At 67.3% G+C, this 54,992-nt stretch carries 62 protein-coding genes (2 of these 62 running past the window's edge); 19 read left to right on the top strand and 43 right to left on the bottom strand.

Going from position 1 to position 54,992, the window contains the following annotated elements; genetic code table 11:
* Nucleotides 1-315 carry the 5' portion of a 2-succinyl-5-enolpyruvyl-6-hydroxy-3-cyclohexene-1-carboxylic-acid synthase gene (menD, locus tag L5G33_RS14570; protein WP_236998917.1) on the bottom strand. Its footprint begins 1,356 nt before the window's first position, so 315 of the gene's 1,671 nt are visible here — the first part of the coding sequence; its start codon is at nt 313-315; its stop codon lies off the left edge, out of view.
* Between the two features lie 37 nt (nt 316-352).
* On the opposite strand from menD, the gene L5G33_RS14565 reads away from it, so the two are divergent.
* The 3 genes from L5G33_RS14565 to L5G33_RS14555 all read left to right on the top strand — a co-directional run bounded on the left by L5G33_RS14565 (nt 353) and on the right by L5G33_RS14555 (nt 2,859).
* The gene (locus L5G33_RS14565; protein WP_236998916.1) at nt 353-973 is read left to right on the top strand and encodes a class I SAM-dependent methyltransferase; all 621 of its coding nucleotides are present in this window, start codon (nt 353-355) and stop codon (nt 971-973) included.
* 67 nt (nt 974-1,040) lie between these two features.
* The gene (locus L5G33_RS14560) at nt 1,041-2,291 is read left to right on the top strand and encodes a saccharopine dehydrogenase family protein (protein ID WP_236998915.1); all 1,251 of its coding nucleotides are present in this window, start codon (nt 1,041-1,043) and stop codon (nt 2,289-2,291) included.
* A gap of 4 nt (nt 2,292-2,295) precedes the next feature.
* Nucleotides 2,296-2,859, top strand: a complete 564-nt coding sequence (locus L5G33_RS14555; RefSeq protein WP_236998914.1) for a sugar O-acetyltransferase — start codon at nt 2,296-2,298, stop codon at nt 2,857-2,859.
* Nucleotides 2,860-2,902: 43 nt separating this feature from the next.
* Here the strand turns inward: L5G33_RS14555 and L5G33_RS14550 are convergent, their stop codons facing one another.
* Nucleotides 2,903-3,559 carry a PaaI family thioesterase gene (locus L5G33_RS14550; RefSeq protein WP_236998913.1) on the bottom strand — a complete coding sequence of 219 codons (657 nt, stop codon included), beginning with the start codon at nt 3,557-3,559 and terminating at the stop codon, nt 2,903-2,905.
* A 73-nt stretch (nt 3,560-3,632) separates the two neighbouring features.
* Here L5G33_RS14550 and L5G33_RS14545 point away from each other — a divergent pair, with 73 nt between their 5' ends.
* The gene (locus L5G33_RS14545) at nt 3,633-4,589 is read left to right on the top strand and encodes a 1,4-dihydroxy-2-naphthoyl-CoA synthase (protein WP_236998912.1); all 957 of its coding nucleotides are present in this window, start codon (nt 3,633-3,635) and stop codon (nt 4,587-4,589) included.
* Nucleotides 4,590-4,682: 93 nt separating this feature from the next.
* Here L5G33_RS14545 and L5G33_RS14540 read toward each other — a convergent pair whose 3' ends face one another.
* Nucleotides 4,683-5,735, bottom strand: a complete 1,053-nt coding sequence (locus L5G33_RS14540) for an LLM class F420-dependent oxidoreductase (RefSeq protein WP_372476920.1) — start codon at nt 5,733-5,735, stop codon at nt 4,683-4,685.
* A gap of 274 nt (nt 5,736-6,009) precedes the next feature.
* On the opposite strand from L5G33_RS14540, the gene L5G33_RS14535 reads away from it, so the two are divergent.
* Genes L5G33_RS14535 through menE form a run of 5 tightly spaced genes read left to right on the top strand, consistent with a single transcriptional unit; the run spans nt 6,010 to nt 9,365 of the window.
* The gene (locus L5G33_RS14535) at nt 6,010-7,236 is read left to right on the top strand and encodes an inorganic phosphate transporter (RefSeq protein WP_236998910.1); all 1,227 of its coding nucleotides are present in this window, start codon (nt 6,010-6,012) and stop codon (nt 7,234-7,236) included.
* A 29-nt stretch (nt 7,237-7,265) separates the two neighbouring features.
* Complete coding sequence (locus tag L5G33_RS14530; protein ID WP_236998909.1) at nt 7,266-7,541, top strand: hypothetical protein; 276 nt, start codon at nt 7,266-7,268, stop codon at nt 7,539-7,541.
* A gap of 23 nt (nt 7,542-7,564) precedes the next feature.
* Complete coding sequence (locus L5G33_RS14525) at nt 7,565-7,876, top strand: DUF3349 domain-containing protein (RefSeq protein ID WP_236998908.1); 312 nt, start codon at nt 7,565-7,567, stop codon at nt 7,874-7,876.
* Between the two features lie 11 nt (nt 7,877-7,887).
* Nucleotides 7,888-8,208 (top strand): DUF3349 domain-containing protein, encoded by a 321-nt coding sequence (locus L5G33_RS14520; protein WP_236998907.1) that lies wholly within the window; start codon nt 7,888-7,890, stop codon nt 8,206-8,208.
* Between the two features lie 38 nt (nt 8,209-8,246).
* On the top strand, nt 8,247-9,365 hold the full coding sequence (gene menE / locus L5G33_RS14515; protein ID WP_236998906.1) for an o-succinylbenzoate--CoA ligase: 1,119 nt from the start codon (nt 8,247-8,249) through the stop codon (nt 9,363-9,365).
* Here the strand turns inward: menE and L5G33_RS14510 are convergent, their stop codons facing one another.
* A complete protein-coding gene (locus tag L5G33_RS14510; RefSeq protein WP_236998905.1) occupies nt 9,366-10,796 on the bottom strand; it encodes an alpha/beta hydrolase family protein in 1,431 nt (476 codons plus the stop codon). It lies immediately after the preceding gene.
* Nucleotides 10,797-10,936: 140 nt separating this feature from the next.
* Between L5G33_RS14510 and L5G33_RS14505 the strand changes: the two genes are divergently transcribed.
* Nucleotides 10,937-11,806 carry a 1,4-dihydroxy-2-naphthoate polyprenyltransferase gene (locus L5G33_RS14505; protein ID WP_236998904.1) on the top strand — a complete coding sequence of 290 codons (870 nt, stop codon included), beginning with the start codon at nt 10,937-10,939 and terminating at the stop codon, nt 11,804-11,806.
* A gap of 34 nt (nt 11,807-11,840) precedes the next feature.
* Here L5G33_RS14505 and L5G33_RS14500 read toward each other — a convergent pair whose 3' ends face one another.
* From L5G33_RS14500 to L5G33_RS14485, 4 genes are all read right to left on the bottom strand, one after another.
* Nucleotides 11,841-12,620 carry a Clp protease N-terminal domain-containing protein gene (locus L5G33_RS14500; protein ID WP_236998903.1) on the bottom strand — a complete coding sequence of 260 codons (780 nt, stop codon included), beginning with the start codon at nt 12,618-12,620 and terminating at the stop codon, nt 11,841-11,843.
* The gene (locus L5G33_RS14495) at nt 12,613-12,879 is read right to left on the bottom strand and encodes a helix-turn-helix domain-containing protein (protein WP_236998902.1); all 267 of its coding nucleotides are present in this window, start codon (nt 12,877-12,879) and stop codon (nt 12,613-12,615) included. Before L5G33_RS14495 ends, L5G33_RS14500 begins: the two co-directional genes overlap by 8 nt.
* 542 nt (nt 12,880-13,421) lie before the next feature.
* Nucleotides 13,422-14,531 (bottom strand): L-cysteine desulfhydrase Cds1, encoded by a 1,110-nt coding sequence (gene cds1, locus L5G33_RS14490; protein WP_308191582.1) that lies wholly within the window; start codon nt 14,529-14,531, stop codon nt 13,422-13,424.
* Complete coding sequence (locus L5G33_RS14485; protein WP_236998901.1) at nt 14,531-14,860, bottom strand: DUF4229 domain-containing protein; 330 nt, start codon at nt 14,858-14,860, stop codon at nt 14,531-14,533. Before L5G33_RS14485 ends, cds1 begins: the two co-directional genes overlap by 1 nt.
* Before the next feature lie 249 nt (nt 14,861-15,109).
* On the opposite strand from L5G33_RS14485, the gene L5G33_RS14480 reads away from it, so the two are divergent.
* Nucleotides 15,110-15,337: a BldC family transcriptional regulator gene (locus tag L5G33_RS14480; protein WP_308191581.1), complete on the top strand. Its 228-nt coding sequence runs from the start codon at nt 15,110-15,112 to the stop codon at nt 15,335-15,337.
* A 95-nt stretch (nt 15,338-15,432) separates the two neighbouring features.
* Entirely contained in the window at nt 15,433-15,597 is a 165-nt protein-coding gene (locus tag L5G33_RS14475; protein WP_236998900.1) for a hypothetical protein, read from the top strand.
* 32 nt (nt 15,598-15,629) lie between these two features.
* Here the strand turns inward: L5G33_RS14475 and ccsB are convergent, their stop codons facing one another.
* From ccsB to L5G33_RS14400, 15 genes are all read right to left on the bottom strand, one after another.
* A complete protein-coding gene (gene ccsB / locus L5G33_RS14470; protein WP_236998899.1) occupies nt 15,630-16,634 on the bottom strand; it encodes a c-type cytochrome biogenesis protein CcsB in 1,005 nt (334 codons plus the stop codon).
* Between the two features lie 28 nt (nt 16,635-16,662).
* Complete coding sequence (gene resB, locus L5G33_RS14465) at nt 16,663-18,297, bottom strand: cytochrome c biogenesis protein ResB (protein ID WP_236998898.1); 1,635 nt, start codon at nt 18,295-18,297, stop codon at nt 16,663-16,665.
* On the bottom strand, nt 18,294-19,103 hold the full coding sequence (locus L5G33_RS14460) for a cytochrome c biogenesis CcdA family protein (protein ID WP_236998897.1): 810 nt from the start codon (nt 19,101-19,103) through the stop codon (nt 18,294-18,296). The genes resB and L5G33_RS14460 overlap by 4 nt, the downstream gene beginning before the upstream one ends.
* Nucleotides 19,100-19,726, bottom strand: coding sequence for a TlpA family protein disulfide reductase (locus L5G33_RS14455; RefSeq protein ID WP_236998896.1), 627 nt, complete (start codon nt 19,724-19,726; stop codon nt 19,100-19,102). The genes L5G33_RS14460 and L5G33_RS14455 overlap by 4 nt, the downstream gene beginning before the upstream one ends.
* A 5-nt stretch (nt 19,727-19,731) precedes the next feature.
* Nucleotides 19,732-20,358 carry a histidine phosphatase family protein gene (locus L5G33_RS14450; protein ID WP_236998895.1) on the bottom strand — a complete coding sequence of 209 codons (627 nt, stop codon included), beginning with the start codon at nt 20,356-20,358 and terminating at the stop codon, nt 19,732-19,734.
* Nucleotides 20,355-21,701: a glutamate-1-semialdehyde 2,1-aminomutase gene (gene hemL / locus L5G33_RS14445; RefSeq protein ID WP_236998894.1), complete on the bottom strand. Its 1,347-nt coding sequence runs from the start codon at nt 21,699-21,701 to the stop codon at nt 20,355-20,357. Before hemL ends, L5G33_RS14450 begins: the two co-directional genes overlap by 4 nt.
* Before the next feature lie 60 nt (nt 21,702-21,761).
* A complete protein-coding gene (locus L5G33_RS14440) occupies nt 21,762-22,658 on the bottom strand; it encodes an SGNH/GDSL hydrolase family protein (RefSeq protein ID WP_236998893.1) in 897 nt (298 codons plus the stop codon).
* Entirely contained in the window at nt 22,651-23,313 is a 663-nt protein-coding gene (mce1N, locus tag L5G33_RS14435; protein WP_236998892.1) for a transport-regulating membrane protein Mce1N, read from the bottom strand. Before mce1N ends, L5G33_RS14440 begins: the two co-directional genes overlap by 8 nt.
* Nucleotides 23,310-23,819 carry a hypothetical protein gene (locus L5G33_RS14430; RefSeq protein WP_236998891.1) on the bottom strand — a complete coding sequence of 170 codons (510 nt, stop codon included), beginning with the start codon at nt 23,817-23,819 and terminating at the stop codon, nt 23,310-23,312. Before L5G33_RS14430 ends, mce1N begins: the two co-directional genes overlap by 4 nt.
* A complete protein-coding gene (locus tag L5G33_RS14425) occupies nt 23,816-24,385 on the bottom strand; it encodes a hypothetical protein (protein ID WP_236998890.1) in 570 nt (189 codons plus the stop codon). The genes L5G33_RS14430 and L5G33_RS14425 overlap by 4 nt, the downstream gene beginning before the upstream one ends.
* Nucleotides 24,386-24,403: 18 nt before the next feature.
* Entirely contained in the window at nt 24,404-25,399 is a 996-nt protein-coding gene (gene hemB / locus L5G33_RS14420; protein ID WP_236998889.1) for a porphobilinogen synthase, read from the bottom strand.
* Nucleotides 25,400-25,412: 13 nt separating this feature from the next.
* Complete coding sequence (locus L5G33_RS14415) at nt 25,413-27,032, bottom strand: bifunctional uroporphyrinogen-III C-methyltransferase/uroporphyrinogen-III synthase (protein WP_236998888.1); 1,620 nt, start codon at nt 27,030-27,032, stop codon at nt 25,413-25,415.
* Between the two features lie 115 nt (nt 27,033-27,147).
* On the bottom strand, nt 27,148-28,098 hold the full coding sequence (hemC, locus tag L5G33_RS14410; RefSeq protein WP_236998887.1) for a hydroxymethylbilane synthase: 951 nt from the start codon (nt 28,096-28,098) through the stop codon (nt 27,148-27,150).
* 55 nt (nt 28,099-28,153) lie between these two features.
* Entirely contained in the window at nt 28,154-29,512 is a 1,359-nt protein-coding gene (locus tag L5G33_RS14405) for a glutamyl-tRNA reductase (protein ID WP_236998886.1), read from the bottom strand.
* A 146-nt stretch (nt 29,513-29,658) separates the two neighbouring features.
* On the bottom strand, nt 29,659-29,919 hold the full coding sequence (locus L5G33_RS14400; RefSeq protein WP_236998885.1) for a glutaredoxin family protein: 261 nt from the start codon (nt 29,917-29,919) through the stop codon (nt 29,659-29,661).
* A 119-nt stretch (nt 29,920-30,038) separates the two neighbouring features.
* Here L5G33_RS14400 and L5G33_RS14395 point away from each other — a divergent pair, with 119 nt between their 5' ends.
* Nucleotides 30,039-31,190, top strand: a complete 1,152-nt coding sequence (locus L5G33_RS14395; protein WP_236998884.1) for an HAD family hydrolase — start codon at nt 30,039-30,041, stop codon at nt 31,188-31,190.
* 71 nt (nt 31,191-31,261) lie between these two features.
* On the opposite strand, the gene L5G33_RS14390 is transcribed toward L5G33_RS14395, so the two are convergent.
* From L5G33_RS14390 to L5G33_RS14350, 9 genes are all read right to left on the bottom strand, one after another.
* Entirely contained in the window at nt 31,262-32,359 is a 1,098-nt protein-coding gene (locus L5G33_RS14390; protein WP_236998883.1) for a lysophospholipid acyltransferase family protein, read from the bottom strand.
* A 42-nt stretch (nt 32,360-32,401) separates the two neighbouring features.
* The gene (locus L5G33_RS14385; protein WP_236998882.1) at nt 32,402-33,466 is read right to left on the bottom strand and encodes an NAD-dependent epimerase/dehydratase family protein; all 1,065 of its coding nucleotides are present in this window, start codon (nt 33,464-33,466) and stop codon (nt 32,402-32,404) included.
* Nucleotides 33,467-33,571: 105 nt separating this feature from the next.
* Nucleotides 33,572-33,673 (bottom strand): 30S ribosomal protein bS22, encoded by a 102-nt coding sequence (locus L5G33_RS14380; RefSeq protein ID WP_003402602.1) that lies wholly within the window; start codon nt 33,671-33,673, stop codon nt 33,572-33,574.
* 258 nt (nt 33,674-33,931) lie between these two features.
* Nucleotides 33,932-34,174 carry a helix-turn-helix domain-containing protein gene (locus L5G33_RS14375; protein ID WP_008377474.1) on the bottom strand — a complete coding sequence of 81 codons (243 nt, stop codon included), beginning with the start codon at nt 34,172-34,174 and terminating at the stop codon, nt 33,932-33,934.
* A gap of 185 nt (nt 34,175-34,359) precedes the next feature.
* A complete protein-coding gene (gene proC / locus L5G33_RS14370) occupies nt 34,360-35,235 on the bottom strand; it encodes a pyrroline-5-carboxylate reductase (protein ID WP_236998881.1) in 876 nt (291 codons plus the stop codon).
* A 4-nt stretch (nt 35,236-35,239) separates the two neighbouring features.
* Entirely contained in the window at nt 35,240-36,115 is an 876-nt protein-coding gene (locus L5G33_RS14365) for a thioesterase family protein (RefSeq protein WP_236998880.1), read from the bottom strand.
* A gap of 1 nt (nt 36,116) precedes the next feature.
* Complete coding sequence (locus L5G33_RS14360) at nt 36,117-36,986, bottom strand: sugar phosphate isomerase/epimerase family protein (RefSeq protein WP_236998879.1); 870 nt, start codon at nt 36,984-36,986, stop codon at nt 36,117-36,119.
* Nucleotides 36,987-36,996: 10 nt separating this feature from the next.
* The gene (locus tag L5G33_RS14355; RefSeq protein ID WP_236998878.1) at nt 36,997-38,091 is read right to left on the bottom strand and encodes an Rv0497 family membrane protein; all 1,095 of its coding nucleotides are present in this window, start codon (nt 38,089-38,091) and stop codon (nt 36,997-36,999) included.
* Between the two features lie 41 nt (nt 38,092-38,132).
* Nucleotides 38,133-39,098 (bottom strand): Ppx/GppA family phosphatase, encoded by a 966-nt coding sequence (locus L5G33_RS14350; RefSeq protein ID WP_236998877.1) that lies wholly within the window; start codon nt 39,096-39,098, stop codon nt 38,133-38,135.
* Nucleotides 39,099-39,186: 88 nt separating this feature from the next.
* Between L5G33_RS14350 and L5G33_RS14345 the strand changes: the two genes are divergently transcribed.
* Complete coding sequence (locus L5G33_RS14345; RefSeq protein ID WP_236998876.1) at nt 39,187-40,032, top strand: DUF3109 family protein; 846 nt, start codon at nt 39,187-39,189, stop codon at nt 40,030-40,032.
* A gap of 7 nt (nt 40,033-40,039) precedes the next feature.
* Here L5G33_RS14345 and L5G33_RS14340 read toward each other — a convergent pair whose 3' ends face one another.
* The 8 genes from L5G33_RS14340 to mshA all read right to left on the bottom strand — a co-directional run bounded on the left by L5G33_RS14340 (nt 40,040) and on the right by mshA (nt 47,717).
* Nucleotides 40,040-40,729, bottom strand: a complete 690-nt coding sequence (locus L5G33_RS14340; RefSeq protein WP_236998875.1) for a winged helix-turn-helix domain-containing protein — start codon at nt 40,727-40,729, stop codon at nt 40,040-40,042.
* The gene (locus L5G33_RS14335; protein ID WP_236998874.1) at nt 40,726-41,904 is read right to left on the bottom strand and encodes a sensor histidine kinase; all 1,179 of its coding nucleotides are present in this window, start codon (nt 41,902-41,904) and stop codon (nt 40,726-40,728) included. Before L5G33_RS14335 ends, L5G33_RS14340 begins: the two co-directional genes overlap by 4 nt.
* 127 nt (nt 41,905-42,031) lie before the next feature.
* Nucleotides 42,032-42,337: a GNAT family N-acetyltransferase gene (locus L5G33_RS14330; RefSeq protein WP_236998873.1), complete on the bottom strand. Its 306-nt coding sequence runs from the start codon at nt 42,335-42,337 to the stop codon at nt 42,032-42,034.
* A 98-nt stretch (nt 42,338-42,435) separates the two neighbouring features.
* Nucleotides 42,436-43,182 (bottom strand): phosphoglyceromutase, encoded by a 747-nt coding sequence (locus L5G33_RS14325; RefSeq protein ID WP_236998872.1) that lies wholly within the window; start codon nt 43,180-43,182, stop codon nt 42,436-42,438.
* Nucleotides 43,183-43,203: 21 nt separating this feature from the next.
* On the bottom strand, nt 43,204-43,992 hold the full coding sequence (locus L5G33_RS14320; RefSeq protein ID WP_236998871.1) for an enoyl-CoA hydratase: 789 nt from the start codon (nt 43,990-43,992) through the stop codon (nt 43,204-43,206).
* Nucleotides 43,993-44,086: 94 nt separating this feature from the next.
* The gene (locus L5G33_RS14315) at nt 44,087-45,691 is read right to left on the bottom strand and encodes an AMP-binding protein (protein WP_236998870.1); all 1,605 of its coding nucleotides are present in this window, start codon (nt 45,689-45,691) and stop codon (nt 44,087-44,089) included.
* Nucleotides 45,692-45,757: 66 nt separating this feature from the next.
* Nucleotides 45,758-46,333 carry a type III secretion system chaperone family protein gene (locus L5G33_RS14310; RefSeq protein ID WP_236998869.1) on the bottom strand — a complete coding sequence of 192 codons (576 nt, stop codon included), beginning with the start codon at nt 46,331-46,333 and terminating at the stop codon, nt 45,758-45,760.
* Nucleotides 46,334-46,379: 46 nt separating this feature from the next.
* Nucleotides 46,380-47,717, bottom strand: coding sequence for a D-inositol-3-phosphate glycosyltransferase (gene mshA, locus L5G33_RS14305; RefSeq protein ID WP_372476912.1), 1,338 nt, complete (start codon nt 47,715-47,717; stop codon nt 46,380-46,382).
* A 134-nt stretch (nt 47,718-47,851) separates the two neighbouring features.
* Between mshA and L5G33_RS14300 the strand changes: the two genes are divergently transcribed.
* From L5G33_RS14300 to L5G33_RS14290, 3 genes are read left to right on the top strand one after another with little or no spacing between them, the layout of a single operon-like run.
* Entirely contained in the window at nt 47,852-48,808 is a 957-nt protein-coding gene (locus tag L5G33_RS14300) for a metal ABC transporter solute-binding protein, Zn/Mn family (protein WP_236998867.1), read from the top strand.
* A complete protein-coding gene (locus L5G33_RS14295) occupies nt 48,805-49,599 on the top strand; it encodes a metal ABC transporter ATP-binding protein (RefSeq protein WP_236998866.1) in 795 nt (264 codons plus the stop codon). The genes L5G33_RS14300 and L5G33_RS14295 overlap by 4 nt, the downstream gene beginning before the upstream one ends.
* A gap of 23 nt (nt 49,600-49,622) precedes the next feature.
* Nucleotides 49,623-50,450 (top strand): metal ABC transporter permease, encoded by an 828-nt coding sequence (locus tag L5G33_RS14290; RefSeq protein ID WP_236999156.1) that lies wholly within the window; start codon nt 49,623-49,625, stop codon nt 50,448-50,450.
* A gap of 6 nt (nt 50,451-50,456) precedes the next feature.
* Here L5G33_RS14290 and L5G33_RS14285 read toward each other — a convergent pair whose 3' ends face one another.
* Nucleotides 50,457-50,954, bottom strand: coding sequence for a DUF2599 domain-containing protein (locus L5G33_RS14285; RefSeq protein WP_236998865.1), 498 nt, complete (start codon nt 50,952-50,954; stop codon nt 50,457-50,459).
* Nucleotides 50,951-52,504, bottom strand: a complete 1,554-nt coding sequence (locus L5G33_RS14280; RefSeq protein ID WP_236998864.1) for a carboxylesterase/lipase family protein — start codon at nt 52,502-52,504, stop codon at nt 50,951-50,953. Before L5G33_RS14280 ends, L5G33_RS14285 begins: the two co-directional genes overlap by 4 nt.
* A gap of 71 nt (nt 52,505-52,575) precedes the next feature.
* Between L5G33_RS14280 and L5G33_RS14275 the strand changes: the two genes are divergently transcribed.
* Nucleotides 52,576-53,319, top strand: coding sequence for a LamB/YcsF family protein (locus tag L5G33_RS14275; protein WP_236998863.1), 744 nt, complete (start codon nt 52,576-52,578; stop codon nt 53,317-53,319).
* A complete protein-coding gene (gene rarD / locus L5G33_RS14270) occupies nt 53,316-54,239 on the top strand; it encodes an EamA family transporter RarD (protein ID WP_236998862.1) in 924 nt (307 codons plus the stop codon). The genes L5G33_RS14275 and rarD overlap by 4 nt, the downstream gene beginning before the upstream one ends.
* Before the next feature lie 7 nt (nt 54,240-54,246).
* On the opposite strand, the gene L5G33_RS14265 is transcribed toward rarD, so the two are convergent.
* Nucleotides 54,247-54,992, bottom strand: the 3' portion of a protein-coding gene (locus tag L5G33_RS14265) for a phosphatase PAP2 family protein (protein ID WP_236998861.1). The gene runs 610 nt beyond the window's last position; 746 of the gene's 1,356 nt are visible here — the last part of the coding sequence; its start codon lies off the right edge, out of view — the gene reads right to left on this strand; its stop codon occupies nt 54,247-54,249.

Genomic DNA, 54,992 nt, shown 5'->3' with positions numbered 1-54,992 from the left:
CGCGCTGACCACGACCAACGGGACGCGCGCATAGTTGGCTTCGAAGACTGCCGGGCTCATGTTGGCGACGGCGGTTCCGCTGGTCATCACGACGGGGACCGGCGTCGTCGACGCGACCGCGAGGCCGAGCGCCAGGAAACCTGCGGAACGCTCGTCGATTCGGACGTGCAGGCGGAGTCGTCCTTGCTGGTGCGCAGCATGCAGGGCGAACGCGAGCGGCGCGTTGCGCGAGCCGGGACACAGGACGGCGTCTCGGACGCCGCAGCGGATCATCTCGTCGACGATCACGCGGGCCTGCAGTGTGGACGGATTCATGGCTGACACACTATGCGGCACGCTATAGCGTGCGTTCATGAGCTTCTACTCTGACCGCGTCCTGCCGAGGATCGTCGCGCGCACGTGCGGAATGCCCGCGCTGCACACGCTGCGTGACCGCGTCTGCGCACCGCTGTCCGGGCGGGTCGTGGAGGTCGGATTCGGGTCGGGCTTCAACGTCGGGTCGTACCCGGCTGCGGTGACGGCGGTCGCCGCAGTCGAGCCGAGCGATACCGGCTGGCGGCTCGGCGAGGCCAGAGTCGCGGCGTCCACCGTGCCGATCGAGCGGGCCGGACTCGACGGCACGCGTCTGCCGTTCGACGACGATTCGTTCGATTCGGCGTTGTCGACGTTCACGCTCTGCACCATTCCCGACCTCGGTGCGGCCCTCGCCGAGATGCGCCGCGTCGTCCGGCCCGGCGGGGTGTTCGGTTTCCTCGAGCACGGGATCGCGTCCGACGCGGCCGTGCGGAAGTGGCAGCGCAGGCTCGAGCCGTTCCAGCTGAAGCTCGGCGGCGGGTGCCACCTGACTCGTGATGTCACCGCCGAGATCACGGCCGCGGGCTTCGGTGTCGTCTCGGTGGACGCGTTCTACGCGGACCAGGCTCCGAAGCCGTTCGGCGCGTTCGTCCTCGGGTCCGCGCGGGTGCCCGGCTGAACGGCGATCTGACACACCGTCGTCTCACCTCTCCACAGCCACGCTCGTCCCGGCTACGCTCGACTCCATGAGTCGCGAATTCGACGTGGTCGTTTACGGAGCAACCGGTTTCGTCGGCGAACTGACCGCGAGACACCTGGCCCAGTACGCACCGGCGGACACGAAGATCGCTCTGGCCGGGCGGTCGGAGACCAAACTCGCGGCGGTCCGCCGCAGGCTCGGGGACAACGCGTCGGACTGGCCGTTGATCGTCGCCGACTCGGATTCGCCTGCGTCGCTTGACGCGATGTGCGCACGCACCCGCGTGCTGTGCACGACGGTCGGCCCGTACCTGCGGTACGGCGAGAACCTGGTGGTCGCTGCGGCGACCGCGGGCACGGACTACGTGGACCTCACCGGTGAGGTCCCGTTCGTGCGCTATTCGATCGACAAGGCCGACCAGACCGCTCGTGGCTCCGGCGCACGTATCGTGCACTCGTGCGGGTTCGACTCGGTCCCCTCCGATCTCGGCGCCTACCTCCTGCACCGGAAGATCGCGGAGGACGGCGCGGGCGAGATGACCGATACGACGATGGTGCTCGCATCGATGCGCGGCGGCGCGTCCGGCGGCACTGTCGACTCGATCCGGGTGATCGCCGATCAGGCGAAGGACGCGCAGACTCGCCGCCTCCTGTTGAACCCGCAGGCTCTGTCGGGCGGTCCGGGCGACACTCCGCGAGCTGGCATGAACTCCGAGCCGAGCGACATCTCCCCCGTCGACGCCCGAAAGGTCGACCCGTCGCTGAGGGGAACACTCGCTCCGTTCTTCATGGCGTCGTACAACACGCGGATCGTGCGACGCTCCAACGCGCTGCTCGACGGCGCTTACGGAGACGCGTTCCGCTACCAGGAGACGATGGCGGTTGGCGGCGTCCCGGGCCTGTCCGCGTTGTTGGCGGGAGCGGTCTCGATCGGCACCGGCGCGTTCCTGGGTGCGATGAGCTTTCGCCCCACTCGCAAGATCCTCGACTACCTCCTCCCGAAGCCGGGCGACGGCCCCGCCGAGAAGTCGCGCGAAGCCGGGCATTTCGTCACCCAGACGTTCACCCGCACCACGACCGGACGTCGCTACCGGTCCCAGATGCGCGCACACGGCGACCCCGGCTACAAGGCCACCGCGGTCATGCTCGGCGAGAGTGCGCTCGCGCTCGCTCTGGACCGCGATGCACTTCCCGACCGCAGCGGCGTCCTGACTCCGGCTGCGGCGATGGGCGGCGTACTCGCCGACCGTCTCCGCGCCGCGGGATTCGTCGTCGAAGCGCACGAGCTGCTCGATTGACGCGATGACTGACGTCGACGCCATGCTGTCGGGCGAGTGGTACCTCGACAGTGCGGGTCTGCGCGCACTGCGGGACGCCTGCGGGTCGTCGTTGGATCGGTTCAACGCGCTCGCTGCCCCAGACCACGACGGACGAGCCGCGATCGCGCGCGAACTGTTCGCGGCGTTCGGCGACGGCGCCGAGATCGTCCCACGTCTGCGGTGCAGTTACGGTTTCAACATCTCGATCGGTGCGGGCGTCTATCTGAACGCGGACACCTTCCTCATGGACGACGGCCCGATCACGCTCGGCGACCACGTACGTATCGGCCCGTCCGCGAACCTCGCGACGGCATTGCATCCGATCGACGACCACGCACTGCGCCGCGCCGGATTCGAACGCACCGCGCCCATCGTCATCGGCGACAACTGCTGGCTCGGTTCCAACGTCACTGTGGGTGCGGGTGTGACGATCGGCCGCAACACAGTCGTCGGCGCGGGCAGCGTCGTCGTGCGCGATCTGCCCGACCACGTCGTGGCGGTGGGATCACCCGCGGCCCCCATCAGAGACCTAGATGTCGAGGGCTAGTCGCGACACTCGGCATTAGCGTCGCAACGCGGTTATCGGCGGGTCAGGGTTGGCCGGGCTTGAGTTCGATGAAGAGCGAATCGAGGTCCGCGCACAGCCGGTCGCCGTCGTGCAGGGTGCCTTTCACGAAGAGTTTGCGACCGTCGTGGCGGTCCACCCAGGTCTTCAAGACCAGTGGAGTGTTCAACGGGGTCAGCGACCGGTAGTTCACCGTGAGGTATGCGGTCCGCGCGACACCGCCGGTCCGGAGCGCGGCCGCCATGCCGCCGAGATCGTCGAACGCGACGGCCACGTGCCCCCCGTGGGCGACGCCGTTGCCTCCGAGGTGGAAGTCTTCGAAGGTCACTTCGGCGTCGACACCGTCCGGGCCGCCGTCTTTGACCTCGTACGGTGGCAGGGTGATGTTGCCGCGCGACGGCAGGTCGATGCGTGTACCCGACGGAGTGGTCCATTCGTCGACGAGCATCGTGTCGAGCTTGGCGTTGAGTTTGCGGAGATCCTCGATGACCTCGTCGGCCAGTTCCGGAGTCGGGGACGCGTACCGGACCTTACCCATGAAGCTACGGACCTGTTCAATCATCTCTCCATAGCGGGGACCGCCGCGATCGGTCGTGATCTGGAGGTCTGCACGGAAACCACCTTCGTGCGGTGAGTCATCGGTCGCGGGAATGTCCCACTCGTGCTTGGAGGTCTCCGTCATCGTCCCACCGTATCCGCAGTATGTCCGACGTCACCGCGCGCCCCGGTGATTCGCCGGCGATAGGCTCGTCGGTATGACTGCCCCGAATAGCGCCCCGTCCGACCCGACGCAGTGGAAGCCGGTGCACGGTTTCGACGATCTCACCGACATCACCTATCACCGTCATGTCGGCGAGAGCCGGGCCGACGGCATCGTGCGGATCGCGTTCGACCGCCCCGAAGTCCGCAACGCGTTCCGCCCGCACACGGTTGACGAGTTGTACCGGACGCTCGACCACGCGCGCCGCTCCCCCGACGTCGGCACCATCCTGTTGACCGGCAACGGCCCGTCGCCGAAGGACGGCGGGTGGGCGTTCTGCAGCGGCGGTGACCAGCGCATTCGCGGACGCAGTGGCTATCAGTATGCGACCAGCCACGATTCGAACGTCGACGCGGCGACCGTCGACGGTGTCGACGCCGCGCGCGTCAAGGCCGAAGGCGGACGCCTCCACATCCTCGAAGTGCAGCGCCTGATCCGCACAATGCCGAAGGTCGTCATCGCCGTCGTCAACGGATGGGCGGCAGGCGGCGGCCACTCGCTGCACGCCGTGGCCGACTTGACTCTCGCCTCGCGAGAGCACGCCCGCTTCAAGCAAACCGACGCAGACGTTGGCAGCTTCGACGCCGGATACGGCAGCGCCTACCTCGCCAAACAGGTCGGCCAGAAGTTCGCGCGGGAGATCTTCTTCCTCGGCGAGGCGTACGACGCCGAGACCATGCACCTGATGGGTGCGGTGAACCGAGTCGTCGACCACGCCGACCTGGAGAACACCGCCATCGAATGGGGACGAAAGATCAACTCGAAGTCCCCGACCGCTCAGCGCATGCTCAAATACGCCTTCAACCTGGCCGACGATGGCCTGATGGGTCAGCAGGTGTTCGCAGGTGAGGCGACTCGTCTGGCGTACATGACCGACGAGGCCGTCGAAGGTCGCGACGCGTTCCTGGAGAAGCGCGATCCGAACTGGGACGACTACCCGTATTACTACTGAGCCCCCGTACTACTGGCGAAACCTACACCGCAGAACGCACACACCCGCCCATGCCCAGACCAAACGTCTGAGCGGTGTAGGTTTCGCGAACCGTCAGCCGATGATCTCGGCGAGGACGCGCATGTCCTCGACACGGTCGGCGTGCGTCGCGGCGGCCGGAGAGGCGAGGATGACGCCGACGTCGGCGCTGCGGAACGCTTCGACACGCTCTTGGACGTACGAACGCGGGCCGATGAGGCTCATCGCGCGGACCAGTTCGTCCGGGACTGCCGCGGCGGCTTCCTCCTTGCGTCCTTCTAGATACAGGTCCTGGATGGTCTTCGCCTCGTCGACGTAGCCGTAGCGCTGGACGAGCGAATTGTAGAAGTTCTTGCCGCGCGCGCCCATGCCGCCGATGTACAGCGCCGAATGGTGGCGGACCGCGTTCAACGCAGCCTCCGCCTTCTCTGCGTCGTCGGTGATCAGCGTCGACGTCTGGACGACGATCGACAGGTCGCCCAACGACGGGTCGCGCTTGGCTCGGCCGGCCTCGAGCGCCGGACCGAACGCCGCGTCCACGTACTCAGGGTGAAACAGGAATGGCTGGAACTCCTCGTAGAGTTCTGCCGCCAACTCGACGTTCTTGGGTCCGATCGCCGCAAGTAGCATCGGAATCCGTTCACGCACCGGATGGTTGATGATCTTGAGTGACTTGCCGAGCCCCGATCCACCGTCCTCCTCCGTCAACGGCAGTTGGTACGACTTACCGCGGTGCTCCACCTTCTCCCGGCGCCACACCTGGCGGCAGATGTCGACATGTTCGCGGGCCCGACCGAGCGGGTAGTCGTACTTGACGCCATGGAATCCCTCGATCACCTGCGGTCCGGACGCGCCGATGCCGAGAATGAAGCGGCCGCCGCTGATGTAGTCCATTCCGGCCGCCGTCATCGCCAAGTTGGTCGGTGTCCGCGAATACATCGGCAAGATGCCGGTCTGCAACTCCATCGTCTCGGTCCGGGCCGCGATGTATCCGAGCTGGCTGACGGCGTCGAAACTGTAGGCCTCGGGAACCGTCACCCGTCGGACGCCCACGGATTCGAAGTCGCGCAGGTTGTCGATCGTCTCGCGGAAGTCGCCTGCATAGTTGATAGGCATGCCCAGCTTCATCGTCATTCCGCGATTGTTCCACAACGTCGATGGCCCCGAACGTGACGCCCGTCGCACGTCATCGCCGCCGATCACGTCGCCTCAGTTCACCTCCTCGACACCTTCCGTCCCCCCGATGGAAATCCACTGACGCCCCTCTCGGTGACGCGCGCCGGTCGCCCCGGTGAACATTGCGTGAATAGGCCGGGATCCACGGTAAACACGCTGTTCACGGCAACTTTCTCGGCAAATCCCGAGTTGACGAGCCATATGGTTCGAGCCGCATAGTAGTGCCATGACCGCAGAGATGATCATTCTTGTGCTGTTGATCGTCACAGCCCTGGGCTTCGACTTCACCAATGGTTTTCACGACACCGGCAACGCCATGGCGACATCCATCGCCACGGGCGCACTCAAGCCCAAGGTAGCCGTCGGACTCTCCGCGATCTTGAACCTCGTCGGCGCATTCCTCTCGGTCGAGGTCGCCGCCACCATCACGAAGGACGTTCTGAAGATTCAGAACACATCTGGGGAGGGCGCGGGAACGCTCGTCGAAGGCCTCGACGCCAACAAGGCTTTGATCATCATCTTCGCGGGCCTGATCGGCGCCATCCTGTGGAACCTCTTCACCTGGTTGTTCGGCCTACCGTCGAGCTCCTCGCATGCACTGTTCGGCGGACTGATCGGTTCCGGGCTCGCCGCCATCGGAACCACCGGCATCAACTGGCACGGCATCCTCGGCAAGATCATCGTGCCAGCGCTGTTCGCGCCGGTCATCGCCTGCGTCGTCGCCGCGGTCGGCACACTCCTGATCTACGCGATCACCAACGGCATGTCCGAACTCAAAAAGGAACGCGGCTTCCGCCGAGGCCAGATCGCATCGGCGTCGCTGGTCTCCCTCGCACACGGCACCGGTGATGCACAGAAGACGATGGGCGTCATCGCCCTCGCCCTTATCGCCACCGGCCACCTCGACGCCGCGTCGGTCGCTCACGGACTCCCGTTCTGGGTCGTCTTCGCGTGTGCCGGCGCGATCGCCGCGGGCACCTGGCTCGGCGGCTGGCGCATCATCCGCACGCTCGGCAAGGGACTCGTCGAGATCAAGGCACCCCAGGGAATGGCCGCCGAGGCATCGTCCGCCGCGATCATCCTCACGTCGTCGGTCGCAGGCATGGCCCTGTCGACCACGCACGTGGCGACCGGCTCGATCCTCGGCAGCGGGCTCGGCAAGAAGGGCGCTGAAGTCCGCTGGGGCGTCGCAGGCCGCATGGCCATCGCCTGGGTCACCACGCTCCCCGCCGCCGCGATCGTCGGCGCGCTCTGCTTCTGGCTCGCACACCTGATCGGCGGCGCTCCGGGCGCGATCGTCATCTTCGCGATCCTCGCCGCTCTGTCGGGCTACATGTACTGGCGTGCACAGCAGCAGAAGATCGACGCCAGCAACGTCAACGCCGAGTGGGACGCCGACGCCGAGACACCCGTCCCGACCTCGGGCGACCCGACGACCTCCACTCAGGCTTGAGTCTCCGGCTCCTCGAAAGGTAGATCGCAATGGACATCGTCGAATCGCTCATGAAGGTCTTGGCCGTCGGCCTACTCCTCGGCGCCGGAATCCCCTCACTGTTCGCACTCGGCATGCGTGCGGAGGCCGCGGGCGACGGCGAACTCGAGACGAGCACCCGCAAGACCCCCGCCCTCAAGTACCTCGGGTTCGTCCTGGTCGGACTCGCGGCGCTGATCATCGCCGTCGGGATCCTCTGGGTCACCCGTCAGACGCTCCTCTACTACTTCGATCTGCGGATCTTCCCTGACTTCGCTTACAAGTGATCTGAAAGGATCAGCGAACCACCATGGCTCCTTCACTGTTCGAGAACGTGATCACCTGGATTCGTGCCGGGTATCCCGAGGGCGTGCCCGCCGCGGACTATCCTCCGCTATTCGCCCTGCTGACTCCGGTGTTGACCGAGTCGGAGATCACCGACATCGTCCTCAAACTCGCAGTCGAATACGGCACCGAGAACCCGGCGACGCCGGAACGGATCCGGGACGCGATCCACGCCGTCACTGAGCAGGCGCCGTCCGTCGAGGAACAGCGTCAAGTCGCCTCGCGCCTCGCGGCCGCAGGGTGGCCGTTGGCACTCAAAGTCTCCACGACCGACTAGGTCGGCCCGCCGTGGACCGTCCGTCGCTGCTCACCACGATCCGCTCCTGGCTCCGTGCCGGGTACCCGCAGGGCGTCCCGCAGAGCGATTACGTTCCGCTGCTGGCGTTGCTGCGCCGTCAACTCAGCGACGACGAGGTCGCGCAGGTCGCCAGCGGTCTGCTGCCCGCCCGACCGGTTGGCTCGGTCGAGATCGCCATCGAGATCACTAAAGTGACTGACGAGCTACCCCGAGACGAAGACGTCCAGCGGGTCCGTGATCGTCTGGCAGAGCACAGTTGGCCGTTCGACGGCGACCCGTTCGGGCCATCTACCCCGAAGGACGAATCCTGAGACTGCTCCGACCGCTGGTCCTTCCACCGAATCTCGCCGTGCGCGACGCCCGGCGAGATCTGTCGGCTCTCCTGTCCGGTGACGCCGCGTACCTGCCGCTCCCCGACATCGGGTCCGCGGCGTCCGACCTCATGTCGGAGCATCTCGGTGTCGGCAAAGAGATCGACGACCGTGTCGCGCTCGTCGTGTCGACGTCCGGGACGACCGGAGTGCCGAAGGGGGCCATGCACACCCGCGACACGCTGCGCGCGTCGGCGGACGCGACCGCCGAGGCACTCGGCGGTCCGGGCGCGTGGCTGTTGGCGTTGCCGCCGCACCACATTGCGGGCTTGCAGGTGATGCTGCGCTCTCTCGCTGCCGGGCACGACCCCGTGGTCGTCGATCTGTCGTCCGGATTCGACCCCACCGTCCTACGGTCCGCGGTCGACGCGCTCGACGGACCGCGCCGATACACCTCGCTCGTCCCAGTCCAGTTGCGCAAAGCGCTCGAGTCCCCGACTGCCACCGCAGCGCTCGCCGAACTCGACGGCGTTCTCGTCGGCGGAGCGGCGACCCCCGCCGCACTGCAACGGCAAGCGGTCGAGGCGGGGCTGACGATCGTCCGGACATACGGGATGAGCGAGACCGCGGGTGGATGCGTGTATGACGGCATCCCGCTGCGGGGCGTCGAGATCCGGATCGACGACGCCGATTCCGACGGGGTCGGCCGCGTGATCCTGGGCGGTGCGACAGTCGCCCTCGGCTACCGGAATCTACTCGACCATCCGGCGTTCGCCGAGCCCGGCTGGTTCCGGACGGACGACCTCGGCGTCGTCGACGACGGGACGCTGCGGATCGTCGGCCGTGCGGACGAGGCGATCTCCACCGGGGGACTCACGGTGATCCCACAAGTCGTGGAAGCGGTGATCGATGAGCTTCCGACGGTCGCCGACTGCGCGGTGGTCGGGCTCGGTGACGAACGGCTCGGTGAGCGCGTGGTCGCCGCCGTCGTGCCCGCACCGGGCGGGCCGGAACCGACCCTCGCCGAGATCCGCGACATCGTCGCCGAACGGCTGGATCGGTACGCCGCCCCCCGCGAACTGTTCGTGCTCGACACCCTCCCGAGCCGTGGCCCCGGCAAGGTGGACCGCAGACGGTTGCGGGATCTGCTCAGCTGATCACGCCGCGTCGGCCTCAGACGCATCGTCGGCGGACGTCGGCGCCTCCGGCTGTTCCCCCGTCGCCCCTGAATCCGTCGTCCCCGACTCCGTCGTCCCGGACTCCGTCGCGTCCGTTGCAGTCGCCGCGGGCCCTGTCGTTTCAGGTGCCGTCGTTGCTGGCCCTGTCGTTTCAGGTGCCGTCGTTGCTGGCCCTGTCGTTTCAGGTGCCGTCGTTGCTGGCCCTGTCGTTTCAGGTGCCGTCGGGGCCGGTTCAGCGGCCTGGGCCTCGGGGTCGGCCGGCGCGAGGTCGGTGTCCGGTGCCGCATGGCGCGGCACGTACGCGCCAGCACCGGTGGTCACCACGTCGGGAGCCTGGACGTGGTCGCCGTTGCCGTCGACCAACCGGTGCCTGCCGGCGGGCTGATCGGTGACGACCTTCACGCCGGGAGCGGCGGTCTCCGGGGAGATCTCCTGCAGCGGGTAGAACAACTCTGCCTGGCGGTCCCACTCCTTGAGTTGTTCTTCGTCGACGTCGAAGCCCAGCGCATCGGCGATCATCCAGTTGACGAGCGCCAGCGGGTGGTAGGTGTCGTACACCTCATAGGTCGTGTTCCCGTCGGCACTGTAGAGCGTCTTCTCCAGTGTCAATCCGTCGAGGTTCGCGTATGAGTACGGCCCGGTGCCCGCGTGGATGGTGATGAATCCGGCGAGGTCGACCAGGAGCGAGGAGACGGGGCGCAGGGGGTTCCACTGCCAGTCGGCGACCGGGTCGCCCTTGACGATCACTTGCACTACCTGGGCGGCGCCGGTGTCCGCCGGGTCGCGCGCGCCGTCGCTCTTCGCTCCGACGAGCGCCATGACCGGCGCTGAGAACGGAATCTTCGCCAACCCCGCTTTGAGGCCCCACGGGCCACGGGGGTCGGAGACGAGCAGAATCAACGTGTTCTCTCCAAGTAGTCCGGGTTCCGCCCGTTCGGCTGCATTCCCGAGAGCGTCGGCGCCCTGCGAGTAGCCGGTATAGACCACCACGTAGGGGGCGCCCGCGAGTGCGCGCATCATCTCAAGGTTCGCGCTTACGGCGACCTCTTTGGATTCGTCATAGGTGGGCGCGAACAACGGCAGCAGCGAATCAGATTTGCCCGACGCCAGCGGCCAAATCGATTCCGGGTACTTGATGATCCTGTTCGTACGGTCACCGACCAGGCCAGCCGTCCGCTCCGCCAGGCCCGTGTCGTCAGTCCCCGGCGTGACGACGACGAAGGCGGACCCCAAACGGTCGGCGGCCACCCAGGTGCCCAGCACATCGTCGAACTCGGCAGGTCGAGGGCCCATGTCTGCATACTGATCGAGAGCCGCGTCGGTCGGATCGACGCCCCATGCGGGCGCGCCTATCCCCGTGACCATGAGTCCGGCGAGGGTGGTCGCCGCAACTTTCCCCTTAAGCTTCACGATTCGATATAAGCAGTCCGCGACACCCGCCGGACAGCCTCCGTTCGGAGGATTCCTGAGAGGTTGCTGATACTGCGAGTCGCGTAATCGGAGGCCCCCGGCCAGGCGAGCGATCGGCCGACGGTGACATGCTCTAGTGCGTGGCTACCGTCAATGAATGGATTCAAGGCGCCCGACCTCGGACGCTGCCGAACGCTGTCTCACCCGTCGTCGTCGGAGTTGGGGCCGCCGCCCATCTCGGCGAGGTGACCTGGTGGAAGGCCGTGTTGGCGTTGGTCGTCGCACTCGCGTTGATCATCGGCGTCAATTTCGCCAACGACTACTCGGACGGGGTCCGCGGCACCGATGACGATCGGGTCGGACCGATGCGCCTGGTCGGATCGAAGGCCGCTCGCCCCGGTGCGGTCAAAGCCGCGGCTTTCATCTGTTTCGGCATCGCTGCGGCGGCGGGCCTGGCGGTCGCGATCACGACGGCCTACTGGCTCATCGCGGTCGGCGTCGTGTGCATCGCGGGCGCGTGGTTCTACACGGGCGGTAAGAAGCCGTACGGCTATCTCGGGTTCGGCGAGATAGCCGTGTTCGTGTTCTTCGGTCTCGTCGCCGTCCTGGGCACCCAGTACGTGACGTGCGGCCGCGTCAACTGGATCGGCGGGGTGTGCGCGGTGGCCGTTGGCTCGTTCTCCAGCGCTGTGCTCGTCGTGAACAATTTGCGCGACATTCCCACCGACCGGGAGTCGGGCAAGATCACGCTCGCCGTCCGGCTCGGCGAGAACGGCACCCGTGGCCTGTTCGCGTTCTTAATCGCACTGCCGTTCGTGATGACCATCGTGCTCACGCCGGTGACGACCTTCGCGCTGGCCGGTCTGCTCGCCGCGCCGCTCGCCGTCGCCGCGGTCCGTCCCGTCCTCGCGGGCGACCGGGGCCGCGATCTGGTCCCGTCCCTCGCGACGACCGGCCAGGCGATGCTCATGTGGGCCGTCATGACGGGATTCGCGCTCGGACTGACGTGACCGCACAGATCCGGCCATAGGGCCGGATCTGCGGTCAGACGGCGGCGGGCTCCAGCATCGCTTCGACGTTGGCGCGCAGCGTGTCGCGGTCGGTCACGGCCTCGATGACCATGCGCGAGGCGTCGTCGTCCGCGTCGAGAATGCCGAGCATCAGGTGCGCGACGCCGATGCGGTCGTCACCGCGCGTCCGCGCCAGCATGACGGCCGAGCGCAACGAGTCGCGTACCGGGCCGTTCATGCGCGCCCGGCCGCGTCCGCGAGGTCCGCGGCGACCACGACCACCGTCCCACGGGCCTTCGGGATCCCAGCCGGGGCCGCCGAAACCCGGACCGAATCCTGGACCGAATCCTGGCGCGCCGGCCGGCCCACCGAATCCGGGGCCGCGACCACGGCCGTGCGGCCCGCGACCGTGACGTTCACCGCAGTCGCCACCTCGACCGCGGCCCCGACCGCGGCCCGAGCGTTCGCCCCAGCCGTCGGCGAGGTCGTCGCCGAACTTCGACTGGACGGCCTCACGGACGCGATCGAGGTCGATCCCGATGCTGCGGAGTGCTTCTTTGTCTTCTTCATAGCGGCCGTCGGCGTCGGGTGTCGACGGCTCGTCGTTGTCTTCGTGATGCTCGGCGACGACCTTTCGGGCGCCGTCGAGGGTGAAACCCAGTTCGCCGAGCACGCCGAAGATCGGGCTTCGGGCGTTGCAGAGCATGCCGAGGATCAGGTGGTCGTTGCCGAGCGTGGAGTGGCCGAGGTCCCGGGCCTCCTGCGTGGCGAACATGAACAGTGTGCGGTCTTCCCGCGAGAAACGGTCAAACATCGTTGCCGTCCTTTCCCGCCGCCGAAGCGGCTTCTCGTTGTGAGTGCTTCTGGTGCACGGCCTGACGGCTGACCTGGAGTACGTCTGCGATCGCCTGCCAGCTCCACCCTTTGGCGCGAGCCGACGCGACGTGGACGTCTTCGAGACGGTCCGCGAGGGTTCGGAGTGCCCGGACTGTTCCGAGCCCTACACCCGGGTCGTCACTGGCCGCTGTTCCCGCGACGGTCGCCGCGTCTGTCGTCGTTTCATCGTCGTGCATGTTGTCAGGTTATGTTGACACCACCGCCGTTGTCAACATTTATTGACGTACGGTTTTCGGGCGGCCTATTGCGACGCCACGGACTCACTGACGTTCAACCGCGACGCCCGGATCACGGGGACGACCGCACCGACCGGCGCGCCCCGCAAGTCCGTAAACGTTGGCACTCGAACCGTTCGTGGGGAACGTGTCTTGTCTCGGGAAATCGGTGACGGTTGATGTGTCAGGACATCGGTGACACTTTGGTGCGCTACTTCCTTTTCGGTCGGCCTGGACGGGCACCGTTGCTGACGTAGCGGACGCCCTCCGGGGGCCAATGATGGCTGGTGATGACATGGCCGTCCTGGTCTGCGAAGACGACTTCGTAGGGGTTCCAGACGGCGGTGATGGGTTCGCCCGCTCGGGATTTGGTGATCAGGAAGGTGATCGTGGCGATCCGGGTGGCCCCGTTGCTACCGATTGTGAGGTAGAACTGTCACCGATGTCCTGAGACATCACACGTTCGTGGGGAACGCTTCGAGTGCCAACGTTTACGAGATTTCCTATTCGCGCCAGCTCCCGGTCGCGAAGTACTCGTCGAGAACGGCTGTCGGCGGGTCCAGTTCGAGTCCCTGCTCCGCGACCCAGGCGTCGTTGAAGTAGGTGTGATCGTAGCGATCGCCGCTGTCGCACAGCAGGGTGACGACGCTGCCCGCCCGCCCATGCCGGACCATCTCGGCGAGCAGTACACATGCACCCCAGAAATTGGTGCCCGTCGACCCGCCGACACGGCGCCCGAGCCGACCCGACAGGAACCGGGCGGCGGCGACCGACGCGGCATCGGGTACACCGATCATCGCGTCGATCACCTGCGAGACGAACGACGGCTCCACTCGCGGTCGGCCGATCCCCTCGATGCGCGATGCCCCCGTCGACACGATGCTTCCGTCCCCCGCCTCGTACGCGGGCAGGAAGACCGAGTTCTCGACGTCGACGACGGCGAGGCGGGTGTCGTGCTGCTGGTAGCGGAGGTAGCGGCCGAACGTCGCGGACGTGCCACCGGTGCCCGCCCCGACGACGATCCACTCCGGTACCGGGTGCGGCTCGCGGGCCATCTGCGCGAAGACCGATTCGGCGATGTTGTTGTTGCCGCGCCAGTCGGTGGCGCGTTCGGCCATCGTGAACTGGTCGATGAAGTGTCCGCCGAGCTCATGCTCGAGTCGTTGGGCCACCGTGTAGATCTCGGTCGGCGAGTCGACGAAGTGGCACATGCCGCCCTGCGCCTCGATCAGCTCGGTCTTGCGCGGCGACGTGCCCTTCACCATGACGGCGACGAACGGGACACCGATCAACTTCGCGAAATACGCCTCCGACACGGCCGTCGACCCCGACGACGCTTCGATCACCGTGGTTCCGGGCGCGATCCACCCGTTGCACAGCGCATACAGGAACAGTGAACGGGCGAGGCGATGCTTCAGTGAGCCCGTCGGATGCGTCGACTCGTCTTTCAGATACAGGTCAACGCCCCCGGCGGGCGTCCGGGACCAGTCCGGCAGATCGACCTTCAACAGATGTGTGTCGGCGCTGCGCAGCCCGTCGGCTTCGATCCGGCGGACGGCGTCGGCGGTCCACGACCGGTCGCTCACCCGCTCGACGACCCGCGTGGCGCTCACTACTCGTCGCCTCGCAACCGCGAGGCGATGTCGTCTCGGCGCGCGCTCCGTTCGGCGTCGACCCGCGCGATCTGATCGTTGACGCGCAGTCGTAGCGATTTGAACAGGACCATTCCGAGCGGGAGCGCGATCAGCACACCGAAGACGGCGGCCACGACCAGCGGGACGTCGACGCTGACTGCCTTGGCGACATAGAAGATCACCGCCGCGATCGCGACGACGAGCACCAGCCGAGCCGCCGTGTACAGGAGGACTGCGACGACGAGGGTCCCCATGGTGGCGGGCGCTTCGTCGTTCGCCGGTGTGGTCACGGCACGGTCTTCACTCATGGGTTCCAGGATACGTGCCTGCGCATACTCCTTTTCCACCCCCGCGACCGCACCCCGAGACGCGCCGTCGCCGACGATCGCTAGGGTCTTTCGTCCCCCACCTAACGGACATTACGGTCTCTTTACTTACACCTGACTGTTCGAGCAACCACCGCAAGTGCGTGTACAGATGGAACTGTCCGGGCGATCGGCAGAAACCGGCCGGTCGGCGTCAATGGAACTACAACCACCCACAGGAGGTCTCAACCAATGACCGCAATCGCCGAGAACGACGAGCAGACGACCAGCGGCATGATCACGCCCGCGCTGGCGACACAGCACAACCTCACCCCGGGACAGGTCGCGGCGATGTTCAACGTCAATCCGAAGACCGTCGCACGGTGGGCGTCGTCGGGCGTCCTCAAGTCGATCCGCACGCCAGGCGGCCACCGTCGTTTCCGTGAGGCCGACGTCGTAGCGCTCCTCAACCGTTCCTGACGGGCCGCTCCTCCCCACGAGGACGCCCTCGAACGACATGACGGCCACCTCCTGAAAGTTCACGTAACGTGGACTCTCAGGAGGTGGCCGTTGCCATGGGATTTCTATTAGCAGCAGTTCTGATCTGCGCGATCGCATTCATCGGGTGGCGCCTGATCGGGTTGCGGCAGCCGCCGACCGAACACCCGGTCCCCGACCGGCGCCGCGGGGCGGCCCCCAAGGGCCCGGACGACGATCCGGACTTCCTCAACAGCCTCTGACGTCCGCACCCCTCAACGACCGAGCTGCGACGTCACAGTCCTGCGTAGGAGTGCAGACCCGACACGACGAGGTTGATCGCGAAGAGGTTGAACAGCAAGGCCACGAACCCCGCGACATTGATCCATGCGGCGGCGTTGCGCCAGCCGGCGGTCGCGCGCGCATGCAGGTAGGCAGCGTAGATGACCCACGCGATGAATGAGACGGTCTCCTTCGGATCCCAGCCCCAGAAGCGGCCCCACGCCGACTCTGCCCAGATCGCCCCGCAGATGACGCCGAGGCCGAACAGCGGGAAGCCGATGACCACGCACTTGTAAGCGAGCCGGTCGAGCGACTCCAGCGACGGAAGGTGGCCGAGCAGACGCCCGAGCCCCCCGGAGAAGCCGCTCGCGGTCTCGTCCGCTTTCACGTTCCACCGCTGCTTCACCAGGAACAGGATGCTGGCGACGCCCGATACGAGCAGCACGCCGGACGAGATCGAAATGATCGAGACGTGGATCGCGAGCCAGTACGACTTCAGCGCGGGAACGACGGGCGCGGGCACCGTGTACAAGAACTTTCCGGCGATGAACATGAGCAGGATGACCGGGATCAGCACGAAGCTGAGCAGTGGCCGATGCTCTCGGCGACGCAGCACGACGACGCCCGCCGCGACGCACGCGATGCACGTGAGCGAGATGAACTCGTACATGTTGCCCCACGGCGCGCGGTCGGTCGCGACACCGCGCAACACGATCGACGTGAGGTGCGCGGCGAGGCCGACCCAGACGACCGGGTACGCCATGGAGCCGAGACGTTCACCAGCGCCGCGACGTGGCGCGGGGCCTGCGACGCGGCCGGGCACACGGTCGTCCGCGGAGACGCTCGCCCCGGCGCCGACGAGTTCACGTGCCTGTGCCTTCTCGATCTTGGCGAACCGAGCCGACGCCAGCGACGCGAGGAACAGGATCATCGCGATCGCGTACACGGTGACCGCGGTCGCGTAGAACCAGTCGGAGTACTGGCCGAGCGTCTCGTTGACGTACGACGTCTCTTCCATCAGTGATCCTTCTTCTCGATCTCGCGCATCACAGCTTCGCGCGCTTGTCGGCGACGGTCAGCAGACCGTGCGCCTGGTCTTCGAAGCCTTCGCCCCAGCCCGCCTGATCGGTTCGGGCCAGTCCGGCAACCTCTACTACAGTACGTCGGACTTCGCTGTTGTCACTAGCTGAGTCGCCCTTGGCCGGCACGAGTCGCACCCAGATGCGACGTCGCCTGATCATCAGCGAGACCACCAGGCCTAACACCATGGCGACGGCGGATACCAGCACCCAGGTCTGCGCCGGGTCGTGTGAGACCTGCACCGACACCCAGCGCTGGTAGCCGTCGAACGAGACGCGGGTCCCGTCCTCGAGGACGACGTCCTTCCCGACCTCGAGGTTGACCGACGCCTTCTGGACGAGGCGGCCTTGGTCAACGAGCTTCTGGTCGAGCGAGTAGACGTTCTGCGGAGTGCCGGAGTCGATGCCCGTATCGCCTTCGTAGACGCGGATGGCGGTCGTCGGTTTGTTGACGACCGGCGACTGCGAGTCGAGCAGTCCACCGTGCCCGAACACCGGGTCAGGCGCGAACAGACCTTGAATCGCGATCTGGTTCTTCCGACGGTCGTCGGGGTTCGGGTACATGCCTGCGGGCGTCTCGAATCGGATCGCTCCCTCGGACAGCATCGTCTGCGTCGACTGCGGCAGGAACGGTGCGGTCTGGGTGCGCTTCTCCCCGTTCGGGAAGGTGACGGTGAACGTCGGCGCGAAACCGTTGCCCAGCACGTAGACACGGTCGCCTGCGATCCGGAGCGGCTTGTTCACCTGGACCGAGGTGGTCGGCCAGGTGTCCGGCGCCGACGTCACATCGGTCGTGTAGGCAACCTTGGCGTCGTACATGTCGGGCTGCCCGTTAGGCAGGAACGTCGCGGAGAAGTCGTCGACGCGGAAGCAGAACGGTGCGAGGCCCGTGCCGTCGACGAGTGCGCCGGACCGGAACGTGTCGTAGACCGCCGTCGAGGTGTTGCATAAGACTTGTTCGCCGTCGGCGACGAGGGTGCGGGAGCCCTCGTAACCGAACATCTTGCCCGTCGCGATCGCGACGAGGAGCGCGAGCAGCGCGAAGTGGAACACGAGGTTGCCGAGTTCGCGGAGGTACCCCTTCTCGGCGGACACTTCGACGGCGCCGTCCGGGTATCGTTCGGACGATTCGACGACGCGGACGGTCTTGCGCCATCCCCGCAGGTTTCCGGTGACCGTCTCGGCGACTGCGGCCGGTTCGCCGTCGACGGTCTCGGTGATGTGACGCGGCAGCCGGCCCAGGTTGCGGGGCGCGGCGACCGGCGGCGTCCGCAACGCCTTGTAGTGCTCCCAGATCCGTGGCGTGAGGCAGCCGACGAGCGAGATGAACAGCAGCAGGTAGATCGCGGTGAACCAGCTCGACGAGAACACGTCGAACAGTTGGACGCGATCCATCCACTCGCCGAGCGTGCCCTTGTCAGCGATGTATTCGAGCGTCTTCTGCTCGTTGAGGTCGCGCTGCGGCAGCAGTGCCCCGGGGATCGCAGCGAGGGCGAGCAGAAAGAGCAACGCCAGCGCTGTACGCATCGAGGTGAGCCCACGCCACGTCTTGCGCAGCGGGACGACGACGAAGCGCTGAACGGGGCTCTGGGACGAGCTCATATCGGCAACTCCACATCGTTCATCATGTTGAATCGGAACCAGTCGACGACCTCGTTCCACGTACCGGTGACCAGTAGTACGCCGACCGCGATGAGCGCGACGCCGCCGAAGATCTGGATGGCGCGCGCGTGTCGTCGGATGAATCCGAGGCTCCGCACCGCCCAGGCCGACGAGGCGGCGAGGATCAGGAACGGGATGCCCAGCCCGAGACAGTACGCCGTCACCAAGAGTGCGCCGCGCCACGCCGACGCCCCCTCGGTCGCCATCGAGACGCTCAGGACTGCGCCGAGCGTCGCGCTGCTACACGGGATCCACCCGACGGCGAACACCGCGCCGAGCACGGGCGCGCCGATCACATTGGAGTAGCGCCGGGGCGCCATCCGGCGATCGCGCTGCAGGAACGGGATCATGCCGAGGAACACCAACCCCATCACGATGGTGAGGACGCCACCGATCCGCTGCATCAGTTCGAGCCGATCGGTGTCCAGGAACACGGAGGTGACACCGAAGATCGCGGCCGTGGCGAGGACATACACGGCAGTGAAACCGAGGACGAACAAGCCTGCGGCCCCGACCACCCGCCACCGTCCGCTCTTGCGGTTCTCGTCGGCCGAGACGGCAGGCGCCTCGGCGCCGACGAGCCCGGCCAGATACGAGAGGTAGCCGGGCACGAGGGGGACCACGCACGGCGACGCGAACGACACGAACCCGGTGATCACGCATGCGCCGAGCGCGAGCAGCAGCGGCCCCGAAACGACTGTCGACGCGAACGAGTCACCGACGTCCGCCAGGTTCACCTGGGTCATCGGTGCGACTTCGAACCAGATTGCTCGTTAGACCCAGACTGCTCGTTCGCGACGTCGAGCACGGCCTGGGTCAGTTCTTCTTCGGTGATCGCCTTGAGGAACACCTTCGCCGGACGGTGCTGGCGGTCCAGGACGACGGTGGTCGGGACCGCGCCGACGGGCACCCCGAGGGCGGCGAGCGACGCGCCGCCGTAGTCGTACATGGACCGGTAGCTCACTTTGTTGTCGCTGAAGAAGTCCTTGGCGTTCGACTTGCTGTCACGGAAGTCGATGCCGAGGAACGTGACACCCTTGTCCTTGGTCTTCTGGTAGGTGGCTTCGAGTTCGGTGAACTCCTTACGGCACGGCGCGCACCAGGACGCCCACACGTTGACGACGACGACTTGGTCGGCGAACTCGTCGAGGTCGATGGTCTCGTCGGTCAACAGGTCCGGCGCGCTCACGTCGCCTGCGGCTTTGCGGTCGCTCGGCGGATACGAGAGGACGAGTTTGCCGTCGGGCGAGACGAACTGGTTGGTCTGGTTCTGTGCGACGGCGTCGTCCCCGGTGCTGCACGCGGTGAGGACCCCGAGCGAGGTGACCGCTGCAAGAGCAGCGGCCAGCACGCGGTGTGAACGTCGCATCGTGGTCATGCTCCGGTGAGGCGCGGGTCGGAGGCGCCTGCGGGCTCGGTGTAGACGATGTCGACGAGTTCGTCGTCGTCGTAGACGAGGCTGGTCAGCGATGCGAGCGAACACTGCCGTATCCGCGGGTCGTGCCACAGGCGACGGCCTTCGAGGAATCGGCGCAGCGTGTACACGGGCAGCTGGTGGCTGACGCACACCGCCTCGTGGCCGCGGGCGGCGTCGCGCGCCTCGTTCGCCGATGCGAGCATGCGGTGCGCGATGTTGATGTACGGCTCGCCCCACGACGGGGTGAACGGGTTGCGTAGTTTGGGCCAGTGCCGAGGCTGGCGGAGCGCACCGTCGCCGACGGCCACGCGGAGGCCCTCGAACTGGTTGCCCGCCTCTATCAGGTTGCCGATGGTTCCGATCGACAGTTCGTGCGCGGCGGCGATCGGGTCGGCCGTCTCCTGTGCGCGTTGGAGCGGCGATGCGAACACGTGCGTGATGTCGTGGTCGGCGAGCGCGTCGGCGACGCGCTGCGCCTGCTCGCGTCCGTTGTCGGCGAGCCGGAAACCGGGGAGTCGCCCGTACAGGATGCCTTCGGGGTTGTGGACCTCCCCGTGGCGCAGCATGTGAACGATCGTCTTCATCGGTCTCCCTCTCCGGGTGCGGGCGCGGCCGCCGCGGCTGCTGCGGCTGCCGGCAGTGCGTCGGCGATTCTCGAGAACGCGTCGTCGTCGAGCGCTGCGGACACGAACCAGGCTTCGAACGCGCTCGGCGGAGCGTAGACGCCGCGTTCGAGGAGCGCATGGAAGAACGGCGCGAACCGCCAGGTGGCGGAGGCTTTGACGCTCGCGTAGTCGGTGAGCGGCTCGGCGGCGTCGGTGAACGCGAAGCTCACCAGGTTGCCTGCCTTCTGCACGCGGTGAGCGACGGACGCGTCGGTGAGCGCGTCGCTGACAAGCGTCGCGAGCCGGTCCGCGTTGGCGTCGAGCCGCTCGTAGACGTCGGCGGTGGCGTTGCGCAGGGTCGCGAGACCGGATGCGACGGCGACCGGGTTCCCCGACAGCGTGCCCGCCTGGTAGACGGGGCCGGTCGGCGCGAGATGCTCCATGATGTCGGCGCGACCGCCGAACGCTGCTGCGGGCAGGCCGCCGCTCATCACCTTGCCGAACGTGTAGAGGTCGCCTGCGACACCGTCGATGCCGTAGTAGCCCGCGGGGCTCACCCGGAATCCGGTCATCACCTCGTCCATGATGAGCAACGCGCCGGACCGCGCGGTGATCTCGCGCAGGCCTTCGTTGAAGCCGGGCAGCGGAGCGACGGCACCCATGTTGCCCGCGGCGGCCTCGGTGATCACGGCGGCGATGTCGGCGCCGTGTTCGGCGAACACCGCTTCGACGGCCGTCAGATCGTTGTACGGCACCACCAGAGTGTCGTGGGCGGCGGCTCCGGTCACGCCGGGCGAGGTCGGGAGGCCGAGCGTCGCGACGCCCGACCCGGCGTCGGCGAGGAGCGCGTCGACGTGACCGTGATAACACCCGGAGAACTTCACGATCTTGCTGCGGCCGGTGAATCCGCGTGCAAGACGCACCGCGGACATCGTCGCCTCGGTGCCCGAGTTGACCAGTCGCACGCGGGCAACGGGGTCGACACGGTCGATGATCTCTTCGGCGAGTTCGATTTCGCCGACAGTCGGAGCGCCGAACGACAATCCGCCCGCCGCGGCTTTCTGCACGGCTTCGACGATCGCCGGGTGAGCGTGCCCGAGGATCATCGGCCCCCACGAACACACCAGGTCAACGTACTGATTTCCGTCGACGTCGGTAAGCGTGCACCCGGCGGCCTCGGCGATGAACCGGGGGGTGCCGCCGACCGCCGAGAACGCGCGGACCGGCGAGTTGACCCCGCCGGGAACGGCGTGCGCGGCACGAGCGAACAGTTCGTCGCTCCGCGTGGTGTTCGGACCGGACGGGTTAGCTGAAACGGCCATGGGTTCCAGTGTCCCAAAACCTGCGCTCTCGACCCAATCGCCAAAGGTTCGTCTCAGGTTTCAGTGGTGTTCCAAGGCCTCGTCCACCGCGTCGGCGAGCGCCTGCTGGCCCGCATCGTTGGGATGCATCGTGATCCGTGCCGTCGTCCCGCTCATCGGTTCGATCCAGCGCACATTCACCTGCTGGCACGCGTCGTGTCCGGCCGAACGCGCAGACATGTCGACGAAAGTCGCGCCGGTGGCGGCCGCCGCCTTGGCGATCGCCGCGTTCAGGCGGGCCTGGACACGGTGGACGTACGCGATGTCGCCGTCGGCGATCCGCACCGCCGGGCGGCACGACCGCTCCGCCGGCAGCAGTTGCGGATAGCCTGCGACGACGACGCGGGCCGACGGCGCACGGGCCGCGATGTCGTGCAGCGCCTGCTGCACCGCGGGCTCGATCTCGTCGTCGACCGCCCGGGCGGGAGCACCGTCGAGTTCGGCCCGGCACGGCGCTCCGGCCGTGTCCGAGGCAGCGACACGGGAACAGTCTCCGATGAGTGTCGAGTACAGGGTGGCGTCGTTCCCACCGAGCATGAGCGTCACGACGTCGGTGTCGGGGGTCACCGCGTCGAGTTGTGGCCCGACGCCCTCGTACTGGCCCTCGTACAGACTCTTCGTCCACGCGCCGGCACACGAGACGTCCGTCAGCCGGTACCCGCGGCGCGCGGCGACGAGTTGGCCAAAGTTCACCGACGACCGCTGACAGGTGAACTGCGAATCGGGCACCAGCGGCAGCGTTCCCGCGCCGGAGGCGAAACTGTCACCGAGATGGACCTGATGGAGTTCCGTAGCGTCCGAGGCCCCCGCGCCGGGCGCTGCGTCGTCGCGCTGCCAGACGACGACTGCGGCGAGTGCCACGATAACGACGGTGACGAGAGCGGCCGCGGCCAGCGCGACCGGTTTGCGGTCAGGCATCGCCTGCCGACGAGGCACCCTCGGGCGGCATTCCTTTGGGTGGCAGCCCCATCTTGACCGCGAGGTGCGCTTCGGTGAGTTCCACGCGGAACCGGTCGACGTCGCGGGCCCAGGCCTGCGCGAGTCGGCCGTTCGTCAGCTTCACACCGACGCCTTTGCGGCGGCGCGGCACCGCGTGCAGCTCACCGAGTGCGGGTGCGCTCTCCCAGTCCTGCGCCTCGGGTCCGGTGTTCTCCGGGTACACCTTCGCGATGTCGTCGAGGTCGGTGACGCGAGTGCCCTGGCGCAGCGTGCAGTCGGTGAGGCGCACCGAGACGTGTCGGCGTGCCGCGATCACCTGCATGATTGAGAAACCGATGAGGATCACGCCGAAGATCGTGAGCACCTCCCAGTGGATGCGGCCGCCGCCCGCGATCTCCAACGCCAATGTCAGTGCCAGCATCACGGGGCCGATCACGATGACCCACTTGCTGCCGCCCTCCTCGTAGAAGAGCTCCTCCCCTCGTTCGACGACCTCCGGAGCGCGCTCGGCAGGAGCGGCGACTTCGGACTCCTCGGTCTCCGGAGGGTCGGTCTCGTCGGTCTCGGCCCCCTCGGTGTCGGTCCCGTCGGTGTCGGCCCCGTCCGCAGGGTCGAACTCGTCGCGTTCGCTCACTCGCCACCGTCCGCGTCATCAGACGACTTGCGTTCGCCTGCCGTCGGGGCGGGGACCTCCTCGGGCGACACTGGGCCGTTGAGTTTGCAGTTGAACCAGGCGTCCGATGCGGGCCGGTAGGCAAGCACGGATCCGGCGAGGCCGACCACGGCGACGGCGAGGACGATGGCCAGCCCGGGACTCTGGAAGCCGATCGTCAACGGCAGGAGCAGCGCGACGATCACGCACGTCAGCGCCGACAGCGACGACCGCCACTGCAGCTCTCCTCGGTACGTCTTGGAGCCGAGTAGAAAGTAGGCGATGCCCACCAGCACGATGAGGACGCCGATCGCCAGCGGCCCGAACTCGAGCCCGACGCTCGCCGACTCCTCGATGATGGTCAGGACGCCCAGTGCGACGAGCAGCGCACCGGAGATCATCCACATCCGCAGCGCCCACACGACGAGCGACGGCCGGTCGTTGGGGTCGGGCTTCGGCGCCCGCAGTCGGGACTTGAACTCGATCATCGTCGCAACCCGCCGTTCTGTCGATTACGGTCCCGCCACTGTGCCATGTCGCGGCAGTAGGCGGTGGTGTCCCGGTTCATCAACGCGACGAGGGCCCCGATGGCGGCGACGCCTCCGATGATCCCGAAGACCGTCGCCCACGCGGGTGCGGACACTCCGTCGTCGGAACTGTTGTCGGTGAACATGTAGAGCACGCTGAACACCAGCTGGACCGCGAGGAACGCGCTGAGCACTCCGAGCCCCTGACGGGCCCAGTTGCGTCCGTTCCAGAAGAACCACATGAACAGCAAGGCGATCGCGGTGAGAACCACGCAGACCAGCACCATCGACACCGCGGTCATCGCAGTGGCGGACACGGGCACTTCCTGCCCTTCCCGCTCGGCCATCTCGTCGAGGATCTTGCGCGACTGGTCCAGAACGACCGGATACTGCGCAATGGCGACGATCAGTTGGACGACGATCACCGCGCACCACATCTCGACGGCCAGCTTCACGCTGTCCGGTCGGGTCGGCACGTCCGACGTGCCGGATCCGGGTGCGCCAGGCATAGGGGCGGGGGCGGTCATGATTCCAGGGTAGTGGGTCTACCCAAGAAGACGCTCAGACAGGCGTCGTGCCACGTCGACCGCCGCATATGTCAGGATGATCGACGCTCCGGCGCGGGCGATCGACAGGACCGCCTCGTCGAACGCGGCGTCCGCGTCGATCCATCCGTTGGCTCCGGCTCCCGCGATCATCGAGTACTCGCCGCTGATCTGGTAGGCGACCACGGGCGCGTCCGTACGGTCGGCGACGTCTCGGACGATGTCCAGATAGCTCATCGCCGGTTTGACCATCACCATGTCGGCGCCCTCGTCGAGGTCGGCCAACAGTTCGCGTGCGGACTCGAGTCGGTTGGCCGTGTCCTGCTGGTAGGTTCGCCGATCCCCTTGCAGCGACGACCCGACGGCTTCCCGGAACGGGCCGTAGAACGCCGACGCGTACTTGGCGGTATAGGCGAGGATCGACACATCGGTGAATCCGGCGTCGTCGAGGGCTGCGCGGATCGCACCGACCTGACCGTCCATCATCCCGCTCGGCGACACGACGTGTGCGCCTGCGCGCGCCTGCGCGAGCGCCATCGACTCGTAGCGCGGCAGCGTGGCATCGTTGTCGACCCGTCCCTGACCGTCGAGGACACCGCAGTGCCCGTGATCGGTGAACTCGTCGAGGCAGGTGTCGGCCATGAGGACGGTCGAATCGCCGAGATCGTCGCGAAGCAGGCGCAGTGCCCGATTGAGCACGCCGTCCGGATCGTCCGCCCCGGATCCGACCGCGTCCTTGCCCGCGTCCTTCGGGACGCCGAACAGCATCAGCCCACCGACTCCCGCCGCGACCGCTTCGCGGGCCGCGACGACGAGGGACTCGGCCGTGTGCTGCACGACGCCCGGCATGGACGTGATCGGGCGCGGACTGTCGATGCCGTCGGCGACGAACATCGGCAGCACCAGCTGGGCCGGGTGCAGTCGGGTCTCGGCGACGAGCCGACGCATCGCGGGCGTCGTCCGGAGACGACGCAGTCGGGTGAACGGTGCACTCATGCCGACCTCCCTGTCACGAACGCGAACGACGGGACTTCTTGCGCGGCGGGGGCAGGGCGCCCTCGGCCCGCAGCTGCGCCGCGTGGGCGGCGAGCACGTCCACCAGCTCCGGGACAGATGCGTTCTCCGGCTGCACGTCGACGCGCAGGCCGAACTCGACCGCCGTCTCCGCGGTCTTCGGTCCGATGCAGGCGACGATGGTGCGGGCGTGCGGCTTGCCCGCGATGCCGACGAGGTTGCGGACCGTCGAGCTGGAGGTGAAGCAGACCGCGTCGAAGCCACCGGTCTTGATCATCTCGCGGGTCTCGATGGGCGGCGGCGCGGCGCGCACCGTGCGGTAGGCGGTCACGTCGTCGATCTCCCAGCCGCGCTCACGAAGGCCTTCGGAGAGCGTCTCGGTCGCGATGTCGGCGCGCGGCAGCAGGATGCGATCCACCGGGTCGAAGACCTCGTCGTACGGCGGGAACTCGTCGAGCAGTCCGAGTGAGCTCTGTTCGCCGGTCGGCAGCAGTTCGGGGTTGACGCCGAACGAGCGGACCTTGGCCGCGGTGGCTTCGCCGACGCAGGCGATCTTGACGCCGGAGAACGCGCGGGCGTCGAGCCCGAACTCCTCGAACTTCTCCCAGACGGCGCGGACCGCGTTCGTCGAGGTGAACACGACCCACTGGTACCGGCCGTCGACGAGCCCCTTCACCGCGCGCTCCATCTGCGCGGGGCTGCGCGGCGGTTCGACGGCGATGGTCGGGACTTCGCGCGGGATCGCACCGTGCGATTCGAGCCGTTCGCTCATGTCAGCGGCCTGGTCCTTGGTGCGTGGCACCAGAATGGTCCAGCCGTACAGTGCGCGCGACTCCCACCACGAGAACTTGTTCCGCGAGGTGACTACCTTGCCGATCGTCAGGATCAGCGGCCCGGTCAGCGCACTGCCGAGGTCGTTGACCGTGGCGAGCGTCGCCTCAATGGTGCGCTGCGCACACGTCGTCCCGTTCACGGTGATCGCGACGGGGGTCTGCGGCGCCAGCCCGTGCTCGGTGAGCGCGCTCGACAGTTCCGCGAGGTGTCCGGCGGTCGCGTTCAACACGAGGGGGCCGGGCGCGGCAGCCAGTGCCGCCCAGTCGACGTCCCCGCGGACGTCGGCCACTGTGTGACCCGATCCGATGGGCATGCCGGCGAAGCTCGGGACGACTGCGTCCGCGGGGATCCCCGGGAGCACCTCGAACGACACCGAGGTGCGCGCGACGGCGCTCATCTCGGCGAGCACTGCGTCGGCGCTCATCGGGTCGCCTGCGACGACCCGCACCACGTTGACGCCCGTCTTGGCTTCGGCCACGAGCGTCTTCGCGACCTGTGCGGGTTCGCCGAGTGCGGGACGGATGACCTCGGGGGTCTCCTGCTCGTCGGCTTCGGCTGCTGCCTCGGCGGCCTTGCGGCCTGCGCGCGTCGGAACGGGTTCGGCCTTGGCGTGGGCCGAACCGATCAACGCCACGACACCGGACGGGACGTCCGGGTCGACGAAGGCCGATGTGGCGTTGACCAGAATGTTCTGCGCTCGCACAGTGAGCAGATCGGGGTTTCCCGGACCCGACCCGACGAACAGGATCCGGCCGGGTTTAGCATTCTTCGTACGGCTCATGCGTTCGCACTCTCCTGCCCCCGCCCAGGGGGCTGCAGTCCGTTCGGTGCTCCGCTCGTTGCCGTGAGCACCGACTTGTCCTCTTGCCGGAGTGCGTCGCCGCGCGAACGGTGCCCTACGCTTTGGGCACGTATTCGGCTGCGCCGAGCTCCAGCAGTTCGGCGGCGAGATCCTTGCCGAGTTGTGCGGCCCGCTCCACCGGACCCACCGCCGAAGCGCGGATCACGTCAGATCCGTCCTCGGCCGCCACCCCCGCGCGAAGCGAGAGTTCGGCGAAGATGCGTCCGTCGGAGTCGATCGACTCGACCACCTCGGCGATCGCACCGACGGGGGCCGTGCATCCGGCCTCGAGGGCCGCGAGCACCGCACGCTCGGCGTCGACCGCTGCGCGGGTGGACGGATCGTCCAACTCGGCGAGTATTCTCACCAGTTCGGCATCGTCAGAGAGACACTCGACGGCCAGGGCCCCCTGTGCCGGAGCGGGAAGCATGACCACGGGGTCAAGCGCTTCGGATACCTCATCGGCTCGACCGATGCGCACCAGTCCGGCTCGGGCGACCACTACCGCGTCCAGTTCCCCGTTCGCGACTCTGCCCAACCGAGAATCAAGGTTGCCTCGTAGGGGGCGAATTTCCAAACCGAGACCCTGTGCTCTAAGCTGTGCGGCCCGTCGCGGCGACGAGGTGCCGATCGTCGAGCCTGACGGAAGCTCTCCGAGGACCATGCCACCCCTGCTGACCAGGGCATCTCTGGGGTCGACGCGCTCGGGCACGGCTGCCATCGCCAGGTCGGGTTCGGGCGCGGTCGGCAGATCCTTGTATGAGTGGATCGCGACGTCGCACTCGCCGTCACGCAGTGCCAATCGGATCGCGGTGGTGAAGACGCCGACGCCGATCTGTGCGACCGGAGCCGTCGACGTGTCGCCCGCAGTGGTGATGATCACGAGTTCTGCGGGATGCCCGTTGGCGATCAGCCGGTCGGCGATCTGCTGCGCCTGTGTGGTCGCGAGCTTCGACCCTCGGGTGCCGATACGGATGGGGCGGTCGCTGGAAGCAGCAGTGGGCACGGTAGCCGTCCTGTCGTGTCGGTTGTGATGTCAGCGCAAGTAGCGCTGGAGTTGTTCAGTGCGAGTCGCGCTCGCCGGTCACCGGTATACCCGCTTCGGATGCCGAAACCGATTCCGTTGCGCCGGGCTTGAGTTCGAAGAGCTCACGGAGAGCCTCGGCGTAGTGGTCACCGCGGCCGGTCGACGCGAGCTGTTTGACGCGCACGGTCGGCGCGTGCAGGAGTTTGTCGGCGACGCGGCGCACCGTCTTGGCCACTTCGTCGCGTTGCATCTCATCGAGGTCCGGCAGACGGGACTGGAGCCGGAGGATCTCGCCTTCGACGACGTCTGCGGCCTGCTGGCGCAGGGCCGCCACGGTCGGTGTCACCGCGGCCTGACGCTGCGCGGCCAGGTAGTCGGCGAGTTCTCCCGCGACGATCGAGCGGGCGGCCACCGCGTCGTCCTGTGCGGCCTTGGTCTCCCGGTCACCGCGGAGGCCTTCGATGTCGACGACGTACACACCGGGCAGTTGGACCACAGCGGGGTCGACGTCGCGCGGGATGCCGAGGTCGCAGATCATGAGCGGCGCCGGGTTGGTTCGCTGCTTGAGCGCCGAGTGGACGGTCGCCACGTCGACCACCGCGCTGACCGATCCGGTACACGTCACGACGACGTCGGCGTCGGCCATCACATCAGCGAGATCGTCGACGTCGGTGCCCGTCGCGGCGACGCCGTACCGTTCAGCGACGGTGGCGGCCACTTCGACGGCCCGTTCCGACGTCCGGTTGACGACGGCGATCTGTTCGACGCCGTCGCCTGCGAGCTGGCTGGTCGACAAGGATCCCATGGCGCCCGCGCCGAAGACGACGGCGCGCCGCATCGGGCCGTGGTCCTCGGACACGTTCCGCAGAGTCGTAGCCCGGTGCAGCGCGACGGAAACGACCGACGCCCCAGCCCGGTCGATACCGGTCTCGTGGTGCACGCGCTTGCCGACGCGCAACGCCTGCTGCGCCAGTTCGTGCAGGGTGCGACCGGCCGACTTGTTCTGGTCCGCTTCGGTGTACGCGGAGCGGATCTGTCCGAGGATCTGCTGTTCGCCGACGACCATCGAGTCGAGGCCCGCGGCGACGGTGAACAGGTGCTCGACGGCGGCTTCGGAGTAGCGGACGTACGCGTGGCCGGTGAGTTCGGTGACGGTCATGCCGGTGTGGTCGCCGAACACGTCGCCGACCGCTTCCAACGCAGGGTGGAATGCTTCGACGACCGCGTACACCTCGACCCGGTTACAGGTGGAGACGAGCATCGCCTCGGACACCGCGGGAGACTGGACGAGCGCTTCGACGAGCTTGGGCCGGTCGGTCTCGGAGACGGTGAGTCGTTCGAGGACCGACACCGGGGCGCTCCGATGGGACACTCCGAACAACAAGACACTCACTGCATCGCCCGTTTCCCGCCCACCGAGCCGACAGCGCCCCTGCGGCGCCACCGTGATGGGCACATGTGTATCCAGGCTAGATCACCCGATGCCGGGAATGCACCCCAACCCGTCGGTGAGACGGCCTACACCGGGCGCCCCGGCGCTCAGCGGCGGCCGTCGAGATCGGCGCGCAGGCGAGGCTCGTCGACTTCCCAGTAGCTGTGCTCGTCGCCGTCGAGCACGATCACGGGGACGCGGTCGCCGTACTCGGCGCGAAGGGACGGGTCGCCCGCCTCTGCGGCTGCGTCGACGTCGACGACCGACGGTTCGATGCCGTAGTCGGCGAGGACGGTGCGCAACTGATGTTCGGCGGCGGCGCACGCATGGCATCCCGCGCGCGTCATGAGTTCCACGGTGGCTTTCATAGTCGACGATTGTGCCAGCGGACTCACTGTCGCCGCTGGAGGGAGCCGTTCGGCGTACGCCGCGATAGGCTGATTGCAATGCATGATTGAGTTCGCTCGCAACGAATGGGAGGTGGCCGATGAGCCGCGATTCGATCGACCCAGATCACGAGATCACCTCTGACGGCGACGATATGCTTCTGCACGGTGACGAGGCCGAACTCTACGAGGCGGCCGAACTCGAAGCCGAGCAGTTCGACGTGGATCCCACGGTGGATCCGGACGGCGACGACGTCCAGCACGACCGGGACGGGGCGCGACTGGTCGGCCCCGACGAATGGGCCGGGCCGACCAACGAGGACGAGTTCCATCGGATGACGGCCTGGCTCAACCGGCGGGCGGGAAAGTTCCGGCAGACCGCCGAGGAACTGCGTCAGACGCTGGCCGGTGAGGCGTCGGCGCGCGCCGCCATCGAATCGCTCGGCAGCCGGATACCCGTCGACGGGCAGGGCCAGGTCCGAGATCTGACCGCTGCCGCGTTCTTCGACGTGGACAACACGCTGGTGCACGGAGCGTCGATCGTGTTGTTCGCGCGCGGGCTGGCGCAACGCAAGTACTTCTCGTACGGCGACATCGCCAACGTGGCCTGGCAGCAGGTCAAGTTCCGGATCACCGGCAGGGAGAACATGGACGACGTCGCGCAAGGGCGCGACAAGGCGCTCTCGTTCATCGCAGGCCGCGAGACGTCCGAACTGGTGCACCTCGGCGAGGACATCTACGACGAGTTCATCGCCGACAAGATCTGGCCCGCGACGGCCGCGCTCGCGCAGCGCCACCTCGACGCCGGACAGCAGGTCTGGCTGGTGACCGCCACCCCGGTGGAACTGGCGCAGACTATCGCCAAACGTCTCGGGTTGACCGGTGCGTTGGGCACCGTCGCGGAGAGCGTCGACGGTCGGTTCACCGGACGTCTCGTCGGCGACATCCTGCACGGGGCTGGCAAGGCGCACGCCGTCCGGTCGATCGCGGTTCGTGAAGGCCTCGATCTGAAACGCTGCACGGCGTATTCGGACTCGCACAACGACGTCCCGATGCTGTCGTTGGTCGGAAACGCCGTCGCGATCAACCCGGACGCGGATCTGCGCGACGTCGCGCGCGTCCGAGGCTGGGAGCAGTACGACTTCCGCACCGCCCGCAAGGCGGCCAAGTACGGAGTCCGGTCGGCGATGGTCCTCGGCGCGGCGGGCGGCGCGGCGGCCGCAGCCACCCGGGTGCTGCGCAAGCGCGACTAACAGACCACCCACACCCCGTAGACCACCCAGCTCAAGTAGACGACCCAGCTCAGGAGCCCAGCTCAGCTGACTCAGCCCAGGTAGACGCTTCCGCGGCGGCTCAGCATGCGGAACAACGTCTGCTGGATCTCTTCGCGGACGTGGTCGGTCACGTCGAAGACGACCATCGGATCGTCCGCGGCCTGCTCGTCGTAACCTTCGGTGACGATGGGCTTGCCGAAGTGGATGTGCCACTTGGACGGCAGCGGGATCGCGCCGAGCGGGCCGAGCCACGGAAACAGCGGCGTCACGGGAAAGTACGGGAGGCCGAGAGTTCTCGCCAGCGGTTTGAGGTCGGCGATCATCGGATAGATCTCTTCGGAACCGACGATCGACACCGGCACGATCGGGGCCTGCGTGCGAATCGCGGTCGTCACGAAACCGCCGCGTCCGAACCGCTGCAGCTTGTAGCGATCCTTGTACAGTTTGCCGATGCCTTTGTAGCCTTCGGGCCACACGGCGGTCAGTTCGCCTCGACGCAGCAACGCCTCGGCATCGCTGTTGCATGCGAGCGTCGCACCGACCTTGCGGGCGAGGTCGCTGACGACGGGAGTCGCGAACGCCATGTCGGCGGCCAGGATCCGCAGGTACCGCTCGTTCGGATGGTTGTCGCGCACCGCGAGGGACGTGATCACGGCGTCCACCGGAATCGATCCCGCGTGGTTGGCGACGAGCAGGGCGCCGCCGGTCGCCGGCAGGTTCTCCACGCCGGTCACTTCGACGCGGAACCAGTTCTCGTAGATCGGCCGCAGAGCGGGGAACCACACCGATTCCGCGAAGTGCGGGTCGAAGCCGAAGTCGTCGACGGTGTACTCGCCGGTCATGCGTTCGCGGATGAAGCCGGAGGTCGCGATCAGCGAGTCAGCGACAGCACTCCGGATTCCGCCGAGACTGAACAGGGGAGAATTCGCAACGGATCCGACGGAGGAGGGCTCCGGCTCGTCCTGCACGTCGATTCCGTGGTGGATCGGGGTGACCGGTGCGCTCGGACGACCAAATCCGTCGGTGTTCGGGTGCCCGAGCGGGCCGGACCCACCGACTCGGGCCCCACCGACTCTTGGGTCGGTGTAGAGGGCGATCACCTTGGCGGTTCGTTCGTCGCTGGGCTCACCTGCCGCTGCCACAGTCATCCCCCTCTCGTATGGCTTCCATCGTACGTGCACTGGGCGGGGTCACTGCAGCGCGGTCGCGGCCACCAATGCCCGAGCCTCCAGGTCGCGCCAGGTGTCCGCGGAGATCAGCGGGGACGTCTTGCCCCTCGTGACGAAGTCGTCGAGTGTCTGCGACGTCGTGTACTTCGGTTCGAATGCGAACTCGGTGCGCATGCGGGTGTTGTCCAGGACCCGACCGTAGATCAGATACCCCGTGTGGCCTGCGCGCATCGCGGGCAGCGCGCCGTCGCGCAGCACCCCGATGATGGGTTGGATCATGCTCGCCGCGACCGGCAGTCGGACGTGGCCCGCCCGACTCACCGCCTGCGCCAGACTGACGACACCGTCACCCGCGATGTTGAAGGTTCCGGGTCGACGGTTGAGCGTCGCGTGCTCGACTGCCGCCAACGCGTCTTCCTCGTGCAGGAACTGCAGGCGCGGCGAGAATCCGAAAGCGGCGGGCACCACTGGCATCGACAGATACGACCCAATCCGCGTCTTGATTCGGGGCCCGAGCATCGACTGGTAGCGCAGGATCGTCACATCGATGTCCTGCCGTCGCCGAGCCAGGCCGCGGACGTAACCTTCCACGTCGATGAGGTCCCGACCGTAGCCGCTCTTGGGCTCCTTGCGGGCAGGGGCGCCTTCGGCGAACATCGCGGGGTCGCTCCCACTCGCCCCGTAGACCATGCCGGTGGACCGCAGAATGAGTCGTTTCACCGACGGACTGCGCTGGCAGGCGGCACACACCTGCATCGACCCGACCACGTTGAGTTCCTTGATGGCCGCGGAGTGCTCAGCGCCGTCCATGATCGACGGCGCCGCGTGCACGACGGTGTCGACGTCGTACGTCGCGATGGCCTTCGCGATCGCCGGGCGGCGGATGTCCAGGCGGAGGAACTCGGCGCGCCCCATCCGACGCATCAGATCCTTGCTCGGGATCCGGGAGTCGACGGCGACGACGCGTTCGATCGCTGGATTGGCGGCGAGCCTCGCCACCAGGTAGCCGCCGAGGAACGACGACGCGCCGGTCACCAGGACCGACCGCGGCGTGATCGGCTCGTCGGCGTCAGAGTCTCGCACCATGGGACCAGGTTAAGGGTCTCGGCTCCACGCGACCAGCGGGAGGGGGCTCAACCAGCCGAAGAGACGGGAAACAAAGAACCCGCCCGGTGAGGGGCGGGTCTTCGATCACTTACCGAGTTTACGACGCTGCACTCGTGTGCGGCGGAGAAGCTTGCGGTGCTTCTTCTTCGACATGCGCTTGCGGCGCTTCTTGATAACGGAACCCATGGGGCTCTCCCTCACGATCGATGCGGATGAACTTGCCGCCGGCGTGAACCGGCAATGCTTGTCGGGGCCGTCGCCGACTCAAGCAATCCTCGCGGATACCGGGGCGACAGCGACCTGGTGTTCGATCCTACCGCTCCGGTGAACACGACACGAAATCGGGCGGTACAGCCGCCGTCACGCCGCGTCGCCCGGACGCGCATGAACCGCCTGCCGCACACGGCGGCAGGCGGTGGTTCTCATGCTCTACCCGTACTCGACCTAGCCTGCGTCGAAGTACGAGGTCTCCAGATACTCGTGAACAGCCTTCGCGTGCACGCGGAACGAACGTCCGACGCGAACCGCGGGCAGCTCACCATTGTGGACGAGTCGGTACACGGTCATCTTCGAGACCCGCATCAGGGACGCGACCTCTGCGACAGTGAGGAACTGCGACGCAGACGATGCGTTCGCAACTCCACGGTCGGCGAAGTCGTTCCGTTCTCCCGGCTTTTCTGCAGCCATGAATTTATAACCTCCGGTGCACGCATCGCGGCCACCGGCTTCCCCTCCGGCGGACATCAGACACGTACGTGCTGCGAGCAGCTTAGCGTGGCAGATGTGATTAGTGCGACGTGAGTGGCTCAAAAAGAGTCGATTCCGCCGACACGAGCCGCGGTCAGCGAGCATCACCGCTGGCAGTGGCGTTACTATCCGCCGACACCGGATTCCGGCGTGAACGGCGACGCGGGCCGCGAACCCTCAATCTCGGGTCGACGTGCCATGCGTGCGCTGGCTTCGGCGCAAGCCGCCGTCGCCTCGTTGACCGCGTGTCGGAGGCCGTACCGCTCGAACTCGCGCAACGCCGCGGCGGTCGTCCCACCCGGCGAGGTGACGGCCGCCCGCAGGTCGACCGAGGTGAGTCCCGACTCGGCGAGCAACACCCCCGACCCCTTGACCGTCTGGACGGCCAGTTCGGCCGCCTGCGCACGCGTCAGACCGAGCGCGACACCCGCGTCGATCATCGCCTCGACCATCAAAAAGAAGTAGGCGGGGCCCGATCCCGAGATCGCGGTGACCGCGTCGAGCGACTTCTCCGGCACCACCATCACTTTGCCGACCGTTTCGAGGAGTCGCACCGCGAGCGCGACCTGATCGTCGTTGGCGTACCGCCCCGGGCTGACCGCGGACATCGCCTCGTTGACGAGCATCGGGGTGTTCGGCATGACACGGACGACCGGGGATCCAGCCGGCAGCGACGCCTCATAACGACTCGTCGGGACTCCTGCGGCCAGGCTGACGGTGATCCGCTCCTCGTCGCCGTTGTCGTCGGCCTTCCCCAGCGATTGGAGAACGGTGTCGACGACGTCGGGCTTGACCGCGACGAACACGACTCGCGCGCCGTCGACTGCATCGGTGACGTCGTCGGTGACGCGGACCCCGTAATCGTCGACCAGTTCGGCGGACCGCTCCGCAGAGCGTTCGACGACGACCAGATCGCGCACCGGTTTGCCCGCGTTGATCAATCCGGCCAGGAGCGCCTCGCCGATCTTGCCTCCACCGACGATTGCTACCCGCTCGGTCATGTGATCACTTGCCTTTCGTTGATTGGGGGATGAGGGCTAGCTGTCGCGAGTGCGCGACGACCGCTCCGGTGGAGTCGAGCACCAGATGGTCCTCGTTGAACATGCCCTTGCCGACTTCCTGCGTCGTGGCCTCGAATCGCAGCCAGCCGGGCGCCGGCCTGCGTCGCACGTACGTCGTCAGCTGCACGGTCGGCGCCCAGCCGAACATGCCGAGATTCATCAGGACGGGCGGTGAGATGTCGCACACGAGCACAGGGAAGTCGAGATCCATGCCGTCGGGCTGGTCGGCAACGTCCTTGGGCCGAACCCATCCGCGTATCACCGGCTCACTCTGCGCGCCGCGCGCGGCGGCGAACGTCGCGCCGTCGAGCACCAGGTCCAGGGCCGGGCCGAGGTGCATGATCTGACCGATCGGCGTCTCGTCGATGCCCAGGCCGGCGTCGTCCGGTTCGACGGGCAGCGGATCGATCATGCCAGGCAGCCGGTACGTCGGGGCACCGGAGTCCACTCGACCGAGTGTCACCGTCGACGACACCATGACGCGTCCGCCCTGGATCACGTCGACGCGCGCGAGGTTCACTGTGCGGCCGCGTTTGACGATCGACACGGCGACGTCGACCTCGGCGGGATCGGGCGCGGCCAGATAGTCCGAGGAGACGGCGATCGCGGTGACGTCGGCGAGCGCGGGCACGTCATCGGGAGCGGCGAGGTCGGCCAGTGCCGTGCGGGCCGCTTTCGCGGCCAGCATCTGGGTACTGCCACCGTGCACCTTGGGGCCGATCGTGAACGTCGGGTCGATCGTCGCCCGGTAGACGAGGTCGTACCCGGTCCCGGCCTGCTCGATTCGCCTCACGGCGAGCAGTCCACCGAGTCGTGTCATCTCATTCCTCCGAGTGGTCGCGCCGCAGATGGGTGCGCGCGAACTCCAGCGAACGCGCGAGCATCGCGGCGCGTTCGTTCTTACTTCTCGCCGACGTGGTGTGGACTTCGAGCACTACGGCGCCGTCGAAGTCACTGGCTGCGAGCGAGTTGCACACCTCAACGCACGGTTGGCTGCCGTCGCCGGGGATCAAGTGCTCGTCGTGGGCGGCTCCGGTTCCGTCGGTCAGGTGCAGATGCTTGAGGCCGGTCCCCATGCGGGAGGCCATCGCAAGCGCGTCGTGCCCCGCCGTCGCGACATGCGACAGGTCGAGCGTGTAGTTGTCGTAGCCGGTGGCCGTCGGGTCGATCGGCTTGCCGAACGCCGATGCGCTGGCGCCTGGTCCGCCGCCGCGGCGCGCCATCCGCCGCGATGCGGTGTCACCGCCACCGAACAGTCGATCGGCCCGCATCGGGAACATATTCTCCACCGCGACCGACACGTCGGACGACTGCTCAAGCCGCGCGACCAGGTCGTCGAATGCGACGACGTAGTCGCGCTGCCACCGGAACGGCGGGTGCACGACCACCGTCGACGCGCCGAGGTCTTCGGCGGCCTGTACCGAGCGCACGAGTTTGGCCTTCGGGTCACGCCCCCAGACCCGCTGCGAGATCAGCAGGCACGGTGCGTGCACAGACAGCACTGGCACCTGGTACTCCTGGGACAGCCGGGCGACGGTGGCGATGTCCTGGCTGACCGGGTCACCCCACACCATCAGTTCGATGCCGTCGAATCCGAGGTCGGCGGCGTATCCGAACGCCGCCTCGGTGCTCTGCGGGTAGACGGAGGCCGTCGACAGGCCGACCGGGATCGGGAACCGCAATCGGGTCAAGGTGCGCGCTCTACGGTTGCGCCGCGAGGAGGACGAGCGGCCCGATGGTCACGACCATCCCGACGCCGAGCGCCAGCAGGGTGGTCGGCAGATCACGCTTGCGCAACACGTGGGCGAAGGTGACAACCGCGAAGATCACCACGACCGCAAGGACCAGCGCCAAATACACGTAGCTCTTCCACAGTTCGGTGAAGCCCCAGAACAGACCGGCGCCCACCGCGAGACCGAGGACCAGCTCGCCTGCGAACGCCAGCCAGCCGAGCACCGGCGACGGCTCTGCTTCGTCCGCCGCACGGGTCTCCTCGTCAGCGGTCGCAGCGCTCGTATCGGTATCGGCGGCGTCTGAAGTCGCAACAGCGGCTTTCGCATCCTCCGCTTTGCGCCCGGCCGTCTTGCGCCCGGCCGTCTTGCGCTCCGCCTTCCGTTCGGCCCTCGCGGCCCGGCGCGCGGCCCAGCCGGTCGGTTCCGGTTCGTCGTCGTCGGATTCGATGTCCGCATCGAGATCGAGGTCTGCGTCGGAGTCCGGGTCAGTTCGGGTGTCGGGCTCGGGCCCGCCGTCGGAGTCGGTGAGAGCAGCCGTCTCGGAAACCCCGGCTTGCGACGTGTTCGTGCCGGAGACAACGGGGATCGATGCGGTCTGTTCGAACGGTGACGGCCCGTCGTCGGTCCGCACCTGCATCGTCGACGTCGTGTCCGCTGCGACCGAGCGGTACTCCATCGGGGGCAGATCGTCGTCGATGAAGTCGTCGTCGCGGACCGCGCGCAGAGTTCCGGTGTCGGCGTCCGGATCGTCGGAGACCACCGGGATGATTCCGGTGACCGCGTTCGCCTCGGGCTCGGGCTCGGGATCGGTCGTCGGAGAGTAGCTCGGCATGCCGCTGGCGCCCACGACGCGCGGCGGCCGAGTCGCGTCCGCGTCGGCCTGCTTCGCGGTCCGGTACGCAGGCATCCCCGAGGAGGTGGTCGTATTCGCCTGCTCGTCGTCGCGGCCCGCGCGTCGGACCGACATCGACTCCGAGCGCGGAAACGCTTCGTCGTTCTCAGAGCGTGCGATCAGCTCGGATACCGTGATCGGCTTCGACTCCGGTTCGGATTCGTCCGCCATGTGGTGGCCCCGTTCCTGCATGTCTGGGTGGTGGTGGTCTGTCAGTCCGCGGTCTGGATCGGATTGGTCGTCATTGTGCCTGCGGGCTCGGCATCGAGGCGGCGCAGAATGACTCCTTCCCGTAGTGCCCACGGACAGATATCGAGTGTATCGACTCCCAGTGAACGCATCGCGGCCTCGGCGACCAATGCGCCCGCGACGATCTGCGGAGCACGGTCCGCGCTGACTCCTTCGAGTTCGGCTCGGTCGGCCGTCGTCATCCTCGAGATGAAGGCGGTGAGTTGCCGCAGCCCGCTCACCGTCAAGGTGCGTTTGACGCGAGGGCCTGCCCCGGACGGGGCCGCACCCGTCAACCGCGCGAGCGACCGGAACGTCTTCGACGATCCGACCGCTAGATCGGGTTTGCCGACCGCGCGCAGGTCGCGCGCTGGCTGCTTCAGCTCGGCGTCGAGCCAGTCGCGGAGCATGGAGACTCGACGGCGGCTCGGCGGGTCGTCCTGCAGCCATTCACGCGTCAGCCTGCCCGCACCGAGCGGTAGCGACAGCGCGACCTCGGGTTCTTCGTCGACGCCGTTCGACATCTCCAGGCTGCCGCCGCCGATATCGAGAGCGAGAATGCGGCCTGCGCTCCACCCGTACCAGCGTCGGACGGCGAGCGAGGTGAGCCGCGCTTCATCGGTGCCGTGGAGCACTTCGATCTCCAGGCCGGAGGCGTCCTTCACGCTGCGGAGCACGTCGTCGCAGTTGGTGGCGTCACGGACCGCGGACGTCGCAAACGCCATGATCTGCTCGCACCCGGACGAGTTCGCGATCCGGGTGAACTCTTCGGTTGTCGAAACCAGCGCTTGCGCACCGGAATCGCGCATCCGTCCCGCGTCGTCGATCTCCTCGGCCAGCCGCAGCACGGCTTTGGTCGAACTCATCGGAGTGGGATGGCCACCCCGATGCGCGTCGACAACGAGCAAATGCACGGTGTTGCTGCCCACGTCGAGCACTCCAAGTCGCACCGGTTCAAACTACTCGGCGATACACGTCGATGCGAGTCACGACGCGATTCACGACTACGGTGGACCCGCAGTGTCGAGAGGATTTCCCGTGTCACCAGAGCAGCCGCAACCGTCCCCCGCGCGCGAAGTCGACCTCGATTTCGCGCGGGAATGGTACGAGTTCGTCGACCCCGCCGACCCCGAGCATCTGGTGAGCGCCGACCTCACCTGGCTGCTGTCCCGGTGGACATGCGTGTTCGGCACCCCGGCGTGTCGTGGCATCATCGCGGACCGTCCGACCGACGGGTGTTGCACCCACGGTGCGTACCTGACCGACGACGACGATCGTGACCGTCTTGCCGCGGGGGTCGTCATGCTGACACCCGACGACTGGCAGTTCCATGACGAGGGGGCAGGCGACGATCCGCTCGGGCCGGGCGGATATCTGGAGGAGAACGAGGACATCGACGGCGAACCCGCGTTGAAGACCCGACTGCACGACGGCGCGTGCATCTTCTTGAACAGGCCGGGTTTTGCCGCCGGACAGGGCTGTTCGCTGCATTCGATGGCGTTGCGCAAGGGCCTCGAACCGCTGACGGTAAAACCCGACGTGTGCTGGCAGCTACCGATGCGTCGCGAACAGGACTGGGTGACCCGCCCCGACGGAACCGAGGTCCTGAAGACCACTCTCACCGAGTTCGATCGGCGAGGGTGGGGCGAGGGCGGGCACGACCTCGACTGGTACTGCTCGGGGTCGCCGGACGCGCACATCGGCGCGACCCAGGTGTACGAGTCGTACCGCCCGGAGCTCATCGAACTGATCGGCGCGCAGGCCTACGCCGTGCTCGCCGACGCGTGTCGTCGCCGCGACGGCCTCGGCCTGATCGCCGTCCATCCGGCGACGGCCGCCGCCACCTCCCGCCGCGAGACCGATCTGAAGTACGAACAGATGTAGGTGCGCGCTACGCCTCGAACTTGTACCCGAGCCCTCGGACGGTCACCAAGTGTCGCGGCTGCGACGAGTCCGGCTCGACCTTGGACCGCAGACGTTTGACGTGGACGTCGAGTGTCTTGGTGTCGCCGACGTAGTCGGCGCCCCACACGCGGTCGATCAGCTGGCTGCGGGTCAGGACGCGGCCGGAGTTCCGCAGCAGGTACTCGAGGAGGTCGAATTCCTTGAGCGGAAGCGTCAGTTCGGCGCCGCCGACGCTCACCGTGTGCCGTTGCACGTCCATGCGGACCGGCCCTACTTCGATGACGCCGATCGCGGCGTCCTCGTCGTCGGCGACGACACCGCCGCGGCGCATCACCGCCCGGATCCGCGCGATCAGTTCACGAGCCGAGTACGGCTTGGTCACGTAGTCGTCGGCGCCCAGTTCGAGCCCGACCACCTTGTCGATCTCGCTGTCGCGCGCGGTCACCATGATGACCGGCGTCGTCGACTTGGCGCGGATGGACTTGCAGATGTCTGTTCCGGACACTCCGGGGAGCATCAGGTCGAGCAAGACGATGTCCGGGTTGATGCGATCGAATGCGGGCAGTGCCTGCGTTCCGTCATTGACGATGCTCGCCTCGAAACCCTCCTTGCGGAGCAGGAAGGCCAACGGGTCGGCCAGCGATTCTTCGTCTTCGACGATCAGTACATGCGTCAACGCGACTGTTCCTCTGAGTAGGCCGGGGTTTCATCGATAGGTATGTAGAGGCTGAACGTGGAGCCGGTCCCCGGCTTGCTCCACAGCCCGATGTGTCCGCCGTGGCTGGCTGCCACATGCTTGACGATTGCCAGGCCGAGACCGGTGCCGCCGGTGGCACGTGACCTCGCCTTGTCGACTCGGTAGAACCGTTCGAACACTCGTTGCTGGTCTGCGGGCGCGATGCCGATGCCCCGGTCGGTGACCGCGATGCACGCCATCGGACAGTCGTCGATGATGACCTCCTTGCGGCTGACCGACACGACGTCGCCCGTCGGCGAGTGGTTGATCGCATTGACGAGCAGGTTGCTCAGTGCGGTGAGGAGCAGCGTGCGGTCCCCTTGCACGGTCAGCGCGCTCGGCTGGTCCACGACGAGTTCGATCTCCGCGACCTCGGCGGAGACACCTGCTCCCGCGAGCGCGTCGTCGACGAGTGCGTCGACGTCGACGGGTACGAGGTCGGCGACGCTGCCGTCCTGCAGCTTGGATAGTCCGATGAGCTCGTTGACGAGCGACCCCATTCGAGTCGCCTCTTTGAGGACTCTTCGCCCGAAGTGCTCCACCGCGCTCGGATCGTCACGCGATTCGAGCATCGCTTCGGCCATCAGGCTGATCGCACCGAGCGGCGTCTTCAGTTCGTGGGAGACGTTGGCGGCGAAGTCGCGACGGGTCGCCTCGACGCGCTGGTTGGTGGAGTCGTCGTCGCCGTACACGAGTACGAAGCGTTCGCCGTTGACCTCGGCGAGGCTCGCCACGCACCGGACGGTGTCGACCGGGCGCGGCACCGCGCGACCCGCGGAGACGAAACCGAGGGTCGAGTGCGGCGGCGAGAAGTCGAAGCGGCGGTCGGCTCCGGTCGACATGACTTCGGCGACGCCTTCGGCGATCGCGTCCGCGAGGACGCCGCGCACCATGCCGAGTTCGGTGGCCCGGTCGTTGAACATCACGACGGTGTGGAATTCGTCGACCATCACGATCCCGGTCTCCGCTTTCGCCACCATCATCGTGAGCAGATGGGTGCGGGACACGTCGGTGGCGTCGATCGGGTCCAGGTGCCCGGCATCGACTCGCGCCGGACCGAACCGCCCATTCGCCGCGGCACCGTCGATCAGGCGACCCCCGCTGGTTTCGGACACACCCGGAATCTTACGGTCACCGCCTGGAGTTCGCAGCTTGGGCAGCCAGTCTTCGCCGTCCATTCACGCCGGAGCAATGCTGGTTACACGCAAATGAACTCCCGATGATCGGCGCTCGCCGCGCCGGTCACGACGCGACGAGGTCCGAATACTCCGGATGCTTCTCCAGGTAACTGGCGACGTACGTGCAGACCGGGACGACGCTTCGCCCGTTCGCCCGGATATCGTCGAGGACTTGCTTGACCAGCTCGGCCGCGAATCCCCTTCCGCCCCAACGGTCGTATATGACGGTGTGCGTGAGGGCGAGATGGTCACCGTCGGTCGTGTAGTCGATGTACCCGACCTCGACCGGACCCGAATCATCGTCTGCGAGGTCAGCGCGGTAGCGCTCACGCTCGGCCAGATGTGTCACCGAAATCGTCGCGTCTGCCATGCCTTCCAATGTAGCCGAGGTCACAGGGGAACGCACCGATTGGCCCGAGTGGAGGACGCACCCAGGAAAGCGCTCAGGGCGCGAACTGGCGAGTGTCGCTACTTCTTCTCGCCCTGCGCGGCGACGGCCGCGACGCCTGCCGCGGCGGCGTCCGGATCGAGGTAGACGCCGCCGGGCGTGATCGGACGCAGATCGTCGTCGAGGTCGTATCGCAGCGGGTTGCCGGTCGGGATGTTCAGCCCGGCGATGTCCTCGTCGGAGATCCCGTCCAGGTGCTTGACCAGGGCGCGCAGCGAGTTACCGTGCGCGGCGATCAGCACGGTCTTACCGGCCCGGAGGTCGGCTTCGATCGTCTCCGTGTAGTACGGGATGAACCGCTTGACGACGTCGAGCAGGCATTCGGTGAGAGGCACGTCGATGCCGTCGTATCGAGGATCCCCGACCTGGCTGTATTCGGCGTCGGCCTCGATCGCGGGCGGAGGCGTGTCGTAACTGCGGCGCCACAGCATGAATTGCTCGTCGCCGTACTTTGCCTTGGTCTCGGCCTTGTTCAGGCCCTGAAGTGCACCGTAGTGACGTTCGTTGAGTCGCCAGTCGCGCACCACCGGGATCCAGTGGCGGTCTGCGGTGTCGAGTGCGATCTGTGCAGTGATGATCGCGCGACGCAACAGCGACGTGTAAAGGACGTCGGGAAGCAGATCGTGCTCGGTGAGGAGTTCGCCAGCGCGGACCGCTTCGGCGCGGCCCTTCTCGGTCAGCGCGACGTCCACCCAGCCGGTGAACTGGTTGGACGCGTTCCATTCGCTCTCGCCGTGACGCATCAAGATCAGGGTGCCGTTGCTCATGTACGTCAGTTTCCCATATCGCTAACGGCGCACCTGGTCGCGCCCGCGGTCGATGACCGAGGAGCGGCGGTCCGCCACGACCGACGGGTCAAAGGTCTTCTTCCATTCGTCGCTCGTCTCCTGTTCGACGACGAGCGCCGGGTCGAGGAGATGCCTCTCGGCCCGCCGATACGACGCCAGGAGGGTGCGCACGCCCGATCGATCGTTGCCCGCGATGGTCGAGGCGACGTCCAGTGCCCGGTCCAACAGCGTGTCGTGCGCGACGACCTCGGTGACGAGCCCGACTCGCAGCGCCGTCTGCGCGTCGACGAAATCACCCGACAGACTCATCCGCAGCGCGAACGCACGGCCGACGAGAGCCGGGAGCCGTGCGGTCATCCCCCAACTCGGAGCCAGCCCGAAGCGAGCGTGGGTATCGGCAAACCTCGCCTTCTCGGACGCGATCAGGAAGTCGCAGCCCAGCGCGAGTTCGAGACCGCCGGTGACGGCCGCACCGTTGATCGCACCGATCACCGGTTTGCTTAGCGGTTTCCACCGGTGCCCCGGCGGGATGTCCGGGTCGGGAACCGCCATCAAGTTCTCGCCGGTGCCGCCAAGTTCGGCCAGGTCCAGGCCCGCGCAGAACGCGGGATCGGTCCCGGTGAGGATGACGGCGTCGACACCGTCATCCTTCCCCGCAGCCACCTGCGCCCGCTGAATCTCTCCGATCAGCCCACTGGTCAGCGAATTCCGTGCGTCCGGCCGATTGAGCCGGAGGACCAGGACGCGCCCGTGCCGCTCCTGAACGAGTGTCACGTCGTCTGCCGTCATCGTCGTCTCCTCATCACGTGCAGTGCTGCGCTAAACGACTACCACGTTCAGCGACTACCCGCGTTCAACGACTACCCGCTGACCGCGTCCTGCACTACCCCCGCAGATTCTTACGCAGGATCTTGCCCGATGCCGACTTCGGAACCGTCTCGATGAACTCGACGGCACGGACCTTCTTGTACGGGGCGACCCGTTCGGCGGTGAAGGCGATGACTTCGTCCTCGGTCAGCTGCGCACCCTCCTGCAGGACGACGAACGCCTTCGGGATCTCCTCGCCGTCTGCGTCGTTGACGCCGATCACCGCGGCGTCGGCGATCTGAGGGTGGGTCAGTAGCAGCGCTTCGAGTTCAGCTGGCGGCACCTGATAGCCCTTGTACTTGATGAGCTCTTTGAGGCGGTCGACGATGGTGACGCAGCCGTCGTAGTCGACGGTCGCCATATCGCCGGTGCGCAGCCAGTGGCCGTCGACGATCGTCTCGGCGGTGGCCTGGTCGTTGTTCAGGTATCCGAGCATCACGTTGGGTCCGCTCACCCATAGTTCCCCGGGCGCGGACGTGCCTTCGGCTGGCGGATCGACGTCCTCCCCGGTGGCCGGGTCGACGATTCGGTTCTCAGTGTTCGGGATCGGCCATCCGCACGACTGGAGCGACGCGAGCCGGCCCATGGTCGTCTCTCCCCCGTCGAACGGGATCACGTGGCTGACCGGCGACAGTTCGGTCATGCCGAAGCCCTGCAGCATCCGCAGGTCCAGCCGCCGGGCGACGGTGTCACCGAGCTCCTCGTCAAGCGGCGCGGCGCCCGAGACGATGGTGTGTAGCGACGACACGTCGTACTGGTCGACGATCGGATGTTTGGCGAGCGCGACGGCGATCGGGGGCGCGATGAAGGTGTACGTCACCTTCCGGCTCGCGATGTTCTCCAGGAAGGCGACGAGGTCGAACTTCGGCATGACGACCAGCGTCGCCCGGGCCTTCAGAGCCGCGTTGAGCAGCACCGTCATCCCGTAAATGTGGAAGAACGGGAGCACCGCGAGGACGACGTCGTCGCTCCGGAAGCCTTGGATGGGCGCGGTCTGGGACACATTCGCGACGAGGTTCCGGTGACTGAGCTTGACCCCTTTCGGGTTCCCCGTGGTGCCGGAGCTGTACGGGAGCGCGGCGACGTGCGTCGCCGGGTCGAAGGACACGTCGGGCGCGGACAGGCCTGCACCGAGGAGTTCTGCGGCGTTCGGATGCCCGGTCGACGCAGACCCCTCACCGTCGAGGACGACGACGTCGCCGTCGGCGATGCCGACCGCACGCGCGGCCTCGAGAGCCTGCGGCGCCATCAGCGAGATCGTGATGATCATCCGGGCGTCGGAGTCCCGCAGCTGTTTGGTGATCTCGTTCGCGGTGAACAGCGCGTTCAACGTGGTCGCGGTCGCCCCGGACCGCAGGACGCCGTGGAAGACGGACGCGAACGCGGGGATGTTCGGCGACAGGATCGCGATCACGTCGCCGACCCCGACGCCTCGGGCGGCGAGAGCGCCCGCGGCGGCGTCGATCTGGGCGACGAGTTGACCGTAGGTCGTGGTGGCTCCGGAGACACTGTCGACCAGAGCCGCCCGGTCGCGGTCGTCGTCGGCGAGAGAACCGAACAGGAAGTCGTAGACGCTGACGTCGGGGATGTCGACGGCCGGGAACGGGGATGCGAATGTCATGGCGGTCCTTCGTCGGTGGAGGAGATCCGCCCGACCATACCAATCCCTGTTGTCACTATCGGCGGTTCACTCCCCGGACGGCTCACCGATGTCGTCGAGTGCGCCCGATTCAGCGAGCGGCGGGATCTCCGGCAGGTCATCGGGGTCGATCAGGTGGGCGAACGCCTCCAGGTTTTTCATGGGCTCGCCGCGCGCGGATCGCCACGCCCACTCGCGTTTGATCGACGTGAGGAAGCCGATCTCCAGGATCTGATTGAAGTCGCCGTCGGCGGCTTCCAGGACTTGCCCGAGCACGCGGTCGATCTCGTCGCGGCTGACTGCGTCCGCCGAGATCCGGCCGACCAGGTAGATATCGCCCGCATTGTCGATGGTGTAGGCGACGCCGTACAGCCGCCGGTTGCGCTTGAGTAGGTACCGGTAGACCGCTTCGAGTTCCTCGTCGGCGCGACGGCACACGAACGCCTCCACTCGGACCCCGTGCATGCCCGCCGTCAGCAGAACCGTCGTCTTGAGCTTCTTCTCGCCGGGCAGTTCGACGACGAGATGCTCGGATTTCGCGCCACCGGAGGACTTGCGTGCGTAGTCGATCCCCGATTCGTCGAGGGCGGCCCGCAACGTCGCGGTGTAGTCGGTCGTGGTCATCTGGTCTCCATCCGTCGATCCGCTGCACTCGAAGTGCGGGGAATGCTCACACCGTCAGCCGGGTCCGCCCACGCCGACGGCGCAGACCGAACCGGCCGGTTCCGCGCCCGCCGACCCCGCGGTACCCGACGAGAGCACGGTCGTAGCTGGCCAGCAACGCATCGGTGGTGTGCTCCCACGAGAACTTCTCGGCGTGTACCGCGGCCCGCATCCCCATCGCGCGCAGCCGATCCGGGTCCGCGAGCAGACCCGCCAGCGAGTCGGTCCACTCCGCGATGCCGTGTCCGGCGACGAGTTGTCCGGTCACGCCGTCGGCGACCGCCACGCACAGACCGCCGACGTCGGCGGCCAGCACGGGGATCCCACACGCCTGTGCTTCGACGGCGACCAGCCCGAAGCTCTCCGAGTAACTGGGGACGGAGACGAGATCGGACGCCCGGTACACCTGAGCGAGATCGTCAGGCGCCTGGGGCGGCAGGAACGTGACCCGTTCGGTCACGCCGAGCTCGGCAGCCAGCTCGATGAGTGTCTCCGGCAGACCGGCACCGTTGCCCGACGGTCCACCGACGACCAGGAGCCGCAGTCGGCCGGTGCGGTCAGCGTGGATCAACGGCGCCATGGCCCGTAAGAGCACGTCGGGCGCTTTCAGCGGCTGGATGCGACCGACGAATGTGACGAGCACGTCGTTGGGGTCGAGGCCGAGCTTCGCACGCGCCGCGAGCTTGGATCCTGGCGAATACCGGTCCAGGTCCGCCCCCGGGACGACGACGTCCACCCGCGACGGATCGGCTCCGTACAGGTCGACCAGTTCCGAACCCTCGGTCGCCGTGTTCACCACCAGCCGGTCAGCTTCGTCGACCACCTGCTGCTCACCGATGACGCGCAGCATCGGTTCCGCGGTGTCGCCGATCGCAAGCGACGCGTTCTTGACCGCGGCGAGCGTGTGCGCAGTGTGCACCAGCGGGACGCCCCACCGGTCGCGGGCCAGCCAGCCGACTTGACCGGACAGCCAGTAGTGAGAGTGGATCAAGTCGTAGTAACCGGGATCCTGCGCCGCTTCGGCGCGCAGCACATTGGCCGAGAACGCGCACAGTTGGCCGGGCAGATCACGTTTGTCGAGGCCGTCGAACGGTCCGGCCGGCACGTGGCGCACGGTGACCCCGGGAGCGGCCTCGACGCTCGGTTCGTCGGCCGACGACGTTGCCCGCGTGAAGATCTCAACTTCCACACCTCGTCGCGCCAGACGGGTCGCGGTCTGCCACACGTAGACGTTGAGTCCGCCGGCGTCGCCGGTCCCCGGCTGCGCGAGCGGCGACGTGTGCACGGAGATCAGTGCCAGCCGCCGCGGGAGGTGTCGACCCGTCATGTCCTCCAGCGTAACCATCGGAGAATACGGAGATCGGCGACGGTGACAGATGCATGTTCACGCATCGCTTCGACAAACACTTCGTCCGCGCCCTAGTATTGTCGGTAACGATTGTCATTACATTTCAGCCTTGAATCCGGAGCCCTCACCGCATGCCTTCTGCACGTCGTTTCCGCCTGGCCGCCGCCCTCGCGTCGGCCGCCGTCCTGACCGCAGGCCTCGTCGCCTGCAGTGACGATTCCGGACCGCAGGACACCGACCATCCCGTTGTGGTGGCGTCGACCAGCGTGTGGGCGTCGGTCGCCGACGCGGTCGCAGGCGACAACGCCGACGTCTCCGCGCTCTTCGACACCCCCAACGGCGATCCCCACGAGTTCGAGCCGACCAACGCCGACGCCGCGCGCGTTCTCGACGCGAACGTGATCGTGATGAACGGCGGCCACTACGACGCCTACATGGAGCGCATCGCCGCCGACGCCGAAGGCCACCAGGTCAGCGCCCTCGACGACGAGCACGACCACGAGGACGGGGACGGGGACGGGGACGAACACGACCACGGGGATCATGCGGGTCACGACCACGATGCCACCGAGCACGCGTTCTACACACTGCCCGTCGTCGCCGACACCGCCGACGACATCGCGGACGCGCTCGCCGAAGTGGCCCCGGTTCACGCCGACGAGTACCGCGCGAATGCCAAGGCGTTCCGTACCGAGATCGACCAGCTGCGCGCCCGGATGACCAAGCTCGGTTCCGACCACCCGAACACCGAGGTCGCGGCGACCGAGCCGCTCGCGACGACCCTGCTGAGCGAGGCCGGGATCACCGATATCGCACCCGCCGGATTCACGGCGGCTGTCGAAGAGGGCCAGTCACCATCGGCCGCCGACCGAGCCGCCTTCGACGATCTGTTGCGGGCTCACAAGGTCTCGGCCCTGATCTACAACGTGCAGTCGGTCGACCCAGCGACCGAATCGGTGCTGGCCACTGCGAAGTCGTCCGGCGTGCCGGTCGTCGAGTTCACCGAGTCGCTGCCCGAAGGCGCCGACAGCTACGTGGCCTGGCAGTCGACGCAGATCGCACAACTGGAGAAGGCGCTGAACGCGTGAGTGAGGCCGTACTGCGCTTCACCGGGTCCGGACTGTCGTTCGACACCCGGACCCTGTGGCGTGACTTGGATCTGGACGTCGCACCCGGCGAGTTCATCGCCGTGCTCGGCCCGAACGGTTCCGGGAAGACGACGTTGCTCCGCTCGGTCCTCGGACAGGTTGCGCTCACCGAAGGTGACGTGACGGCGAACGGACGCATCGGCTACATCCCGCAGCAGCACGCAGACGACTCCGACACGATGATGCTGCGCGGCCGCGACCTCGTCGGTTTCGGCGCTGACGGCGGATCTTGGGGCATGGGCCTGCGTGGCCTGCGCTCACGCCGCACTCGAGTCGACGCGGCGCTCGCCGAAGTCGACGCGACCCGATACGCGAACACTGCAGTCGGCCTGCTGTCGGGCGGCGAACAGCAACGCCTCCGGATCGCGCAGGCGTTGACGCGCGACCCGTCGATCCTGTTGTGCGACGAGCCGCTCGCGAGCCTCGACCTGACCAGTCAGCAGGTGGTCGTCGACCTTCTCGACGCCCGACGGCGACGCGCGCGCACCGCCGTCCTGTTCGTCACGCACGAATTGAACCCCGTGCTGCCGTTCGTCGACCGCGTGCTCTACCTCGCCGACGGCAGATTCCGGATCGGGACCGTCGACGAGGTGATGAACTCGGCGGCCCTGTCCGATCTGTACGGCAGCCCGATCGAAGTGGTCCGCATCGGCGGGCGACTGGTCGTGGTGGGCGGCGAGGACTCCCACCACTGCGTCGAGCACGGCTACGCCGACGAGGCGGCTTCGTGACCTCGACGCCCCTGGCAGCGAACATGGGGCAGTTCTTCCAGTTCTCGGAGACCGGCCACCTGCTGTCGTACACATTCGTGCAGCAGTCGCTGCTTGCGATAGCCCTCCTCGGTCTCATCGGCGGCGTCCTGGGGCCGATGATCGTCGCGCGCCAGATGAGCTTCGCGGTGCACGGCGCAGCCGAACTCTCGTTCACCGGTGCGGCCGCCGCGCTCCTCGCCGGGGTCGGGGTGAACATCGGCGGCGTGATCGGCGCGGTCCTCGCGGCCGCCGTCTTCGGTCTGCTCGGTCAGCGCGCACGCGAACGCGATTCGGTGATCGGCGTCGTCATGGCGTTCGGGCTCGGCCTCGGCGTCTTGTTCCTGTCGCTGCACGGTCGCGTGGGGCAGGGGTTCGCCCTGCTGACCGGCCAGGTGGTCAGTGTCGGCACGGACGGTCTGATCGCGGTCGGCGTCACCGCAGCCGTCGTTCTCGTCGTCTACGCGATCATCTACCGGCCGCTGCTGTTCGCCAGCCTCGACCCCAGAGTCGCCGAGACGGCTGGAGTCCCCACTCGATTCCTGTCGGTGATCTTCGCGATCCTCGTCGGTCTCGCGGCGGCACAGGGTGTGCAGATCATCGGAGCGCTGCTCGTGATGAGCCTGCTGATCACCCCGGCCGCGGCGGCCGCGCGGCTGACGGCTGACCCGACCAAGGTGCTGATGCTGTCAGTGGTGTTCGCCGAACTGGCAGCGGTCGGCGGCCTCATCCTGTCACTCGCACCCGAACTCCCGGTGTCGGTCGCAGTCACGACCATCTCGTTCGCCGTTTACGTGATCTGTCGACTCGTCGGGACGCGACGCCGGGACTGATCAGCGCTACTTCTCTTCCGGAAAACCCGGGTTGCACCGCGTCGAGATCATCTCCGACTCGCTGACGACGGGCCGCCGCGGTTCGAGGTTCCAACTTGTCTTCTCCGGGTCGACTAGGCGCGCGAACGTCCAATGGCAGTCGAACTGAGCACGCATGCCCGGACTGTCGGCGTCCAGATGCAGCGCGAGGACCTCGCCCCACGCTTCGTCGCCCGCGGTGCCGCCCGAGACGTCCCGTCCGTTGCGAGTCGGCCGAACCTGCAGGCTCGGCCCGACTTCGGTGTCCACCCAGTCCGCACCCTCGATGTAGGGCGGCGGCAGCGTCGGGGTCTGGGAGATTGAAGTCTGGGATATCGGGGCCTGGGATATCGGGGCCTCCGAGGCGGTCTGCGGCGGGGTCGTCGAGATCGTCGGTTCGGCGATGTCGTCGCCGGAACTACACGCGCCGACCAGCAGCGTCGCCGCACACACCGATACGAGCAGCCCCGGTCGCCGACGAGTCACCCGCTGACCGCCAGATGCACACGCTCCCACGCGCGACGCCGCGCACCGTCGGGATCGACGGCGACATGCGACGGATCGTCGAGAATCATCACGCGGCGGTCCTCGACCGTGTAACGCGGCCAGCTCGGCGACGGCACACCCTTGCGTGCGAACCAACTCCAATGCGACTGCATCGTCGCGGTGATCCGCTTGGTCGAGCCCCAACTGCCCGCGGCGGCGAGCCCCGCACCGATCGGGTCACGGTAGATGCCAAACACGGCGAACAGTTCGGTCGCATGGGTCGCGCCGATCCCCGTCGCGTTCAGCACGGTCGGCGCATAGTCGTAGCGGTAGACGTAGGTCGGCGCGTGCACGCTGTGGTATCCAGCGAACATCTGGGTCGGAATCCAGAACGTCGCGTCGGCGGACAGGCGCACATGGTCTCGTGTGCCCGGGTAGAGCAGTTCCAGTTCGGTGCGGATCTCGGGGTCGTCGACGCCGACCAACGCCTGTGAACCGTCGGGCAGGATGTTCCAGAACCGTGCGAACAACTCCCCCTCGTCCTTGTTGTGCCCGATTATCAACGGCACCTGGTGCGTATTGCCGTCGCGCGCTGCGTCGTTCGGCCGCTGCGGCAGGTAGTCGCCGTCGACGGTCGGCGCGAACGGCATCGGATCCGACAGTCCGGCGGCCCGCGCGAAACCCAGCAGTCTGTTGCCGGTGCGCACGAGGTCCATCCCACTGGCGGAGTCGACGACGCGCGCGACGACGTCGGGATCCATCGGCGGATCAGTGCGTTCGGCTCCGTCACGCCGCGTCGGGTCGATGAGCAGTCGCACGAACTCGTCGGCGAAGATCCGCGCGTTGTCTTTGTCCACCACCAGGTCCGGAGCCGGACTCTGCGAGATCGCGCCGGCGAACAGTCCGGCTGCGGCAGGAGTCGACAGCAGGGTGAGCGCCGCCGACCCGCCCGCACTCTCCCCGAATACGGTGACCCGGCCGGGGTCGCCGCCGAACGCGGCGATGTTCCGTTGCACCCACTCGAGTCCGGCCACCATGTCGCGTAGACCGAGATTCGAGTCGAATCGCCGCTCCGGTGTCGAGTAGTCGGACAGGTCGAGGAACCCGAGCGGACCGACACGGTAGTTGACGGTCACCACGATCACGTCCCGCGAACGTGCGAGGTATGCGCCGTCGTAGATCGGGGTCGACGTGCTGCCGAGGATGTATGCGCCGCCGTAGTTGAACACCATCACCGGTCGCGGCGTCGACGACACCGAGTCGGGTGTGAACACGTTGACCGTCAGACAATCCTCATGGCGCGGCTGGAAGCGGCCGGCGCCGCGGGCGGTGAAGAGCTTGTCCTGGACGGGTGCGTTCCCGTAATCCTCACAGTCGAGGACCCCTGGCCACGGCACTACGGGCTCGGGGGCACGCCATCGACGCTGACCGACCGGCGGCGCCGCGAACGGGATTCCCTTCCACGCGATCGTCCCCTTGCGCCCGCCGCGGCCGCGGTATCCCTGAACTGCGCCGTCGGCGGTCGTCACCGTCGTGTCCATCACTGCCATGCGCCCACACTATAGGCGACAGGGGAACCGGCGTCGCCGACCTCGAAACGGGCGAGACTACCCTTGACAGGATGCGCTCGCACTCCGTCATCGACCTCAACGCCGACCTCGGAGAGGGCGTCGGGGACGACGCCGCGATGATGCCGCTCATCAGCAGCGCGAACATCGCGTGCGGTTTCCACGCGGGCACACCGACCGTGCTGCGCGACGCCTGCGCGGCGGCCGTCGCATCGGATGTCCGCATCGGGGCGCAGGTCTCCTACCCGGACGTGACGGGCTTCGGTCGACGGTTCATGGACGTCGCGCCGGACGATCTGCTCGCCGACGTCCTCTACCAGGTGGGGGCGCTGCGGACGCTCGCCGAATCCGTCGGTGGCGCAGTCGAATACGTGAAGCCGCACGGGGCGCTCTACAACACCGTCGTGAGTCACGAACAGCAGGCGCGCGCCGTGGTCGACGCCGTCGCCCACACCGGACTGCCGTTGATGTGTCTGCCCGGCTCCACGGTTGCGCGTCTCGCGATCGCCGCCGACGTCCCGGTTATCACTGAAGCGTTCGCCGACCGCGGTTACACGTCGCGAGGAACGCTTGTGCCGCGCACCGAACCGGGTGCGCTCCTGCACGACTCCGCCACGATCGCCGACCGCGTCGTGACGCTCGCCCGCAGCGGACACATCGTCGCCGTCGACGGGACCCGGCTCGACGTGGACGCGACGTCGGTGTGCCTGCACGGCGACACGCCAGGCGCCCTCGCTCATGCGCGCGCCGTACGCGATGCGCTGGCGGACGCAGGGATCGACGTGCGCGCCCGATGAGCGCACGCGTCGTCCCCCAGTCCACGCGCGGAGTCCTCGCAGGCTTCGCCGCCTACGGGACCTGGGGGCTGTTCCCACTGTTCTTCGACGCGCTCCGTCCGACCGGACCGTGGGAGATCCTCGCCCACCGCATCGTGTGGACGCTCCTGCTGTGCGTGGTCGTGCTGCTGGTGATGCGCGACTGGCGGTGGATCGCCGAACTCCGCGGGCAACGGCGACTGTTGGCGGGTGTCACGGTCGCGGCATTCCTGATCGCGATCAACTGGGTCGTGTACGTCGCCGCGGTCACATCCGGACACACGAGCGACGCCGCACTCGGCTACTTCCTGAACCCACTCGTCACCGTCGCACTGGGAGTGGTGGTGCTGCACGAGCGGCTGCGTGCCCTCCAGTGGGCCGCGGTCGCCGTCGGTGTCGTCGCGGGGCTGTATCTCGCGATCGCGGGCGGTCGTATCCCGTTCACCGCCCTCGCCCTCGCCGGATCGTTCGCGGGATACGGCCTGGCGAAGAACAAGGTCGGCGCCCGGCTTCCGGCGCTGCACAGCCTGTCGTTGGAGACGGCGATCCTGACGCCGCCCGCCCTGGTGATCTTCGGCGTCGTCGCGAGCACGTCGTCGGGCCTGGACTTCGGCGACCACGGTGGCGTGCACACCGCGCTGCTCTGTCTGTCCGGCGTCGCGACCGCTGTCCCCTTGCTGTTCTTCGCCGCAGCTGCCCGGCGCATCCCACTCGTCACCGTCGGGTTGATCCAGTTCGTGACGCCGATCGTCCAATTGCTGTGCGCGGTGCTCGTCCTGCACGAGCACCTGCCGGCCGAACGCTGGATCGGATTCGGCATCGTCTGGATCGCCCTAATCCTGCTGACAACCGACAGCTTGTTACAGATGAAGAAGACGCGCGGACGGCTCAAGCCCGCTTAGCGTCGCCTCACGCCTGCGAGCGCTGGCGCAATGACGGTGTCGTCGGACCGCCGGGACGTTGCCCGACCGACAGCAGTTCCGGTCTCTCGACGAACAGGAAGGCGATCGCGATCATTCCCACGGGCGCCAGCAGCAGGACGGCCGCTCCGGCGCCGCCGGTCGACATCGGGACTGCGGCAAGGCGCGTCAGCAGGAGCAGGCCCGCGAACACGACGAAGCCTGCCGCTACGACTCCCATGCGGAGACGTGTCCATCCGGTCTCCGGGCGAGTCAACGCGGCCTCGATGGTCAGCGTGAACACGATGCCCGCGAGGATGTCGATCGCGTAGTGGTAGCCGAAGCCGAGGGTCGCGGCGATCGTGCAGACGAACCACACGATGCCGAAGATCCGCGACGCCGTCGATCCGCGCAGACCGTGCAGGAGGATGCACGTCGCCCATGCCGTGTGCAGGCTCGGCATGCAGTTCCGGGCAATGCCCTGGTCAAAGAACCTGGCGACCGGCTCGGTGATGTCGGGTGTCACCCACGGCCACACGTCGACCCAGCCTGCACCGGGGTGTTCATGCCCGAACGCGTAGGCCGGGCCGACCACCGGGAAGATGAAGTAGACGATCGGGCCGATCATGCCGATCAGCAGGAAGGTGCGGATGATGTGATGCCGCGGGAAACCCTCGCGCGCGACGTTCCGCAGTTGGAAGAACGCGATAATCGCCGCACCGACCGGAAGGAAGACGTACACCGTGCTCAACACTT

The sequence above is a fragment of the Gordonia liuliyuniae genome (assembly GCF_021738805.1).
Taxonomy (GTDB): Bacteria; Actinomycetota; Actinomycetes; order Mycobacteriales; family Mycobacteriaceae; genus Gordonia; species Gordonia liuliyuniae.
This window is presented reverse-complemented; position numbering and strand designations above follow the sequence as displayed.

What these genes read in the sequence shown, in the direction of transcription:
- L5G33_RS14565 (WP_236998916.1), top strand. Translation starts at nt 353, where the DNA reads ATGAGCTTCTACTCTGACCGCGTCCTGCCGAGGATCGTCGCGCGCACG.
- L5G33_RS14560 (WP_236998915.1), top strand. Translation starts at nt 1,041, where the DNA reads ATGAGTCGCGAATTCGACGTGGTCGTTTACGGAGCAACCGGTTTCGTC.
- L5G33_RS14555 (WP_236998914.1), top strand. Translation starts at nt 2,296, where the DNA reads ATGACTGACGTCGACGCCATGCTGTCGGGCGAGTGGTACCTCGACAGT.
- L5G33_RS14550 (WP_236998913.1), bottom strand. Translation starts at nt 3,559, where the DNA reads ATGACGGAGACCTCCAAGCACGAGTGGGACATTCCCGCGACCGATGAC.
- L5G33_RS14545 (WP_236998912.1), top strand. Translation starts at nt 3,633, where the DNA reads ATGACTGCCCCGAATAGCGCCCCGTCCGACCCGACGCAGTGGAAGCCG.
- L5G33_RS14540 (WP_372476920.1), bottom strand. Translation starts at nt 5,735, where the DNA reads ATGAAGCTGGGCATGCCTATCAACTATGCAGGCGACTTCCGCGAGACG.
- L5G33_RS14535 (WP_236998910.1), top strand. Translation starts at nt 6,010, where the DNA reads ATGACCGCAGAGATGATCATTCTTGTGCTGTTGATCGTCACAGCCCTG.
- L5G33_RS14530 (WP_236998909.1), top strand. Translation starts at nt 7,266, where the DNA reads ATGGACATCGTCGAATCGCTCATGAAGGTCTTGGCCGTCGGCCTACTC.
- L5G33_RS14525 (WP_236998908.1), top strand. Translation starts at nt 7,565, where the DNA reads ATGGCTCCTTCACTGTTCGAGAACGTGATCACCTGGATTCGTGCCGGG.
- L5G33_RS14500 (WP_236998903.1), bottom strand. Translation starts at nt 12,620, where the DNA reads ATGTTTGACCGTTTCTCGCGGGAAGACCGCACACTGTTCATGTTCGCC.
- L5G33_RS14495 (WP_236998902.1), bottom strand. Translation starts at nt 12,879, where the DNA reads ATGCACGACGATGAAACGACGACAGACGCGGCGACCGTCGCGGGAACA.
- L5G33_RS14485 (WP_236998901.1), bottom strand. Translation starts at nt 14,860, where the DNA reads ATGAGTGAAGACCGTGCCGTGACCACACCGGCGAACGACGAAGCGCCC.
- L5G33_RS14480 (WP_308191581.1), top strand. Translation starts at nt 15,110, where the DNA reads ATGACCGCAATCGCCGAGAACGACGAGCAGACGACCAGCGGCATGATC.
- L5G33_RS14475 (WP_236998900.1), top strand. Translation starts at nt 15,433, where the DNA reads ATGGGATTTCTATTAGCAGCAGTTCTGATCTGCGCGATCGCATTCATC.
- ccsB (WP_236998899.1), bottom strand. Translation starts at nt 16,634, where the DNA reads ATGGAAGAGACGTCGTACGTCAACGAGACGCTCGGCCAGTACTCCGAC.
- resB (WP_236998898.1), bottom strand. Translation starts at nt 18,297, where the DNA reads ATGAGCTCGTCCCAGAGCCCCGTTCAGCGCTTCGTCGTCGTCCCGCTG.
- L5G33_RS14460 (WP_236998897.1), bottom strand. Translation starts at nt 19,103, where the DNA reads ATGACCCAGGTGAACCTGGCGGACGTCGGTGACTCGTTCGCGTCGACA.
- L5G33_RS14455 (WP_236998896.1), bottom strand. Translation starts at nt 19,726, where the DNA reads ATGCGACGTTCACACCGCGTGCTGGCCGCTGCTCTTGCAGCGGTCACC.
- L5G33_RS14450 (WP_236998895.1), bottom strand. Translation starts at nt 20,358, where the DNA reads ATGAAGACGATCGTTCACATGCTGCGCCACGGGGAGGTCCACAACCCC.
- hemL (WP_236998894.1), bottom strand. Translation starts at nt 21,701, where the DNA reads ATGGCCGTTTCAGCTAACCCGTCCGGTCCGAACACCACGCGGAGCGAC.
- L5G33_RS14440 (WP_236998893.1), bottom strand. Translation starts at nt 22,658, where the DNA reads ATGCCTGACCGCAAACCGGTCGCGCTGGCCGCGGCCGCTCTCGTCACC.
- L5G33_RS14430 (WP_236998891.1), bottom strand. Translation starts at nt 23,819, where the DNA reads ATGATCGAGTTCAAGTCCCGACTGCGGGCGCCGAAGCCCGACCCCAAC.
- L5G33_RS14425 (WP_236998890.1), bottom strand. Translation starts at nt 24,385, where the DNA reads ATGACCGCCCCCGCCCCTATGCCTGGCGCACCCGGATCCGGCACGTCG.
- hemB (WP_236998889.1), bottom strand. Translation starts at nt 25,399, where the DNA reads ATGAGTGCACCGTTCACCCGACTGCGTCGTCTCCGGACGACGCCCGCG.
- L5G33_RS14415 (WP_236998888.1), bottom strand. Translation starts at nt 27,032, where the DNA reads ATGAGCCGTACGAAGAATGCTAAACCCGGCCGGATCCTGTTCGTCGGG.
- L5G33_RS14400 (WP_236998885.1), bottom strand. Translation starts at nt 29,919, where the DNA reads ATGAAAGCCACCGTGGAACTCATGACGCGCGCGGGATGCCATGCGTGC.
- L5G33_RS14395 (WP_236998884.1), top strand. Translation starts at nt 30,039, where the DNA reads ATGAGCCGCGATTCGATCGACCCAGATCACGAGATCACCTCTGACGGC.
- L5G33_RS14390 (WP_236998883.1), bottom strand. Translation starts at nt 32,359, where the DNA reads ATGACTGTGGCAGCGGCAGGTGAGCCCAGCGACGAACGAACCGCCAAG.
- L5G33_RS14385 (WP_236998882.1), bottom strand. Translation starts at nt 33,466, where the DNA reads ATGGTGCGAGACTCTGACGCCGACGAGCCGATCACGCCGCGGTCGGTC.
- L5G33_RS14380 (WP_003402602.1), bottom strand. Translation starts at nt 33,673, where the DNA reads ATGGGTTCCGTTATCAAGAAGCGCCGCAAGCGCATGTCGAAGAAGAAG.
- L5G33_RS14375 (WP_008377474.1), bottom strand. Translation starts at nt 34,174, where the DNA reads ATGGCTGCAGAAAAGCCGGGAGAACGGAACGACTTCGCCGACCGTGGA.
- proC (WP_236998881.1), bottom strand. Translation starts at nt 35,235, where the DNA reads ATGACCGAGCGGGTAGCAATCGTCGGTGGAGGCAAGATCGGCGAGGCG.
- L5G33_RS14365 (WP_236998880.1), bottom strand. Translation starts at nt 36,115, where the DNA reads ATGACACGACTCGGTGGACTGCTCGCCGTGAGGCGAATCGAGCAGGCC.
- L5G33_RS14355 (WP_236998878.1), bottom strand. Translation starts at nt 38,091, where the DNA reads ATGGCGGACGAATCCGAACCGGAGTCGAAGCCGATCACGGTATCCGAG.
- L5G33_RS14330 (WP_236998873.1), bottom strand. Translation starts at nt 42,337, where the DNA reads ATGGCAGACGCGACGATTTCGGTGACACATCTGGCCGAGCGTGAGCGC.
- L5G33_RS14325 (WP_236998872.1), bottom strand. Translation starts at nt 43,182, where the DNA reads ATGAGCAACGGCACCCTGATCTTGATGCGTCACGGCGAGAGCGAATGG.
- L5G33_RS14320 (WP_236998871.1), bottom strand. Translation starts at nt 43,992, where the DNA reads ATGACGGCAGACGACGTGACACTCGTTCAGGAGCGGCACGGGCGCGTC.
- L5G33_RS14315 (WP_236998870.1), bottom strand. Translation starts at nt 45,691, where the DNA reads ATGACATTCGCATCCCCGTTCCCGGCCGTCGACATCCCCGACGTCAGC.
- L5G33_RS14310 (WP_236998869.1), bottom strand. Translation starts at nt 46,333, where the DNA reads ATGACCACGACCGACTACACCGCGACGTTGCGGGCCGCCCTCGACGAA.
- mshA (WP_372476912.1), bottom strand. Translation starts at nt 47,717, where the DNA reads ATGGTTACGCTGGAGGACATGACGGGTCGACACCTCCCGCGGCGGCTG.
- L5G33_RS14300 (WP_236998867.1), top strand. Translation starts at nt 47,852, where the DNA reads ATGCCTTCTGCACGTCGTTTCCGCCTGGCCGCCGCCCTCGCGTCGGCC.
- L5G33_RS14290 (WP_236999156.1), top strand. Translation starts at nt 49,623, where the DNA reads ATGGGGCAGTTCTTCCAGTTCTCGGAGACCGGCCACCTGCTGTCGTAC.
- L5G33_RS14280 (WP_236998864.1), bottom strand. Translation starts at nt 52,504, where the DNA reads ATGGCAGTGATGGACACGACGGTGACGACCGCCGACGGCGCAGTTCAG.
- L5G33_RS14275 (WP_236998863.1), top strand. Translation starts at nt 52,576, where the DNA reads ATGCGCTCGCACTCCGTCATCGACCTCAACGCCGACCTCGGAGAGGGC.
- rarD (WP_236998862.1), top strand. Translation starts at nt 53,316, where the DNA reads ATGAGCGCACGCGTCGTCCCCCAGTCCACGCGCGGAGTCCTCGCAGGC.